General features: G+C 64.4%; 54 protein-coding genes, 1 tRNA gene and 1 pseudogene (2 of these 56 running past the window's edge). 32 read left to right on the forward strand and 24 right to left on the reverse strand.

Annotation, left to right across the window (positions count from 1 at the left end; genetic code table 11):
• From AC1RUR_RS03250 to AC1RUR_RS03260, 3 genes are all read left to right on the forward strand, one after another.
• Window positions 1–986: the 3' portion of an NAD-dependent malic enzyme gene (locus AC1RUR_RS03250; RefSeq protein ID WP_492841243.1), read on the forward strand. 667 nt of this gene lie to the left of the window's left edge; the window shows 986 of its 1,653 coding nt (coding positions 668–1,653); its start codon lies beyond the left edge, outside the window; it ends in the stop codon at window positions 984–986.
• Window positions 987–1,381: 395 nt separating this feature from the next.
• On the forward strand, window positions 1,382–1,897 hold the full coding sequence (locus AC1RUR_RS03255; protein ID WP_492841245.1) for a septal ring lytic transglycosylase RlpA family protein: 516 nt from the start codon (window positions 1,382–1,384) through the stop codon (window positions 1,895–1,897).
• 188 nt (window positions 1,898–2,085) lie between these two features.
• Window positions 2,086–2,241 carry a hypothetical protein gene (locus tag AC1RUR_RS03260; RefSeq protein ID WP_492841247.1) on the forward strand — a complete coding sequence of 52 codons (156 nt, stop codon included), beginning with the start codon at window positions 2,086–2,088 and terminating at the stop codon, window positions 2,239–2,241.
• Between the two features lie 38 nt (window positions 2,242–2,279).
• Here the strand turns inward: AC1RUR_RS03260 and AC1RUR_RS03265 are convergent, their stop codons facing one another.
• The 3 genes from AC1RUR_RS03265 to AC1RUR_RS03275 all read right to left on the reverse strand — a co-directional run bounded on the left by AC1RUR_RS03265 (window position 2,280) and on the right by AC1RUR_RS03275 (window position 5,795).
• The gene (locus AC1RUR_RS03265) at window positions 2,280–2,585 is read right to left on the reverse strand and encodes a hypothetical protein (protein ID WP_492841249.1); all 306 of its coding nucleotides are present in this window, start codon (window positions 2,583–2,585) and stop codon (window positions 2,280–2,282) included.
• A gap of 115 nt (window positions 2,586–2,700) precedes the next feature.
• A complete protein-coding gene (locus tag AC1RUR_RS03270) occupies window positions 2,701–2,973 on the reverse strand; it encodes a hypothetical protein (protein ID WP_492841251.1) in 273 nt (90 codons plus the stop codon).
• A 131-nt stretch (window positions 2,974–3,104) separates the two neighbouring features.
• Entirely contained in the window at window positions 3,105–5,795 is a 2,691-nt protein-coding gene (locus tag AC1RUR_RS03275) for a flavin-containing monooxygenase (protein WP_492841253.1), read from the reverse strand.
• Window positions 5,796–5,983: 188 nt separating this feature from the next.
• On the opposite strand from AC1RUR_RS03275, the gene AC1RUR_RS03280 reads away from it, so the two are divergent.
• Both AC1RUR_RS03280 and AC1RUR_RS03285 read left to right on the forward strand, forming a co-directional pair.
• Complete coding sequence (locus AC1RUR_RS03280) at window positions 5,984–6,232, forward strand: hypothetical protein (protein ID WP_492841255.1); 249 nt, start codon at window positions 5,984–5,986, stop codon at window positions 6,230–6,232.
• A 78-nt stretch (window positions 6,233–6,310) separates the two neighbouring features.
• The gene (locus AC1RUR_RS03285; RefSeq protein ID WP_492841257.1) at window positions 6,311–7,792 is read left to right on the forward strand and encodes a carboxylesterase/lipase family protein; all 1,482 of its coding nucleotides are present in this window, start codon (window positions 6,311–6,313) and stop codon (window positions 7,790–7,792) included.
• A 7-nt stretch (window positions 7,793–7,799) separates the two neighbouring features.
• Here the strand turns inward: AC1RUR_RS03285 and AC1RUR_RS03290 are convergent, their stop codons facing one another.
• Window positions 7,800–7,979: a hypothetical protein gene (locus AC1RUR_RS03290; protein WP_028176145.1), complete on the reverse strand. Its 180-nt coding sequence runs from the start codon at window positions 7,977–7,979 to the stop codon at window positions 7,800–7,802.
• Window positions 7,980–8,132: 153 nt separating this feature from the next.
• Here AC1RUR_RS03290 and AC1RUR_RS03295 point away from each other — a divergent pair, with 153 nt between their 5' ends.
• Window positions 8,133–8,936, forward strand: coding sequence for a DODA-type extradiol aromatic ring-opening family dioxygenase (locus AC1RUR_RS03295; protein WP_492841259.1), 804 nt, complete (start codon window positions 8,133–8,135; stop codon window positions 8,934–8,936).
• Between the two features lie 26 nt (window positions 8,937–8,962).
• Here the strand turns inward: AC1RUR_RS03295 and AC1RUR_RS03300 are convergent, their stop codons facing one another.
• Both AC1RUR_RS03300 and AC1RUR_RS03305 read right to left on the reverse strand, forming a co-directional pair.
• Window positions 8,963–9,682, reverse strand: coding sequence for a Crp/Fnr family transcriptional regulator (locus tag AC1RUR_RS03300; protein WP_492841261.1), 720 nt, complete (start codon window positions 9,680–9,682; stop codon window positions 8,963–8,965).
• 173 nt (window positions 9,683–9,855) lie between these two features.
• Window positions 9,856–10,128, reverse strand: coding sequence for a DUF6894 family protein (locus AC1RUR_RS03305; protein ID WP_492841263.1), 273 nt, complete (start codon window positions 10,126–10,128; stop codon window positions 9,856–9,858).
• A 292-nt stretch (window positions 10,129–10,420) separates the two neighbouring features.
• Between AC1RUR_RS03305 and AC1RUR_RS03310 the strand changes: the two genes are divergently transcribed.
• A complete protein-coding gene (locus tag AC1RUR_RS03310) occupies window positions 10,421–11,128 on the forward strand; it encodes a Crp/Fnr family transcriptional regulator (protein WP_492841265.1) in 708 nt (235 codons plus the stop codon).
• A 25-nt stretch (window positions 11,129–11,153) separates the two neighbouring features.
• Here the strand turns inward: AC1RUR_RS03310 and AC1RUR_RS03315 are convergent, their stop codons facing one another.
• Genes AC1RUR_RS03315 through glgC form a run of 3 tightly spaced genes read right to left on the reverse strand, consistent with a single transcriptional unit; the run spans window position 11,154 to window position 14,168 of the window.
• Window positions 11,154–11,414 carry a SemiSWEET transporter gene (locus tag AC1RUR_RS03315; RefSeq protein WP_492841267.1) on the reverse strand — a complete coding sequence of 87 codons (261 nt, stop codon included), beginning with the start codon at window positions 11,412–11,414 and terminating at the stop codon, window positions 11,154–11,156.
• A 37-nt stretch (window positions 11,415–11,451) separates the two neighbouring features.
• Entirely contained in the window at window positions 11,452–12,909 is a 1,458-nt protein-coding gene (glgA, locus tag AC1RUR_RS03320; RefSeq protein WP_492841269.1) for a glycogen synthase GlgA, read from the reverse strand.
• The gene (glgC, locus tag AC1RUR_RS03325) at window positions 12,906–14,168 is read right to left on the reverse strand and encodes a glucose-1-phosphate adenylyltransferase (protein ID WP_492841271.1); all 1,263 of its coding nucleotides are present in this window, start codon (window positions 14,166–14,168) and stop codon (window positions 12,906–12,908) included. The genes glgA and glgC overlap by 4 nt, the downstream gene beginning before the upstream one ends.
• Before the next feature lie 357 nt (window positions 14,169–14,525).
• Here glgC and AC1RUR_RS03330 point away from each other — a divergent pair, with 357 nt between their 5' ends.
• Complete coding sequence (locus AC1RUR_RS03330; protein WP_492841273.1) at window positions 14,526–14,975, forward strand: hypothetical protein; 450 nt, start codon at window positions 14,526–14,528, stop codon at window positions 14,973–14,975.
• A 6-nt stretch (window positions 14,976–14,981) separates the two neighbouring features.
• On the opposite strand, the gene AC1RUR_RS03335 is transcribed toward AC1RUR_RS03330, so the two are convergent.
• The gene (locus AC1RUR_RS03335) at window positions 14,982–15,122 is read right to left on the reverse strand and encodes a hypothetical protein (protein ID WP_492841275.1); all 141 of its coding nucleotides are present in this window, start codon (window positions 15,120–15,122) and stop codon (window positions 14,982–14,984) included.
• Between the two features lie 164 nt (window positions 15,123–15,286).
• Window positions 15,287–16,270 carry an ABC transporter substrate-binding protein gene (locus AC1RUR_RS03340; RefSeq protein ID WP_492841277.1) on the reverse strand — a complete coding sequence of 328 codons (984 nt, stop codon included), beginning with the start codon at window positions 16,268–16,270 and terminating at the stop codon, window positions 15,287–15,289.
• Window positions 16,271–16,747: 477 nt separating this feature from the next.
• Here AC1RUR_RS03340 and AC1RUR_RS03345 point away from each other — a divergent pair, with 477 nt between their 5' ends.
• The 9 genes from AC1RUR_RS03345 to AC1RUR_RS03385 all read left to right on the forward strand — a co-directional run bounded on the left by AC1RUR_RS03345 (window position 16,748) and on the right by AC1RUR_RS03385 (window position 24,984).
• Window positions 16,748–17,851, forward strand: coding sequence for an ABC transporter substrate-binding protein (locus AC1RUR_RS03345; protein ID WP_492841279.1), 1,104 nt, complete (start codon window positions 16,748–16,750; stop codon window positions 17,849–17,851).
• The gene (locus tag AC1RUR_RS03350; protein ID WP_492841281.1) at window positions 17,829–18,851 is read left to right on the forward strand and encodes an ABC transporter permease; all 1,023 of its coding nucleotides are present in this window, start codon (window positions 17,829–17,831) and stop codon (window positions 18,849–18,851) included. The genes AC1RUR_RS03345 and AC1RUR_RS03350 overlap by 23 nt, the downstream gene beginning before the upstream one ends.
• Window positions 18,845–19,645 carry an ABC transporter ATP-binding protein gene (locus tag AC1RUR_RS03355; RefSeq protein WP_492841283.1) on the forward strand — a complete coding sequence of 267 codons (801 nt, stop codon included), beginning with the start codon at window positions 18,845–18,847 and terminating at the stop codon, window positions 19,643–19,645. Before AC1RUR_RS03350 ends, AC1RUR_RS03355 begins: the two co-directional genes overlap by 7 nt.
• Window positions 19,639–20,811, forward strand: coding sequence for an acyl-CoA dehydrogenase family protein (locus AC1RUR_RS03360; RefSeq protein ID WP_492841285.1), 1,173 nt, complete (start codon window positions 19,639–19,641; stop codon window positions 20,809–20,811). The genes AC1RUR_RS03355 and AC1RUR_RS03360 overlap by 7 nt, the downstream gene beginning before the upstream one ends.
• Before the next feature lie 30 nt (window positions 20,812–20,841).
• Window positions 20,842–21,942: an LLM class flavin-dependent oxidoreductase gene (locus AC1RUR_RS03365; protein ID WP_492841287.1), complete on the forward strand. Its 1,101-nt coding sequence runs from the start codon at window positions 20,842–20,844 to the stop codon at window positions 21,940–21,942.
• 121 nt (window positions 21,943–22,063) lie between these two features.
• Window positions 22,064–22,189: a hypothetical protein gene (locus tag AC1RUR_RS03370; RefSeq protein ID WP_492841289.1), complete on the forward strand. Its 126-nt coding sequence runs from the start codon at window positions 22,064–22,066 to the stop codon at window positions 22,187–22,189.
• 329 nt (window positions 22,190–22,518) lie between these two features.
• On the forward strand, window positions 22,519–23,364 hold the full coding sequence (locus AC1RUR_RS03375; protein WP_492841291.1) for a CmcJ/NvfI family oxidoreductase: 846 nt from the start codon (window positions 22,519–22,521) through the stop codon (window positions 23,362–23,364).
• 105 nt (window positions 23,365–23,469) lie between these two features.
• On the forward strand, window positions 23,470–23,766 hold the full coding sequence (locus tag AC1RUR_RS03380; protein WP_092185507.1) for a septal ring lytic transglycosylase RlpA family protein: 297 nt from the start codon (window positions 23,470–23,472) through the stop codon (window positions 23,764–23,766).
• Window positions 23,767–23,814: 48 nt separating this feature from the next.
• Window positions 23,815–24,984 carry a Gfo/Idh/MocA family protein gene (locus AC1RUR_RS03385; RefSeq protein WP_492841292.1) on the forward strand — a complete coding sequence of 390 codons (1,170 nt, stop codon included), beginning with the start codon at window positions 23,815–23,817 and terminating at the stop codon, window positions 24,982–24,984.
• A gap of 183 nt (window positions 24,985–25,167) precedes the next feature.
• Here AC1RUR_RS03385 and AC1RUR_RS03390 read toward each other — a convergent pair whose 3' ends face one another.
• The 8 genes and pseudogenes from AC1RUR_RS03390 to AC1RUR_RS03425 form a co-directional block, all read right to left on the reverse strand.
• A complete protein-coding gene (locus AC1RUR_RS03390; protein WP_492841294.1) occupies window positions 25,168–26,478 on the reverse strand; it encodes an ABC transporter substrate-binding protein in 1,311 nt (436 codons plus the stop codon).
• A 191-nt stretch (window positions 26,479–26,669) separates the two neighbouring features.
• Entirely contained in the window at window positions 26,670–27,908 is a 1,239-nt protein-coding gene (locus AC1RUR_RS03395; protein WP_492841296.1) for an ABC transporter substrate-binding protein, read from the reverse strand.
• Window positions 27,909–27,948: 40 nt separating this feature from the next.
• On the reverse strand, window positions 27,949–29,430 hold the full coding sequence (locus tag AC1RUR_RS03400) for an ATP-binding cassette domain-containing protein (RefSeq protein WP_492841596.1): 1,482 nt from the start codon (window positions 29,428–29,430) through the stop codon (window positions 27,949–27,951).
• Window positions 29,430–30,356, reverse strand: coding sequence for a branched-chain amino acid ABC transporter permease (locus AC1RUR_RS03405; RefSeq protein WP_492841298.1), 927 nt, complete (start codon window positions 30,354–30,356; stop codon window positions 29,430–29,432). The genes AC1RUR_RS03400 and AC1RUR_RS03405 overlap by 1 nt, the downstream gene beginning before the upstream one ends.
• A 1-nt stretch (window position 30,357) precedes the next feature.
• Window positions 30,358–31,233, reverse strand: a complete 876-nt coding sequence (locus AC1RUR_RS03410; protein WP_492821121.1) for a branched-chain amino acid ABC transporter permease — start codon at window positions 31,231–31,233, stop codon at window positions 30,358–30,360.
• Window positions 31,234–31,320: 87 nt separating this feature from the next.
• A complete protein-coding gene (locus AC1RUR_RS03415; RefSeq protein ID WP_492841598.1) occupies window positions 31,321–32,502 on the reverse strand; it encodes an ABC transporter substrate-binding protein in 1,182 nt (393 codons plus the stop codon).
• A gap of 369 nt (window positions 32,503–32,871) precedes the next feature.
• On the reverse strand, window positions 32,872–33,993 hold the full coding sequence (locus AC1RUR_RS03420) for a D-alanine--D-alanine ligase family protein (protein WP_492841300.1): 1,122 nt from the start codon (window positions 33,991–33,993) through the stop codon (window positions 32,872–32,874).
• A 126-nt stretch (window positions 33,994–34,119) separates the two neighbouring features.
• Window positions 34,120–34,311: pseudogene (locus AC1RUR_RS03425) on the reverse strand (SMP-30/gluconolactonase/LRE family protein); the annotation flags it as partial.
• Window positions 34,312–34,378: 67 nt separating this feature from the next.
• On the opposite strand from AC1RUR_RS03425, the gene kdsA reads away from it, so the two are divergent.
• Entirely contained in the window at window positions 34,379–35,230 is an 852-nt protein-coding gene (gene kdsA / locus AC1RUR_RS03430; RefSeq protein WP_492841302.1) for a 3-deoxy-8-phosphooctulonate synthase, read from the forward strand.
• A gap of 51 nt (window positions 35,231–35,281) precedes the next feature.
• On the opposite strand, the gene AC1RUR_RS03435 is transcribed toward kdsA, so the two are convergent.
• Window positions 35,282–36,025, reverse strand: coding sequence for a 3-deoxy-manno-octulosonate cytidylyltransferase (locus AC1RUR_RS03435; protein WP_492841304.1), 744 nt, complete (start codon window positions 36,023–36,025; stop codon window positions 35,282–35,284).
• A gap of 96 nt (window positions 36,026–36,121) precedes the next feature.
• Window positions 36,122–37,342: an SMP-30/gluconolactonase/LRE family protein gene (locus tag AC1RUR_RS03440; protein ID WP_492841306.1), complete on the reverse strand. Its 1,221-nt coding sequence runs from the start codon at window positions 37,340–37,342 to the stop codon at window positions 36,122–36,124.
• 62 nt (window positions 37,343–37,404) lie between these two features.
• Here AC1RUR_RS03440 and AC1RUR_RS03445 point away from each other — a divergent pair, with 62 nt between their 5' ends.
• The 8 genes from AC1RUR_RS03445 (at window position 37,405) to AC1RUR_RS03480 (ending at window position 44,598) form a co-directional block, all read left to right on the forward strand.
• The gene (locus AC1RUR_RS03445; protein ID WP_492841308.1) at window positions 37,405–37,845 is read left to right on the forward strand and encodes a hypothetical protein; all 441 of its coding nucleotides are present in this window, start codon (window positions 37,405–37,407) and stop codon (window positions 37,843–37,845) included.
• 552 nt (window positions 37,846–38,397) lie between these two features.
• On the forward strand, window positions 38,398–39,960 hold the full coding sequence (locus tag AC1RUR_RS03450; RefSeq protein ID WP_492841310.1) for a 2-isopropylmalate synthase: 1,563 nt from the start codon (window positions 38,398–38,400) through the stop codon (window positions 39,958–39,960).
• A gap of 301 nt (window positions 39,961–40,261) precedes the next feature.
• Complete coding sequence (locus AC1RUR_RS03455; RefSeq protein WP_492841312.1) at window positions 40,262–41,266, forward strand: TRAP transporter substrate-binding protein; 1,005 nt, start codon at window positions 40,262–40,264, stop codon at window positions 41,264–41,266.
• Between the two features lie 197 nt (window positions 41,267–41,463).
• Entirely contained in the window at window positions 41,464–42,060 is a 597-nt protein-coding gene (locus tag AC1RUR_RS03460; protein ID WP_492841314.1) for a Spy/CpxP family protein refolding chaperone, read from the forward strand.
• 190 nt (window positions 42,061–42,250) lie between these two features.
• A tRNA-Lys gene (locus tag AC1RUR_RS03465) sits at window positions 42,251–42,326 on the forward strand.
• Window positions 42,327–42,580: 254 nt separating this feature from the next.
• Window positions 42,581–43,369, forward strand: a complete 789-nt coding sequence (locus AC1RUR_RS03470) for a carboxymuconolactone decarboxylase family protein (RefSeq protein ID WP_492841316.1) — start codon at window positions 42,581–42,583, stop codon at window positions 43,367–43,369.
• Window positions 43,370–43,407: 38 nt separating this feature from the next.
• Complete coding sequence (locus AC1RUR_RS03475) at window positions 43,408–44,169, forward strand: glucose 1-dehydrogenase (protein WP_492841318.1); 762 nt, start codon at window positions 43,408–43,410, stop codon at window positions 44,167–44,169.
• 36 nt (window positions 44,170–44,205) lie between these two features.
• Window positions 44,206–44,598 carry a putative quinol monooxygenase gene (locus AC1RUR_RS03480; protein WP_492841320.1) on the forward strand — a complete coding sequence of 131 codons (393 nt, stop codon included), beginning with the start codon at window positions 44,206–44,208 and terminating at the stop codon, window positions 44,596–44,598.
• Between the two features lie 185 nt (window positions 44,599–44,783).
• Here the strand turns inward: AC1RUR_RS03480 and AC1RUR_RS03485 are convergent, their stop codons facing one another.
• The gene (locus tag AC1RUR_RS03485; protein ID WP_492841322.1) at window positions 44,784–45,740 is read right to left on the reverse strand and encodes an AraC family transcriptional regulator; all 957 of its coding nucleotides are present in this window, start codon (window positions 45,738–45,740) and stop codon (window positions 44,784–44,786) included.
• Between the two features lie 203 nt (window positions 45,741–45,943).
• Between AC1RUR_RS03485 and AC1RUR_RS03490 the strand changes: the two genes are divergently transcribed.
• Genes AC1RUR_RS03490 through AC1RUR_RS03515 form a run of 6 tightly spaced genes read left to right on the forward strand, consistent with a single transcriptional unit; the run spans window position 45,944 to window position 53,601 of the window.
• Window positions 45,944–47,236, forward strand: coding sequence for an ABC transporter substrate-binding protein (locus AC1RUR_RS03490; protein ID WP_492841324.1), 1,293 nt, complete (start codon window positions 45,944–45,946; stop codon window positions 47,234–47,236).
• A gap of 13 nt (window positions 47,237–47,249) precedes the next feature.
• Window positions 47,250–47,987, forward strand: a complete 738-nt coding sequence (locus AC1RUR_RS03495) for an ABC transporter ATP-binding protein (RefSeq protein ID WP_492841326.1) — start codon at window positions 47,250–47,252, stop codon at window positions 47,985–47,987.
• Window positions 47,987–48,715, forward strand: coding sequence for an ABC transporter ATP-binding protein (locus tag AC1RUR_RS03500; RefSeq protein WP_492841328.1), 729 nt, complete (start codon window positions 47,987–47,989; stop codon window positions 48,713–48,715). Before AC1RUR_RS03495 ends, AC1RUR_RS03500 begins: the two co-directional genes overlap by 1 nt.
• Complete coding sequence (locus tag AC1RUR_RS03505; protein WP_492841330.1) at window positions 48,712–49,593, forward strand: branched-chain amino acid ABC transporter permease; 882 nt, start codon at window positions 48,712–48,714, stop codon at window positions 49,591–49,593. Before AC1RUR_RS03500 ends, AC1RUR_RS03505 begins: the two co-directional genes overlap by 4 nt.
• Window positions 49,594–49,597: 4 nt before the next feature.
• Window positions 49,598–51,247 carry a branched-chain amino acid ABC transporter permease gene (locus AC1RUR_RS03510; protein WP_492841332.1) on the forward strand — a complete coding sequence of 550 codons (1,650 nt, stop codon included), beginning with the start codon at window positions 49,598–49,600 and terminating at the stop codon, window positions 51,245–51,247.
• Window positions 51,248–51,282: 35 nt separating this feature from the next.
• Complete coding sequence (locus AC1RUR_RS03515) at window positions 51,283–53,601, forward strand: N,N-dimethylformamidase beta subunit family domain-containing protein (RefSeq protein ID WP_492841334.1); 2,319 nt, start codon at window positions 51,283–51,285, stop codon at window positions 53,599–53,601.
• 193 nt (window positions 53,602–53,794) lie between these two features.
• On the opposite strand, the gene AC1RUR_RS03520 is transcribed toward AC1RUR_RS03515, so the two are convergent.
• Both AC1RUR_RS03520 and AC1RUR_RS03525 read right to left on the reverse strand, forming a co-directional pair.
• A complete protein-coding gene (locus tag AC1RUR_RS03520) occupies window positions 53,795–54,235 on the reverse strand; it encodes an RbsD/FucU family protein (RefSeq protein WP_492841336.1) in 441 nt (146 codons plus the stop codon).
• An 18-nt stretch (window positions 54,236–54,253) separates the two neighbouring features.
• Window positions 54,254–55,080, reverse strand: the 3' portion of a protein-coding gene (locus AC1RUR_RS03525) for a PfkB family carbohydrate kinase (RefSeq protein ID WP_492841338.1). It continues 64 nt past the right edge of the window; 827 of the gene's 891 nt are visible here — the last part of the coding sequence; its start codon lies off the right edge, out of view; the stop codon is at window positions 54,254–54,256.

The following is a 55,080-nucleotide window of genomic DNA, read 5'->3' on the forward strand; positions in this document are numbered from 1 at the left end:
CCTACGACAGCTTCGTCGACGAATTCATGGTCGCCGCGCGAAAGACGTTCCCGGGTGTGCTGATCCAGTTCGAGGATTTCGCCAATCATTCGGCGTTCAAGCTGCTGCACAAGTACCGGGACGAGACCTGTGTCTTCAACGACGACATCCAGGGCACCGCGGCGGTGGCGCTCGCCGGCCTGTTCTCGGGCTTGCGCGTCTCCGGCGGCAGGCTGAAGGATCAGAAGATCCTGTTCCTCGGGGCGGGCGAGGCGGCGACCGGCATCGCCGATCTCGTGGTCTCCGCCATGATGGCCGAGGGCGCCACTGAGGCGGAAGCGCTCCGCCGCAACTGGCTGGTGGATTCCCGTGGCCTCGTCGTCGGCGGCCGGGATGGCCTGTCCGGCCACAAGCTCCGCTATGCCCATACCGGCCAGGCGCCGATTGTGGACTTCCTCACCGCGATCAAGACGCTGAAGCCGACGGCGATCATCGGCGTTGCCGCGGTCGGCGGCGCCTTCACGCCGGAAGTGCTCAAGGCGATGGCCGAGCTCAACGAGCAGCCGATCGTGTTCGCGCTGTCCAATCCGACCTCGAAGGCCGAATGCTCGGCGGAGGATGCCTATCGCTACACCGGGGGCCGCGCGCTGTTCGCCTGCGGCAGCCCGTATGATCCGGTGACGCTCAACGGCCGCACCTTCGTGCCGCGCCAGGGCAACAACTCCTACATCTTCCCCGGTGTCGGCCTCGGCGTCATCGCCAGCCGCTCGCGGCTGGTGACGGACGAGATGTTCATGGCCGCCGCCCATACGCTCGCCGATTGCGTCGGCAAGGAAGACCTTGCGCAGGGCAGTCTCTATCCGGCACTGCCCCGCATTCGCGAGGTCTCGGCCCGCATCGCCGTTGCGGTGGCCGACGTCGCCTATCAGCGCGGGCTCGCGGATGGCCCGGCGCCAAACGATGTGAAGAGCCTGATCCAGTCGCAGATGTACGAGCCGAAGTACTGATTGCCGCCCCATCGTCATGGCCGGGCTTGTCCCGGCCATCCACGCCTTGCCCCGCAGCACGAAGCGGCGCGCTGAGCCGCGGCGGGCAGTCGATCCGCATCGTCCCGGAACTCGATCTCGTCGTCGCGGTGACTGCGGGTTATTGTCAGGATTACAGCGCGCCGGCGTTTCGATTGCAGTTTGGCGTATTCAGGGACGTGTTTCGCGCGATTCCGCCTCCGGCCTGAGCCGGAGCTGCCGCATTGGGCGGTCGTCACTGTCCCGATTCAAGACACCCACTGTGGTGGAATCGCCACAGCCGGCGTGAAACGGCCGCGGCCCTAACCCCGCTTTCCTTCAGCCAAGGTTCTGCCCTGATTGCCCACCGAAACTTAGGCGTGTTCGGAGGGCGCATCATGTCTCGCTTTGCAAGTGCCGAAACGGCCCGGATCTCGCTGGCAACCTCGAGCCGGTTGCTGCTCGCTGTCATCGCTGCGGCCTCGCTCGCTGCGTGCGCGCAATCGCCGGTCGGCCGCCAGAAGGCTGATCTTGGTAGCAATCGGCAGGTCGCGGTCGAGCGGCCGCACAGGGTGGCGGCGCTGCATCCGCGGCCGATCAGCCGGGCGCGCATCCCCGACGGTGACGCAAAGCAAGCTGCCGCGCATGGCGTCGCCAGCTTCTATTCGGATACGGAGACCGCGAGCGGCGAGAGGTTCGACAAGAACGAATTGACCGCAGCGCATCCCAGCCTGCCGTTCGGCACCAAGCTGCGCGTCACCGACGTTTCCTCCGGCCGCTTCGTCACCGTCCGGGTCAACGACCGCGGGCCCTATGTTCGCGGACGCGTGGTCGACATCTCGCCGTCCGCGGCCGAGGCGCTCGGCATGGTCGACAAGGGCCTCGCCAATGTCAGGCTCGACGTCGTGCGATAGGGCATGATCCGGAAACGTGCGCGGCGGTTTTCCCTCGCGACAAACGCGGAACGCGTTTGCGCGGAGATCATGTTCAAACGATTGGGCTCGCGATTCATCGACGTAAGACGTCGCGCTTAACCGGCTGTTAGCCGCTTCTCACGCACCATGGTTGCCCAACAATTCGGGGCTTTTGGGGAGGCGGACGCTTGAACACGATCCAGTATCTCGAAGATCAGGCCGCGCGTGCCGAGCGGCTCGCCAAACGGATCACGGATACGCTGACGATCGAAAAGCTCCTGGCCTTCGCCGACGAACGCCGCCGCGAGATCGAGATCATCGCCGGCAAGCGCCGACACGCATAACTCCCCCAAACCATGCACTGAACGCATTCGATGCGCAGTCAGGTGTGGCTCTCCACGAAATCGCTGAGGTAGTCCGGCAGCGTCACGCCGTCGATGTCGCAGCGTGCGCGGATCTCGCCGGCGACGTCGGTCGAGATGTCCTTCGTCCAGTGCTCGAGCGTGTTGAACGAAATCACCTTGATCGGATCGTTGAAGCAGCCGGCGACCAGCTCGCCGATCGTGGTTTCGAGATCGCTCCGTTCGATGCGGATTTCGGTCGCCTCGTCGCGGCGGTCGATCACCACGAACAGGGTCTGGTCTGCGCCATAAGGCACGACCGGGGATGGCACGCCAGCTCCAAGCATCTCAGACACTCACGCCTTGGCTTCCGATCGTCGTTAACGGGAAGAGCCGGACGAAGGTTCCTATGCGTGTGCGAGAAGCTTGTCGCGCGCGTGCAGCTTCGGCGTCTGCACGCAATCAGAGAAATTCTCTCCAGCGCGATAGCTCGATGACGTGCTCGGGCGAGAGGACGTTCGTGACCAGGGGTGGCTGCGCCGCCGTCCGGATCTCATAGAGATGCCGGGTCGCCGCCGGTTTCTCGATGAACGCCGAGATGCATTCGTCGAGCGTGCCCTCGCTCACCTGATAGGACTCTCGGTCCGGCCGGCGCTGGTTGGCGAGCGACGGCCATTTATACAGCGCCGCATGTGCGCCGAAATCGACCTTTGAATCCGCAGCCACGTCCCCCATCGCCCGCCTCACGCAAAAACAACCCCAGCACGCGGATCTGCGCGCCGGGGCCTACACCAATCGCTGCATCACAATGCTACAAGCCCCTCAACGCGGCAGCCGGGAAAAGGTTCCCGGCCGCCTTGTCGTGTTCAGCTCGCGGCCGCCGCGATCTTGTGCCCCGGGCTGCTGTGACCGTGGCTGTGCTCATCGTCACGGCTGACCTCCGGCGGAAGCCCGGCGAAGCGCCGCAGGGCCTCGGCCATCTGGGTGCGGCCAGGTGCGCCGGTGATCACCACGTCCACCATCGCGAAGGACGAGTGGAAATGCCCGCTCGCCTTGAGCTGCTCGACCGGGACGCCGGCCGCCGCCATCGCCTCCGCATAGGCGATGCCCTCGTCGCGCAGCGGATCGAACTCGCAGGTGGCGACGAAGGCCGGCGGCAGCCTTTCGAGCTTGCCGCGCAGCGGCGAGACGCGCGGATCGGTGCGGTCGGCCGGTGAGCAGTAGAGGTCCCAGAACCAGTACATCAGCGAACGCGTCAGGAAGTAGCCCGTTGCATTGTCGTTGTAGGAGGGACGGTCGAAGGTGCAGTCGGTCACCGGGCACACCAGGAGCTGGCCGGCGATGTCAGGCCCGCCCCGGTCGCGCGCGAGCTGGCAGGTGACGGCGGCGATGTTGCCGCCGGCGCTCCAGCCGGCAACCAGCACCGGGCCCGGTCTGCCGCCGAGCTCGGCGGCATGCTCGGCGATCCAGCGCGTCGCCGCATAGCCGTCTTCGGCCGCGGTCGGGAAGCGATGCTCCGGCGCGTGGCGATAGCCGACGCTGACGAACATCATGCCGGTCCGGCGCACCATGTCGCGGCAGAACGGATCGTCCGACTGCTCGTCGCCGAGCACCCAGCCGCCGCCGTGGAAATAGACCACGACCGGATGCGGTCCTGCTGTCGCGGGCTTGTAGACACGATAGGGAAGCGGACCGTCGGTGCCCGGCAGCGTGCCGTCGACGATCTCGCCGATCGGTCGTCCGGCGGGCCGGCCCTTGTTGAACTCGTTGACGAAGGCGCGGGCGCCGAGCGCGCCCATCGACTCGATCGGCGGCAGGTTCAGTGTTGCCAGCAGGTTCAGCACCAGCCGGACGTCCGGCTGAAGCCGCACCACCTCGCCGTCGTTGCACTGCGCGGCGCCATCGGGCCCGGTGAGCTTGAAGCCGAGCATGCCGCGGGCCGTGACCTCGTCGCAGATGCTGCGATAGGGACCGACGCCGCCGGTATAGGGCATCAGGCCCTGCACCTTGCCGGGCACGTTGGCGCCCGTGTACCAGGTGTTGGCGAGCCGATGCAGCGTCAGCATCGAGCAGTCGGCCATGTGCCTGTTCCAGCCGGCCTGCGCCGTCTCGGTCGGCTCGATCGTGGTGAAGCCGGCATCGTGCAACGCTTTGAGGCGATCGACGACCCAGTCGACATGCTGCTCGATCGACACTGCCATGTTCGACAGCACCGACGGGCTGCCGGGCCCGGTGATCATGAAGAAGTTCGGGAAGCCCTCGACCGTGAGACCGAGATAGCTCTGCGGCCCCTGTGCCCAGACGTCGGTGAGCGACTTGCCACCACGCCCGGTAATGGGGTGCACAGCGCGGATCGCGCCGGTCATGGCGTCGAAGCCGGTCGCGAACACGATGATGTCGACGTCAAAGCTGCGCTTGCCGGTGGTGATACCGCCTGCGGTGATCGCCTTGATCGGCTCCTGGCGCAGATTGACCAGCGTGACGTTCGGCCGGTTGTAGGTGGCGTAGTAGTTGGTATCGAGGCAGGGACGCTTGGCGCCGAAGGGATGGTCGTGCGGCATCAGCGCCGCCGCCGTCTCCGGATCCTTCACCGCCGCCGAGATCTTTTCGCGGATCAGGTCCTGGACGATCTTGTTGCCCTCGACCTCGGCGCCCTGGTCGGCCCAAAGCTGCGTCAGGATGTGGACGAGGTCGCCGGCGGCCCAGGCGCGCTCGAACCGCTCACGGCGCTCGGCATCGCTGAGCTGCCAGCTCACGACGGTTTGCTGCGGATAAGGGACGCCGGTCATCGACTGCCGCGCCTGCTCGCGATAGGCCGCGCGGTCGCTCTGGAAGAAGTCCTTACGATCGGCCGGCGAGGGACCGTTATGCGCGGGCAGCGCGAAATTCGGGGTGCGCTGGAACACGGTCAGATGCGCGGCCTGCTCGGCGATCAGCGGGATCGACTGGATCGCCGACGAGCCTGTGCCGATCACCGCGACGCGCTTTCCCGCGAGGTTGACGCCGTCATGCGGCCAGCGTCCGGTGAAATAGACCTCGCCCTTGAAATCCTTGACGCCGTCGATCTCCGGCGGCTTGGGCGCGGAGAGGCAGCCGGTGGCCATGATGTAATGGCGGCAGGAGACAGGTAGCCCATTGTCGGTGGTGAGCTGCCAGCGCCCGGTCGCCTCGTCCCATTTGGCTTCGGTGACCTTGGTCCTGAAGCGGATGTCGCGGCGCAGATCGTAGCGGTCGGCGACGAAGCCGAGATAGCGCAGGATCTCGGGCTGGGTCGCGTATTTCTCCGACCAGGTCCAGGCCGTCTCGAGTTCCGGATCGAAGGTGTAGCTGTAGTCGATGGTCTGGATATCGCAGCGCGCGCCGGGATAGCGGTTCCAGTACCAGGTCCCGCCGACATCGCCGGCCTCTTCGAGAGCGACCGTCGAAAAGCCGGCCTTGCGCAGGCGATGGAGCAGATAGAGGCCGGCAAATCCGGCGCCGACCACGGCGACGTCGACCTGCTGGGCAGTTCCATGCGCCGCGTCGGCGGCACGCGCAGCAACCATTGCGTCAGGCATGCATTCCTCCCGTGCTTTTGTTTTGCCGGCAGGCTATCGCCGCCGGTCCGGCTTGTCATCAGAACAAGTGCAATCTTCGGTAGCTGTTTGCGGCGTCATCGTGGCCGCGCGAAGGTCGCCTCAATGCACGCGCCGCGATGCACAATCGCCGTGATTTACCGGGCTAATCAGGCACGATCCGCCTGTGTATGCTTGCGGTTACAAGCCACGCGTACCGACCGGGCGTCATGACAGAGTTGAGTGAGCGGACCAAAGCGAACATGGACGTCGTCCTGGAGGAGACGTGCCGCCAATTGCCGCACGGTGGTGATCACGACAGCCGCAGGTTCATCGCCGAGCGCCTGATCGAGGCGGCACAGGCGGGACACTCGACGCTTGGTGAGCTCGGCATCGTCGCGCGGCGCGCGCTGGCGGAGATCATTACCAAGGGCGATTAGGCGACGGCGAGGCTTGCCTCGCTGACGGTCGTGGACATAACCTCGCCGGGAGCTTTTCCGCGCATCGAGACCTCCAAGATGCGGTCCCTGCTTGCACGCGTCGCGGCTTCCGCTTTGCTTTGGCTCGCCGGCCCGGTCATGGCCCAGCCGGTCGGCCAGTTTCCGTTTGCGCTGACGCGCGAAGGACAGATGCTTGGCGCCGTCGAAGGCGAGGTGGCTTTCTTCAAGGGGCTGGCTTATGCGGCACCGCCGGTCGGCACGATGCGCTGGCGCCCGCCGCAGGCGACCGACGAAAGCGCGGAGATGCGCACCGCCTATGATTACGGCGCGCCCTGCCTTCAGCCGTCGCTGCGAGATGCGAGCGAGGATTGCCTGACGCTGAACGTGTTTCGTCCCTTCGGTGTCGACGGCCCGCTGCCGGTGATGGTGTTCATCCATGGCGGCGCCTTCGTCAGCGGCACCGTGAACGATCCGCTGTTCGATGGCGCCAAGCTCGCGCAGGCCGGCCTCATCGTGGTGACCGTGAACTATCGCCTCGGCGTGCTCGGCTGGCTCACCCATCCGGCGCTGTCGGAAGGCGGCTCCGGAAACTACGGACTGACGGACCAGGTCGCGGCGCTGCGTTGGGTGCACGACAATATCGCGGCATTCGGCGGCGATCCCGGCAACGTCACCCTGTTCGGCAGCGGCGCGGGCGCGACATCGATCGCGCTGCTGATGCTGTGCGGGCAGGCCCGCGATCTGTTCCAGAAAGCCATTCTGCAATCAGTGCCCGGCCGCAGCCGCCTGCGCTCTCGGCAGGAGGCGGAGGCGCAGGGCCGGCAATTCGTCGCGATGCTCGGTCAGGATGGCAAGGAGACCGACGCGCGCGCCATCGAGGCCACACGGCTGCTTGCCGCCGAACAGAAGCTGCTCGCGAAAGTCCCGCACGGCTTCGCGCCGGTGATCGATGGAATCCTCGTGACGGAAGACATTGCCGCAGGCTTTGCGGCCGGACATGAAAGCCGCATTCCCCTGCTGATCGGCTCGAACGACGACGAGACGGGTTTCGACGGCGAGCCTGACATCGCCGAAGCGCTTGCGGCGTCAGGCGTCACAACCGGGCAATTGCGCAAGCTCTATCCCGACCTCGTCAAAGCTTCGGACCTTGCGGCAAGGTTTTATACCGACAAGGTCTTCTCCGAGCCGGTGAGGCTGCTGGCGCGCCTGCATGCCGCAAGCGGCGAGCTGACCTTCCGCTATCGCTTCGCCTATGTGCCGGAGGCCCGGCGCACCAATCCCGAGGGCGGTCAGGGGCGGGAATTGCAGTTCATCTTCGGCGTCGAAGGCGTGCCCGGTGCCGGCATCTTCTCCCGGCGCGATCGCGAAGTCGCAAGCGGCATGCGCAGCTACTGGATCAACTTCGCCAGGAGCGGCGATCCCAACGGCGCGGACCTGCCGCATTGGGATGCGGCCGCAGACCGCGATCGCCTGCTGCTGATCACGAATGATCGTATCGCGAGCGGAGACGATCCCATCGCGGGGCGCCTCGACGGGCTCGCAAGCGAGAACAGAAAATGAGTTGGATTCAGGCCGCGAGCTCGACGCGCGGCGCCGGGCTCAGCCGGTCTTCCTCCAGATAGTCCATCGCGCCGTCCTTCTCGACGGCGTAGAACTGCTGGCCTTCGCGCGACTTGTAGGCCGCGCGAACGACGCCGCGGCGGCCCTTGTCACTGTTGACGACGTCCCCCAGCGCAAACTTCCTCATCTCACGTCTCACTTGTCTTCAGGCCGACTCCTTCGGCCACAGCCGGGATTTTGGAAGGAAAATCGTTAACGACTTGCTAACCATACGAGGTTGCCTATGCTCGCCGCCGTCGCGCGGCCGTACCACGCGCCTGCTGCCAACGAGACGAAGCCCATGACGCGATTTCCGACCCTGTTCCTGTCCCATGGCGGCGGCCCCTGGCCCTTCATGGAGGACCGGCGGGTGCAATATGCCAAGACTGCCGAGGAGTTCGTCCGGCTGCCGCAGCTGCTGCCGGAAAGACCGAAGGCCGTGCTCGTCATCACCGGGCATTGGGAGGCCGACGCCTTCACCGTGTCGACCTCGGCGCATCCGCCGATGGTGTACGACTATTACGGTTTCCCCGAGCATACCTATCGCCTCAAATACCCGGCGCCGGGCAAGCCGGAGCTTGCAGCGGAGGTGAGGGGGCTGCTCACGCGCGCGGGCCTCGATTGCCGCGAAGATCCCAATCAGGGTTTTGATCACGGCACCTTCGTGCCGCTCGGTTTGATGTATCCGAACGCCGACATGCCGATCGTGCTCTTGTCGCTGAAATCGACCTACGATGCGGCTGAGCACATCAAGGTCGGGCAGGCGACCGCCTCGCTGCGGGACGAAGGCATTCTGATCGTCGGCAGCGGGCTGACCTATCACAACATGCGCGGCTTCAACCGGCCGGAATCGAAGCCCGTCTCCTACGATTTCGAGGCCTATCTGAACGAGGCGATCAGTGCGGGCGATGCGGCGCGCCGCAACGCGATGCTGGTCGATTGGGAAAACGCGCCGGGCGCGCGCCTGGCGCATCCGCGCGAGGACCATCTGCTGCCGCTGATGGTCGCGGCCGGCGCTGCCGGCAGCGACGTCGGCAAGCGCGTCTTCGTCGACGAGGTCGCGAACGTCGCGATGGCGTCGTACATGTTCGGCGGCCAGCCTTGAACCGCGCGTCTGCGAGTCATCACGCGTCACGCTGACGCCGCGTCGATCCTTCTCGTATGATCCGTTCCGAGCAGCTGCTCATAACGAGCCCGGACGGCGGCGTAGCATTCGCACGCGCCCTCCTGGAGCCCTTCGGCATCCAGGATCCTGATCTTGCCGCGCGCGTAGCGGATCAGACCCGCCGCTTGCAGCGTGCGCGCGACCACGGTGACGCTCGATCGCCGAACCCCCAGCATCTGCCCGAGATATTCCTGCGTGAACTGGAGTTGATCGCTGCCGGACAAATCCTGCGCGCGCAGCAGCCAGCGACAGAGCCGGGCCTGGACGCTATGCGAGGCGAAGCACGCTGCGGATTGCTGGGCCTGGGCGTAGACCGCCTGCTCATGCCGCATGAGGAGCGCCAACAGCCTGGGGCTGCCCAGCGCGGCCGTCTTCAACGCGTCGATATTGCAGACGACGATGTTTCCGCCCAGCTGAACGATACCGCGACAGATAGACATCCGCCCGTCCAGGGCCGCGGCTGCGCCGACGACGCCGTCGATGCCGACCATCGCGGTTTCGATCATCTCGCCGGTCGAAAGGGTTACCACGAGCGAGACGACCGCGTCGGCAGGAAAGTAGACGGAACGAATTTCCTGATCGGCCTCGAACAGCAGCGAGTGCTGCTCGAATGCGACGGTCTTCAAATGCGGCTCGAGAATCTTGAGATCGGCTTCGGAAAGCTGCCTCAGCAAGAGGTTCTTCATTGGTCGCTCCCGGGGACAGGCGGGAGCGCAAAGAACTCTCAGCTATCGGTGCCTCATGCGGATATCCGATAATGGAACGACAGTAAGAGCAGTACCGCACATAGCGAGTCTTTTTTTCACTATGTCAGGTTTTAACATAGCGACCGTCGGGAAAATTTCGCGGCTGTAAAACGTCAGTAGGGCTCGCCAGTATCCGCAACAAGACAAGCGGCCGATGCGACGGCCTCACATGTCTCGGCAAGCAGCCGAATGCGATACAAGGGCTCTCGTCCGGGGCCCAGAAGCTCTATCCGCCATTCGGCATTTTGCTTGAGCCCGCAGCCTCGGGCCAGATCCCCGAAGACCCTCGTCGTTTCCGTCCACGCTGATTCCACATCGGCGATCTCGGCCAGATGCTCGACCGTGCCGCCGTCGCAGTTGGTAATCCGGAAGTAGTGGCTGGGCATGATGCGCTCCGAGCGGCCGCGAGGGATATCGCTTAAGTCCAACCGGGGCCGCCGAATTATGTCCGGCAACGCACATAATGAGCTTGGGCGTGTGCCGGGGTAAAAGCAAGGCAAATCGGCGGAAGGTTTGAGGTTGCTGCCCGCACGAGTCGAGCCGCGAAGCCGAGCTGTTGGCGGGAGTAAGCTCATCCGCACGTCACCGTGCTTATGAAAGGCGCTTCTGACGGTTTCGCTCGATTCGCAGTCGCGCTATGGTTGTGCCTGTTTCTCTAAGAATTTTCCGAAGAAAGCGATGGCGTCAACCGATCCATTCCAGAATGCTTTTCTCAAGTCGCTCAGTCCAGCCGACTTCGCGGCCATTCGCCCGCATCTCAAGGCCGTCGAACTTCTGGAGGGGGCTTCGCTGATCGAGCTCGGCCAGACCGTCGTATGGGCCCATCTTCCGCTTACGGCCGTCGTGTCTCTCGTCGTCGAGCTCGAAGCCGGAGAACGGATCGAGGTGGCGCTGGTCGGCTCCGACAGCATCCTGGGCACCTTTGGCGTATTGGGAGAGCCCGTCGCACTGGTTCACGCCGTCGTATTGGTGCCGGGTATGGCTTTGCAGGTCGAAGCTGCTCGCCTTCGCGCTCTCGCCCAGCAGAGTGCCGAGTTCCGGGATGGCCTGACGCGCCACAGCCAGGCCCTGTTCGTTCAGGCCCAGCAATCCGTGGGCTGCAATGCCTCTCACTCCGTCGAGGCGAGACTGGCGCGATGGCTGTTGCGGGTTCGGGATCTGTCCGGCAGCGATCGCTTCAAGCTCACGCAGGAATTGATGGCCGAGATGATCGGGGTTCGCCGGAACAGCGTCTCGTTCGTCGCCCATGCGCTTCAGGAGGCGAACGTCATTCGATTCAGCCGCGGCCATATCGAGATCGTCAACGTCGCCGAGCTCAACAAGGCCACCTGCGAATGCTACCGTGCGGTGAAGTCGCAATACAAGCGGCTTCGCTTTTTCGACTGAAGAGGAATCCGAAGCACGAGGAAGCTCAGCCGTATCTCAGCTTCATCACCAGAATGCCGCCGGCGAGCAGCATCGTGACGGCGTTCGAGGCGATCAGCGGGCCGTCGCCGCTGAGCAGGCCGTAGATCAGCCAGAGCGCCAGGCCCAGCACCATGATCAGGAACATGCCGAGCGAAATGTCGCGCGCCGAGCGGGTCTTCCACACCTTGATGACTTGCGGGGCGTAGGCCACAGTGGTGCAGGTGGCGGCAGCAAAGCCGATCAGTTTGGTCACGAGGGGGTCCATGCCGGCTCTATAGCATGGATTCGACGATGGTCATGCCTCAGGCGCGGCGCGATTCGATCAGGCCCCGATACAGCGCGGCGTAGTCGCCGGCGCGGTTGCGCCAGGAAACGTCGGTCGCAAGCCCGCTCCGTTGCACCCGGCGCCAGGTCGGCTTGTCGTGAAAGGCGGTGTTGGCCTTGCGCAGCGTGCCGGCGAGGGCGTCCGCGGTCACGGGGCCGAACTTGAAGCCGGTGGCATCGCGGCCGGAGGAGTCCGTTTCGCCGATGTCGACGATGGTGTCCTCGAGGCCGCCGACGCGCGAGACGATCGGCACGGCGCCGTAGCGCAACGCGCAGAGCTGGGTCAGGCCACACGGCTCGAACCGTGACGGCACCAGAAGCGCGTCCGAGCCGGCCTGGATCAGATGGGCGAGAATCTCGTCATAGCCGATCACGACCCCGATCCGGCCCGGATTGGCGCGGGCGGCGGCCTGGTAACGTTCCTGGAGATCGCGGTCGCCGCTGCCGAGCAGTGCGAGCTGCATGCCCTCGCGCAAAATGGTCGGAATGGCCCCGAGCAGGAGATCGAGCCCCTTCTGCCAGGACAGCCGGCTGATGACGCCGAGCAGGGGGGCTTCGTCCGAGGAATCGAGATTGAATTGTTGCTGGAGCACGGCCTTGTTCGCCGCTCGAAACGTGAGGTCCTCCGCGCCGTAGCGATAGGCGATGTGCGGATCGGTCTGCGGATTCCACACCTCGGTGTCGATGCCGTTGAGGATGCCGCTCAATGCGCCCGCGCGTGCGCGCAGCAGGCCGCCGAGCCCCATGCCGCCCTCGTCGCTCTGGATCTCATGCGCATAGGTCGGCGACACCGTGGTGATGCGATCGGCGAATTGCAGGCCGGCCTTCAGGAAGCTGATGCCGCCGAAATATTCGAGGCCGTTGACGTCGAAGGAGCTCCACGGCAGTCCGATCGCACCGATCAGCTCTGGAGCGAACTTGCCCTGATAGGCCATGTTGTGGATCGTCATCACGGTGGCGGGCCGCGGTCGGTTGTCGTAGTGCAGATAGGCGGGCGCGAGCCCCGCCTGCCAGTCATGGGCGTGCACGACATCGGGCACGAAGGCCGGCACGAGGCCGTGGCCGATGTCGGCTGCCACGCGCGACAGCGCCGCAAAGCGCACGCCGTTGTCGGGCCAGTCGACGCCCTCATTGGTGACGTAAGGATTACCCGGCCGCGCGTAGAGATGCGGCACGTCGAGCACCAACAGGTCGAGCCCGTCATGGGAGCCTGCGAGCAGTCGTCCCGGCCCGCCGAAATAATCCGGCCAGCGCCGGATTTCCTCAGCCCCCGACACCAGCCGCATCACGTCGGGATAACCCGGCATCAGGGTGCGCATCTCGACGCCGTGCGCCTTCAGCGCAATCGGCAGCGCGCCGGCGACATCCGCGAGGCCGCCGGTCTTGACGATGGGGTAGACTTCAGAAGCGACCGCGAGGACGCGAACAGGCGTCATGTATTGAGCCTGTCGATCATCGGCTGGGTGATCAGGGAGATGCCCTGCTCGGTGGTGCGGAAGCGTCTTGCATCGAGTTCGGGATCCTCGCCGATGACGAGCCCCTCGGGGATCTCCACGCCGCGATCGATCACGACGTTCTTCAATCGCGCCCCGCGGCCGACATTCACGTACGGCATGATCACGGCGTTCTCGACATTGGCGTAGGAGTTGATGCGCACGCCGGTGAACAGCAGCGAGCGTCGCAGCGAGGCACCGGAGATGATGCAGCCGCCCGAGACCAGCGAGCTGACGGCCTGGCCGCGCCGGCTCTCCTCGTCATGGACGAATTTTGCGGGCGGCGTGATCTCCGAGTAGGACCAGATCGGCCAGGCGCGGTCGAACAAATCGAGCTCCGGCACCACGTCGGTGAGGTCGATATTGGCCGACCAATAGGCGTCGACCGTGCCGACGTCGCGCCAATAGGCGCGGGGGTCGCTGCCGGAGCGGACGCAGGACGTCGAGAACTGATGCGCGATGGCGCGGCCGTTCTTGACGACGTAGGGAATGATGTCCTTGCCGAAATCGTGATTGGAGTTCGGGTCTTCCGCGTCGCGCTTGAGCTGGTCGAACAGGAATTTCGCATCGAACACGTAGATGCCCATGCTGGCGAGCGAGACGTCCGGCTTGCCCGGCATCGGCGGCGGATCGGCCGGCTTCTCCAGGAATTCCTGGATCCAGCCGTCTTCGTCGATATGCATGATGCCGAAGCCGGACGATTCCTGGCGCGGCATTTCGAGGCAGCCGACCGTGACGTCGGCGCCGCTGTCGACGTGCTGGCGCAGCATCACCTCGTAGTCCATCTTGTAGATGTGGTCGCCGGCCAGCACCACGATGAAGCGGCAGGCGTGGGACTCGATGATGTCGATGTTCTGGTAGATCGCATCCGCCGTGCCGACATACCACATGCTCTCGGAGACGCGCTGGCTCGCGGGGAGGATGTCGAAGCTCTCGTTGCGCTCGGGCCGGAAGAAGTTCCAACCCATCTGCAGATGCCGGATCAGGCTGTGCGCCTTGTATTGGGTGGCAACCGCGATGCGGCGGATGCCGGAGTTCACGGCGTTCGACAGCGCGAAATCGATGATGCGGGACTTGCCGCCGAAATAGACCGCGGGCTTGGCGCGCCGATCGGTCAGCTCCAGGAGGCGGCTGCCGCGTCCACCAGCCAGGACAAACGCCAGCGCCTGACGGGCGAGCGGCTCATTTCCGACGGCACTCATGTCATCCTCCCACTTTCTGGCGCAAGTCGGAGCCCCTCGCGAGATGCCTCTCGGCCGCGCACCATTGGAACCGATAGTAACGGTACGAATAGTAAATCGGGAAGATGGTTGTTGGTTGCGAACGCGCGGGAAGCTTAATGCTTTGCGGCAGTCCGTGGCCTCCGGTTTTGTCGTGCCGATGTCATGTCCGTGCGGCGTGCCGGCGCGGTCCTGACCACAATTCAGGCATCCGTCAGCTGCTTGTGCGGTGCACGCAATGGAGGGTGTGACTTTCGGAGGCTTTGACTTGGAGCAAGGATGCCCGATCATAGCCTTGCGATCCTATTCCAAACGAGACGTCAGACAGGGAGCAAGACGATGAGGATCTGGAAATCGGCAATTGCCTGTTCACTGGCGGGTGCCGTCATGGCGAGCCAGGTGGAGCAGGCGGCGGCAGCCCCGCTGCCGACCAATGTCGCGGCCATGAAGGCCGCGGCCGGCGATGATGTCACGCAGGTGCACTGGCGCGGCGGCGGCTGGGGCTTGGGCATCGGCGGCCTCGCAGCCGGCGCGATCATCGGCAGCGCCATCGCCGGCGGGCCTTATGGTTATTATGGCGGCGGCCCGTATTACGGCGGCTATGGCTATCCGGGGCCGGGCTACGGCTATGGCTATGCGCCGGCCTATTACGGCTATGGCTACGGACCGTATTACGCGCGTCCCCGATATTACGGCTACAGGGTCTATCGTCCGTATTACGGCCCTCGTTACGGCTACTACCGGCCGTACCGCGCCTATCCGCGTCCCTATTATCGCGGCTATTGGTGATCGCGGCTAAAGCGAGAGCCACACGATCAGGCTCATGCAGGCAAAATGCGCGAGCACGATCGCGGCGAGATGCAACGGGCCGGCCTTGGGGTGAAGCCGCATCCCGCCGCCCTTTGCCTTGTTGGATTGGCCTGTTGCCGCGAACAACAGTGCGCTCCCTCCCCCGCTTGCGGGGGAGGGCTGGGGAGAGGGTCTCTCCGCAATCGAGAACCCCCAAGAGGAGAAAGCCCTCACCCGGCGCGTTGCGCCAACCTCTCCCGCAAGCGGGAGAGGTCGAGCGAGCCCGCGGCTCGGTCCGAACGTCATCACGCCTAGTTCGATCCGGCGGCCGCGGCGGTGAAGCTGCGGTCGACGGCCTGGTTGACGTCGAGCTTCTTCGGCAGGATGCCGTAGCGCGTCGAGCGATCTGACGCTGCCTGGATCTCCTTCACCACATTCTCGTCGATCACGATCGGGCTGGTGCGCTGCGCAGTGTAGGCCGACAGCAGCACGTCCTCGGGCAGCTTGGTCAGCTCGGCGGTGTTCTTCGCGTATTCGGCAACATGATCCAGCGACCAGAGCCTTGCCTTGTTCAGCCGCTGCACGAGATCCTGCACGACCGCACGCTTGGTCGCGATGGCATTGTCGGAGGCGACGATGAAGGTGATGGTCGGCGTCACGCCTTCGCCGTCGGCGATCACGCGCGCCTTGTCCTTCAGCGTCGCGAAGGAGACATAGGGCTCCCACACCGCCCAGGCGTCGATCGAGCCCGCCACCAGCGCGATCTTGGCATCGACCGGGCCGAGCGGCGCGAAGGTCGCATCCTCCAGCTTGATCTGTGCCTTCTCCAGCGTCGCGTCGATCAGGAACTGACCCCAGCCGCCGCGGGTGCCGGCGAGGCGTTTGCCCTTGAGGTCGGCGGCCGACTTGATCGGCGAATCCTGCCGCACCAGAATCGCCTGCGTCTTCGCATCCGAGCGCGTGCCGCCGATCGCCTTGATCGGCGCGCCCGCAGCAAAGACCGACAGGAAGGACAGATCGCCGGTGTAGCCGACGTCGAGCGCACCGGCGTTGAGCGCTTCCAGGATCGGCGCTGCGGCCGGGAATTCCGACCATTCGATCTTGTAGGGCAGGTCCTTTGCGTAGCCGGAGATCTCCAGCAGCGAGCGGTTGCCGCCTTTCTGGTCGCCGACGCGCAGCACGATGGTGTCGGCGGCGAGCGATGCGGCCGCCGTCGACAGGGTGATGGCCGCCGCCAGCAGCGAAGCTGCGAGCCGGCGCGTCAGTGAATGATCGAGAGGAGAGTTGATGCTCATGTGCTCTGTCTTGTTGCTTTGCTCACGGCGCGTGAGCGGACGATGCAGCGGGACGATCGAGTCTATGGGCGCGCGATGCGCAGTCAATGAAATGGCCAACCGTATTGCGCGCGCGATGGGCAAGGACGTTTCAACGAACGCAGGTTTTCGAGAAAGCGACGCGCGCTGGCGTAAAGCAGCGCCGCATTGATGCGGATGCCGCAGTCGTGATGGGGATTGCGAGCTCACCGAGCAGCGAAAATCCTTCCATCGCGACTGCAGGCGCTGATGGAGAGAATGACTTCGCTTCGCGCCACATTCGAAATTCCATTTCATTGACGATGCGACCAGTGCGCCGCATGATTTGCGCATCGCATCAACGCGGCGCCGGAAGCGCCGGCGGAAAGACTTTCTCTCAACGCAGCTCCGCACGGAACATGCGCAACGGCTTTCGTTGTGCAAACGGCGGAGACGTGCCAGCGCAGGAGCCATGGGCCGATGAACGACGAGAACAAGCGGGGCGGATCGAGTCTCGATCGGCGCCATCTGCTCCAGGCGGGATTGGCCGTCGCCTTCGCCGCGCCGCTCGGCGCCTTTGGTGCGGCACGGGCCTTTGCGCCGCAGGCGATCGCGCCCGGTGTCGATCTCTCGGAGTTTCCGCTGTGCCGGACGGCGTCCGATACGCCCGCGCTCACCGGTGCGCCGCGCAAGCTGAAGCTGTCGTGGAACGCCGGTGCAGTGTGTCTCGCGCCGGTGCCGGTCGCCATCGAGCATGGCTTCTTCCAGAAGCACAATCTCGACATCGAGCTCATCAACTATTCCGGCTCGACCGACCAGCTGCTCGAGGCGATCGCGACCGGCAAGAGCGATGCAGGCCTCGGCATGGCATTGCGCTGGCTAAAACCGCTGGAGCAGGGCTTTGACGTCAAGATCGCCGCCGGCACCCATGGCGGCTGCATGCGCGTTTTGACCCGCGCCGACTCCAACGTGAGCAAGCTCGCCGATCTCAAGGGCAAGATCGTCGCGGTCGGCGATCTCGGGGGTCCCGACAAGAACTTCTTCTCGATCCAGCTCGCCAAGCTCGGCATCGATCCGGTCAAGGACGTCGACTGGCGCGCCTATCCCGGCAACCTCCTCAACGTTGCCGTGGAGAAAGGCGAGGTTCAGGCTTTCCTGTCGTCCGATCCGCTCGGCTATCTCTGGCTCAAGGATATCAAGTACAAGGAAGTCGCTTCCAATCTCGACGGCGAATATCGCGACAAGAGCTGCTGCATCCTCGGCCTGCGCGGCTCGCTCGTGCGCGAAGAACCGCAAGTCGCGCGCGCCCTGACCCAGGCGCTGCTCGATGCCGCGATGTTCACCGCGCAGAATCCGGCCGTGACGGCAAAATCTTTCCAGCCCTATGCGCCGAAGACGGCATCGCTCGCCGATATCGAGGGCATGGTGCGCTACCACACCCACCATCATCATCCGGTCGGTGAAATCCTGAAGCGCGAGCTGAAGGCCTATGCCGACGATCTCAAGAGCGTGCAGGTCTTCAAACCAAGCACCGACACGGCCAAATTTGCGGAGCGCATCTATGTCGACGTATTCGCTGTCTGACGGCCTCGCCTCCGGCGCGCCGCGCCTCTCCCGCGCACCGTTGCTGGCGAGCTGGGCGAGGGAATCCGGCGTCGGCATTCTCGCCAGCCTCGCCTGGATTGCCTTTGGTTTCTCCTGCCTGTGGTGGGAGGATGTCGGCGACTGGTCGCGCACCCATTCGCTCGGCATCGCCGCCTTCGTCATCGCGGCGGTCGCGCTGTTCGGAACCGTCGGTGCCGACTATCTCGGCGCGGCGGGCAAGGCGTTGCACAAGCGCGCGCCCTGGCTGGTCGCGCTCGGTGCGTTCCTGACCTTGTGGGAAGTTTCGACCGCAAAATTCGCCTGGCTGCCGCTGCCGTTCTTCCCGCCGCCGCAGTCGATCATCGAGGTCTACACCGATGATTTGCCAAAGCTGCTCGACAGCGTGTTCGCCTCGGTCAAGCTTCAGCTCGGCGGCTATCTGATCGGCGCCACGGTCGGCTTCCTGACCGGCGTCTCGATCGGCTGGTCGCGCGCGGTCGGCTATTGGGTGCATCCGATGCTGCGGTTCATCGGCCCGCTGCCGGCGACTGCCTGGCTGCCGATTGCCTTCTTCACCTTCCCGTCGAGCTGGAGCGCTTCGACCTTCCTGATCGCGCTGGCGACCGGCTTTCCCGTCACCGTGCTGACCTGGTCGGGCGTTGCGAGCGTCAGCAACGCCTATTACGACGTCGCGCGGACGCTGGGCGCAAAACCGTCCTTCCTGGTGCTGAAGGTGGCGATCCCCGCGGCGCTGCCGCACGTCTTCGTCGGCCTGTTCATGGGGCTCGGCTCGTCCTTCGCCGTGCTCGTCGTCGCCGAGATGATCGGCGTCAAGGCCGGGCTCGGCTGGTACCTGCAATGGGCGCAGGGCTGGGCCGCCTACGCCAACATGTACGCGGCGCTGATCGTGATGTCGCTGCTCTGCTCCGGCGCGATCACGCTGCTGTTTTCGATCCGCGACCGCTTGCTGGTCTGGCAGAAGGGGACCGTGAAATGGTAGCCGCAGCCGCACTGGCCGAACTTAAGACTCCGCCGGCCGCGGGGGCCGCGCTCGACATCGAGCAGGTCAGCCACGCCTTCGACATCGATGGTGCCGAGCTGCCTGTTCTCAGCGACGTCAGCATCTCGGTCGAGCCGGGCGAGTTCGTCGCGCTGCTCGGTCCGTCCGGCTGCGGCAAGTCGACCTTGCTGCGGCTCGTCGCGGGTCTCGACAAGCCAAAGTTCGGAACGCTGCGCGAGGACGAGGCCCGCATCACCCGGCCGCATCCTTCGCGCGTGGTCGTGTTCCAGGATCCGACGCTGTTTCCCTGGCGGTCGGTCTGGGACAACGTCGCCCTGGGCCTCGAGGCCCAGGGCATTTTGAAGAGCCAGCGTCACCGCGTCGACGATGCGCTCGATCTCGTCGGGTTGTCGGATTTTCGTACCGCCTATCCGCACCAGCTCTCCGGCGGCATGGCGCAGCGCGTCGCGCTGGCGCGAGCGCTGGTCAACGATCCGAAAATCCTGATCCTTGACGAGCCGCTGGGAAAACTGGACTCGCTGACCCGTATCACCATGCAGGCCGAGCTCGTCTCGCTCTGGCAGCGCAAGGGCTTTACCACGCTGCTGGTGACGCATGACGCCGAGGAAGCCCTGGTGCTCGCCAACCGGGTCATCGTCTTCAGCGACCGCCCGGCGCGCGTGAAGGCCGACATCCGCGTCGACCGGCCCTATCCGCGCCATCGCGGCGATCCGTATCTTGCCGATCTGCGCCGCCAGATCCTCGGCCTTCTGGGATTGGATGCCACATGGTGACTTCCGTAGCCAAGGGCCGCACGGCTCGCAGCGAGCCCGACTATGTCGCACGTGCCGAGACGCTGGCCGATACCTTCGCTGCGCGTGCCGCCGATCACGACCGCACCGGCAGCTTTCCCTTCGAGAACTTTCGCGAGCTCTCCGAGGCCGGCCTGCTGTCGCTGACGGTTCCCGCAGTTCATGGCGGGGCCGGCGCCGGTGCACGCTACGCCGCGCGCGTCATCGGCATCGTCGGCAAGGCCGATCCGTCGACGGCGCTGGTGCTGTCGATGCATTACATCAATCATCTCGTCATGGCGCGCAGCCCGACCTGGCCCGCCCGACTGTCGCGCAAGCTTGCGCGCGAGACGGTCGAAAGCGTCGCGCTCGTCAATGCGCTACGTGTCGAGCCGGAGCTCGGCTCGCCCGCCCGCGGCGGACTGCCGGCGACGATCGCGCGGCGCACCGAGACCGGTTGGCGCCTCACCGGCCACAAGATCTATTCGACGGGATCGCCGATCCTGAAATGGTATCTGGTCTGGGCCCGGACCGACGAGGCGGAGCCGCGGGTCGGCCAGTTCCTGGTGCCGGCGGGCCTGCCGGGCACTCGTATCGTCGAGACCTGGGACCATCACGGCCTGCGCGCCAGCGGCAGCCATGACGTTATTTTCGACGACGTCGTGATCCCGTTGGATTCCGAGATTGACGTGCGCCGGCCAGCGGACTGGCGTGGGCCTGACGTGACGCAAGCTACCGTCCATACGATCTTCGTCGCCGCGATCTATGACGGCGTCGCCCGCGCCGCGCGCGACTGGCTGATCGGGTTCCTGAAGCAGCGAGTTCCCGCCAGCCTCGGCGCGCCGCTGGCGACCTTAGCCCGTGCGCAGGAAATCCTCGGCGCCATCGAGGCCCGGCTCGCGGTCAACGCGCGGCTGATCGCGTCGTTTGCCGGAGATTTCGACGAGGGCGTCGCACTCTCGGCGGCCGAGTCCAACGTCATCAAGCTCACCGTCACCAACAATGCGGTGGCCGCCGTCGAGGACGCGCTGTCGCTCACGGGCAATCACGGCCTCTCCCGCACCAATCCGCTGGAGCGACACTATCGCGACGTGCTGTGCGGCCGCGTGCACACGCCGCAGGACGATTCCACGCGCATCGGCCTCGGCCGCGCCGCATTGGGCCTCTAGCCTTTCCGCAAAACAATCAGGGAGACGATCATGTCGATCGAGTTCATCGGCTTCATCAGCAACAACAATTCCTCCGAAACCGTCGTCCGCGAGGGACCGGTCCTCGACCCCACCCATATCGAGACGGTGGCGAAGGCGCATGAGAACGCCGGTTTCGATCGCGCGCTGCTGGCGTTTCATTCGACGACGCCGGACGCGCTCCAGGTCGCCCAGCATGTGCTCAACGTGACCTCCCGCCTCAACGTGCTGATCGCGCAGCGGCCCGGCTTCACCGCGCCGACATTGCTGGCGCGGCAATTCGCGGCGCTCGACCAGTTTTCCCGCGGCAGGGTGGCCCTGCATGTCATCACCGGCGGCAACGCCACCGAGCTGCGGCAGGACGGCAACACGCTCGACGACAAGGACGAGCGCTACGCCCGCACCTCCGAGTTCCTCGATGTCCTCAAGCTGGAATGGACCAGCGACAAGCCGTTTACCGACAAGGGCAAGTACTATCAGGTCGAGAACGCCTTCTCGCAGGTGAAGCCGTATCGCCCGGAGGGCATCCGCGTCTATTTCGGCGGCGCCTCGGACGCGGCGATCGATGTCGCCGGCAAGCATGCCGACACCTTCGCGCTCTGGGGTGAATCCTATGCGCAGGTTCGCGATGTCACCTCCCGCGTTCACAATGCGGCCGTCAGGCAGGGCCGGCCGACGCCGCGCTTCAGCCTCTCGGTGCGGCCGATCATTGCGCCCACCGAACAGCAGGCCTGGGAGAAGGCGGAGGAAATTCTGGCGCGCGCCACCGCGCTGCAGGACAAGACCGGCTATCGCAAGCCGGCCGACGGCCACGCCACCGCCGGCGCACGGCGCCTGCTCGCGCTGGCCGACCAGGGCAGCCGCATCGACAAGCGGCTGTGGACCGAGATCGCCAAGCTCACCGGCGCCAACAGCAACACCACCGCTTTGGTCGGCACACCCGAGCAGGTCGCCGAAGTCTTCGGCGACTATTACGACCTCGGCATCAGCCATTTCCTGATCCGCGGCTTCGATCCGCTGATCGACGCCATCGAATATGGCCGCGAGCTGATCCCGCTGACGCGCAAGCTGATTGCGGAACGTCAGGTGGCCCGTGGCGAGGCCGCGGAATGATCCGCCTCATGCTGGCCGGCGCGCTGCTGCTCGGTTCGCTTGAACTGGCGGCAGCGCAAACCACGCTCCGCGTCTGTGACCAGAAAGGCAACTTTGTGAGGCGCCTGACCGCGGCGCGGGCGTGGTCGCGGACGAGCAGAACACGATCTATCTCTATTGCCGCTGGGGCCTGATCAAGCAGAAGCTGGATGCGGCGGAGATTGTCGATCGGTCGTTCACGGATGCGATCGCGAAGGCGGGGCTATAACCGCGCTCGTGTCCCGGACGCGCTGCAGCGTGCAACGTTGCTGCGCAGAGCCGGGACCCATGCCATACAAATGCTCGTGGTAACGTGGGCCCCGGCTCAGCAGCGCACCGCTGAAGGAGCGCTGCGCTGCGTCCGGGGCACGAGACCTCACGAATTCCTCAAGCATCCGTGAAGTGAGAAGAACATCTTCAGGCCGACCGCCATCCGCGAAACGTTCCTTCTGAATTCCTCGCCCCCGACAACACCCCCATTGCTATTTGCACCGCCTCCCTTGCACCGCGCTTCACTCCCGCAAAAATCAGACAGACGACCACATCGGGAGACCGGCCATGGGCCTGCAAGAAACAAAAATCGAATCGCTTCCCTTCGTCACCGCCGAACTCAACTATCTCGCACCTGTTACAGGCAAGCCGCGCACCTATGCGTTCGATCCGCCGCCGGGCGAGCCGAAGAGCACATCGCTGCCGGAGCCGCATCAGGTGCCGATCTTCGATGCGCGCCTGATCGCGAACAATTTCTCGCTCGACCGCGAGGGCTTTGCGCTGGTGCGTCATCCAACCCAGGTGAAGGATTTTTATGACGACGCGGAGGTGAGGGCGGTCTACTACCCCGCCGCCGAGGCCTTTCTGCGGGCGACGCTGAAGGCCGATCGCGTCGTCATCTTCGACCATACCGTGCGCAAACGTGTCGAGGGTGCGCCGGATGTTCGCGATGGCGGTCCGCGCCAGCCCGCGACGCGCGTCCATGTCGACCAGACGGCCGTCTCGGGCGCCAACCGCGTGCGCGAGCATCTGCCTGACGAGGCCGACGAGCTTCTGAAAGGGCGCGTCCAGGTGATCAATCTGTGGCGGCCGATCCGCGGTCCCTTGCGGGATTCGCCGCTGGCGATGGCCGACGGCACGACGGTCGCGCCTGATGATCTCGTCGCCTCCGACCTGATCTATCCCAACCGCCGCGGCGAGACCTATTCGGTGACATACAATCCGAGCCACCGCTGGTTCTATTTTCCGGAGATGACGCCGGACGAGGCCTTGCTGCTCAAGTGCTACGATTCCGCGACCGACGGCCGTACCCGGTTCGGGCCGCATACGGCGTTCGTCGATCCGACCACGCCCGCCGATGCAGCGCCGCGCGAGAGCATCGAGCTGCGCACACTGGTGTTCCACAAACAGTAACAATGTGTGATGGCACTGCCGGGCTGAACCCGGCAGTGTTCCCGGAACTTAGGGGAACAAGGCGACGTTTGCAGCGCGGGGCAGGGCCATCCGGGGAGCGGTGCCGTGCGAGCGCTGACCACTTTATTGTTTTGTCTTGCCACATTTTCTCTGGCGCATGCCGAAAGCGGACTTGCCTCATATTACGGGTATGGAAAAGGCAAAGGCACCGAGCTGACCTGCGCCCACCGCACGCGCCCGTTTGGCAGCGTGCTCAGGGTGTCCTACGGCAGCCGCTCGATCCAATGCCGGGTCAATGATCGCGGGCCCTTCATCCGCGGCCGCATCGTCGATCTCTCGGTGCCCGCCGCCCGCGCGCTCGGCATGATGAGCGCCGGCGTGGTGCGGGTCTCGGTGGAATAGGCCCGCAAGCGCGCTATAGTGCCGCCCAAAGTAGGGGTGAGGGGCGCTATGGCCAGGATCAGGGTGGGGTTAGTCGGCTGCGGCTTCGTGTCGGAGCTGCACATGTATGCGTTCCGGCGCGTCTATGGCGTGGATGTCGAGGTCGCGGCGGTCGCCGCGCGTGGCGACAAGGTCATCGCGTTCGCGCAGCACCACAATATCCCGCGCGTCTACCGCAGCTTCACTGATCTGATCGCCGACCGCGAGCTCGACGTCATCGACATCTGCACCCCGCCAAACCTTCATGCCGAGATGATCGTCGGCGCAATGCAGGCCGGCAAGCACGTGATCTGCGAAAAGCCGTTCGCCGGCTATTTCGGCCGCGAGGGCGACCAGCAACCGATCGGCAAGCGCGTGCCGAAGGCCGTCATGTATGAGCGCGTGCTGGAGGAGATGGGCGCCACGCGCGCCGCGATCGAGCGCACCGGAAAGCTCTTCATGTATGCCGAGGACTGGATCTATGCGCCCGCGGTGACCAAGACCGCGGAGATCATCAAGGCGACCAAAGACAAGATCCTGTTCATGAAGGGCGAGGAGAGCCATTCCGGTTCGCACGCGGCGCATGCCGCGCAATGGGCGATGACCGGCGGCGGCTCGCTGATCCGCATGGGCTGCCATCCGCTCTCCGCTGTGCTCTACCTCAAGCAGGTCGAGGCCAAAGCGCGCGGCGAAACCATCCGCGTCGCCAGCGTCACCGGCGACGTCGGCAACGTCACGGCTGGCCTCAAGCCGGAGGAGCGCAGCTACATCAAGGCCAATCCGGTCGACGTCGAGGACTGGGGCACGCTGACCGCGACCTTCTCCGACGGCACCAAGGCGACCGTATTCTCCGGCGACATGATCATGGGCGGTGTGCGGAATCTGGTCGAGACCTATACGAGCGGCGGATCGCTGTTCGCCAACATCACGCCGAACAATCATCTGATGAGCTACCAGACCTCCGAGGAGAAGCTCGCCAGCGTCTACATCACCGAGAAGGTCGACCGCAAAACCGGCTGGCAATATGTCTGCCTCGAGGAGGAGTGGACGCGCGGCTACTTGCAGGAAATCCAGGACTTCATGGAATGCGCCGCGACGGGGAGGCAGCCATTGTCGGATCTTGCACTGGCGTATGAGACGATCAAGGTGAACTACGCCGGCTATTGGGCCGCGGAAGAGGGAAGGCGGGTGGTGTTGTAGGGGGATGCCCACCGCGACGGGACTGTGCTCCCTCGCCCCGCTTGCGGGGAGAGGGTTGGGGTGAGGGGAACTCTCCACGGGGACGGTGAGAGCCGGACTCGCGGGAGAGTCCCCCTCACCCGGAATCCGCGCTATGCGCGCGTATTCCGGCCTCTCCCCGCAAGCGGGGAGAGGCGAAGAACCTCACGCCCCGTACGTCGACCCTTTCGGCAGCGGAAACACCGGATCTTGCGTGCGGATGTTCGTCGGCCATACCACCGAGATGTGCTCGCCGGCGTTCTGCATCACCACCGGGGTCGAGCGCTCGTTCTGACCGGACAGCGGCGTGCCGGGCGGGAAGAACTTGACGCCATAGCCCTGGATGGTGCCGCCGGCGGGGATGTCGACATCGAGCGCGGCCTTGCGGATCGCCTCGGGCTCGAAGCTGCCGTACTTTTCCTTGGCGACCGGCAGCACGTTGTTGAGCAGCACCCAGGTCTGGTTGAAACCCATCGAGCAGTGCGGCGGCACGTCGGTCGCGCCGGTCTTGGCCTGGTAGCGCGAGACCATGGTCTTGATCAGGTCGCCCATGCCGGGCGCGAGCTTGGCGGGATCGAGCAGTTGCGCCGGCACCGGATCGATGTTGCAGAAATTGTCGATGTCCGGGCCGAAGGTCGCGCGCAGCTTGTCGAGCTGGCTGTAGCCGGCGCCCGCGCCGAACAGCATCTTGAAGCGCAGCCCGCTCTCGCGCGCCTGGCGCAGGAACAGGGTGATGTCGGGGTTGTAGCCGGCATGCGAGATCACGTCGGCCTTGGCGCGCTTGATCTTGGTCACCAGCACGGAGAGGTCGGGCGCGGAGGCCGAATAGCCCTCGCGCAGCACCACCTGGATGCCGGCCTCCTTGGCGTAGGCCTCGTCGGCGGCGGCGACGCCAACACCGTAGGGGCCGTCCTCATGGATCAGTGCGACCTTGACCTCCTTCGGATCCATTCCGAGTTTTGCTTTCGCATGCTCGGCGAGGAAACCGGCAAAAGCCTGACCGTACTGGTCGGAATGGATCTGCGCGCGAAACACGTATTGCAGGTTCTTGTCCTTGAACACGGCGGTCGAGACCGCGGTCGTGATCCAGAGGATCTTCTTCTGCTGCTCGACTTTCGCCGCCAGCGGCACCGCATGCGAGCTCGCATAGACGCCGTTGATGATGTCGATCTTCTCCTGGCTGATCAGGCGTTCAGCCTCGTTGATCGCAACGTCGGGTTTGCTCTGGGAATCTGCGGCGACCGGAGCAATCTTGGTCTTGCCGCCGATACCGCCCTTCTCGTTGACGAGATCGATCGCGATCTGCGCGCCGATTGACGAGGCGACCGAGCCGCCCGCCGCGAACGGGCCGGTGAGATCGTAGATCAGGCCGATGCGCAATGTCTCGGCTTGCGCCTGGGCTCTTGTCCAATCGAGGCTGAGTGCGGCGGCAGCAGCCGCCGAGCTCTTCAGCAGCTGCCTGCGTGAAGTCGGCATCCTATCCTCCCTCAAGACCGTCTTATGATTGGCTGTTATCTTTTTGCGAAGTATGGGGAGCGGGGCGGCGGAAAGTCAACATCGCACAAGGTCGATACGCGGCGATCGGCGGACAGAACGCGTCTGCGAAAGGCAAAGAAGAAGCCCACCGCTCGCGAACGGGCGATGGGCTTGACGTCAGCGCGAGGCGATTACTGCGACAGCTTCACGAAGTTCGGAAACTTCAGCTTGCCTTCCGCGATCTTCTCGGGCCAGACCACGACCTGCTTGGAGTCCTGCCACTGGAAGACGAGGCCGGTCACGGCGCCGGGGCCGGACTTGATGCCGTGGGTGAACTCGTCGTCCTTGCCGTAGAACTGGATGCGGCCGATCGTGCCTTCGTAATCGGTCTTCTCGATCTCGGCGACCATCTTGTCGGGATCGGTCGAGCCGGCGCGCTTGATCGCATCCGTGATGAAGTAGACCTCGTCATAGGCGGTGTAGCCGGTGTAGGCCGGCGGCGAGCCGAACTTGGCCTTGAAGGCGGCGGCGAACGGCTTGGTCTTCGAGGTCACGGCGACATCGGGCGTCGCGACCGCGAGCGACGGAATGCCGTCGGCGGCGCCATTGGTGTCCTTCCAGAAGGTCGGGCTCAGCGCCTGCGCGCTGATGCCGAACATCGGGATCGGCACCTGCTGATTCTTCCACTGCACGGTCGGCTGCACGCCGACATGCGAGATGCCGGTCACGATCACGTCGGGCTTCTTGCCTTCGATGTTGTTGAAGATCGGCGTGAAGTCGGTGGTGTCAGGCGAGAAGCGCACATGCTCGACGACCTTCAGGCCCGCTTTCGGCAGGCAGGCCTCGTAGCCGACGTCGAGCGGCTTGGTCCATGCGGCGTCCTCGCTCATGATCGCGACCGTCTTGAATTTGAGCTTGTCGACCAGCAGGTCCTTGGCCGCATCGCAGACCAGCTGCGCCTGCGCGGCCGAGGTCAAATAGCCGTGGAAGGTGTACTTGTTCTTCTCGTAGTCGTTGTGGATCGCCTTGGTGATTTCGTTTGAAGCAGCGCCCGGCGTGATCAGCGGCATCTTCAGCCGCGCCGCCCACGGCTCCAGCGCCAGCACGACCTCGCTGATGTAGCTCGCGATCACCGCGGAGACCTTGTCCTCGCTGACTGCGCGCTGGAACGCGCGCACCGAGTCGGCCGAGGAGCTCTTGTTGTCATAGGTGACGATCTCGACCTTGCGGCCGAGGATGCCGCCCTTGGCGTTGATCTCGTCGGCGGCAATCTGCGCGCCGCCCGGCGTCGCCGCGCCCGCGATCGACTGCACCTCGGCGATGACGCCGATCTTGATCGGATCGTTCGACTGCGCGTAGGCAGGCGCGGCAAGGCACAGCGCCAGCGCGGAGGTGAGAAGGCTGCTGCCGAGAAGTGTCGATGGTTTCATGGTCGTTTCCCTTTCTATGCTTTTTGTTGATGTTGACGGACTACAGGAAATCGGCGCCGGCTTCGCTCGCGAAGCGGCCGGGATCGCCCTCCCAGACGATCCTTGCGTGTTCGAGCACATAGACGCGGTCGGCGTGCGGCAGCGCAAAGGTGACGTTCTGCTCGCCGAGCAGCACAGTGATTGCGGTCGTCTGCCGCAGCTTCGTGAGCGCCTTGGACAATTGTTCGAGGATGACCGGGGCAAGCCCTAGTGTCGGCTCGTCCAGGATCAGGATTTGCGGCTGCATCATCAGCGCGCGGCCGATCGCCAGCATCTGTTGCTCGCCGCCGGAGAGTGTCTGCGCCATCTGGCCCTGACGCTCCTTCAGGATCGGAAACAGCTCGAACAGCCAGGCGAGCTGCGCGGCGCGCTTGTCGTCGGAAAGGTGTTGCCCGCCGAGATCGAGGTTTTCCCGCACGCTCATCTCGCCGAACAGCTCGCGCGATTCCGGGCATTGCACGAGGCCGCTGCGCGCGATCTTTGCCGGGCTGGTGCCGCGCAGCCTGTCGCCGCCGCGCACGATCTCGCCGCTATAGGGCAGGAAGCCGGAGATGGTGTTGAACAGCGTGGTCTTGCCGGCGCCGTTGAGGCCGACCACGGAGACGAACTCGCCTTCGTGGACGTGGATCGAGACGTTCTCCAGCGCCTGCGCCTTGCCGTAGAACACGCTGACATTCTCGACCTGGAGCAGCGGTACCTTATCCCTGAAGCTGGTCTCGGGCCGGGCATGGGTCTCGATGGCGCCGCCGAGATAGACCCGGCGGACCGTCTCGTTCTTCATCACGTCCTCGGCCTTGCCGGTGACGATCTCCTCGCCGAGATACATCGCGAGCACGCGGTCGACCAGAGCGGCGACGCTCTTGACGTTGTGGTCCACCAGCATCACCGCGCGGCCGTCATCGCGGAAGCTGCGGATCAGGTCAGAGAACACGTCGACCTCGGCCCGCGTCAGGCCGGCGAAGGGCTCGTCGACAAGCACCACTTTGGGATCGCGGGCGATCGCCTTGGCGAGTTCGAGCCTTCGCAGATCGGCGAACGGCAGCGTCGGCGGGCGGCGGTTCATCACGGAGCCCAAGCCCACGCGGTCGGCGATCCATTTGGCGCGCTCGACCAGCGCCTTGTCGGGGAACAGCATGAACAGGCTGTCCGGCAGCAGCGCCACCAGGATGTTCTCCAGCACGGTCTGCCGGTTCAGCGGCCGCGAGTGCTGGAACACCATGCCAAAACCCTTGCGCGCGATCTTGTGCGCGGGGAGACCTGCAACGTTCTCGCCTTCGAAGATCACCTCGCCCGCGGTCGGACGCTCGATGCCCATCACGCTCTTCATCGCGGTCGACTTGCCCGAGCCGTTCGGCCCGATCAGGCCAAAAATCTCGCCGCTATTGACCTCGAAGCCGAGGTTCTTCACCGCCGTCAGTCCGCCGAAGCGCTTGGTCAGGCCGCGGACTTCGAGCACGGGCCGGTTTGAAAGCCTCATATCCATCACGAACGAGCCTCGCGCGAGAGGGCCGCCCCTAAGAAGCCGCCGGGGAAGAACAGCACGACGAGGAGGGCGACCGCCGAGACGATGAAGGTCGCAAGCTCGCCGGTCGGCCGCAGGAACTCGCCGGCGACGATCAGGAAGATCGCGCCCAGGGCCGCACCAAGCACGGTGCGGCGGCCGCCAAGCACGGCCGAAACGATCACGTTCACGCCGACAGCGACATCGACGACGGTGCCGACCGAGGCGGTGCCGAAGTAGAACACCAGGAGCGCCCCTGATAGCCCCGAGAAGAACGCGCTGACGATGAAGGCGGCGAGCTTGTGCTTGACGATGTTGAAGCCGAGCGCGCCGGCCTGTACCGGGTCCTGCCCGCTGGCCTGGAGCACGAGTCCAACAGGCGATTGCGACAGTCCGTACAGGATCGCGGCCGAGATCGTCATGAAGCCGAGGGCGATCCAGTAGTTCACGCCGGCGTCGATCGAGATGACGTCGGGGATGGTCAGCCCGATCTCGCCGCCGGTGAGATCGGCGAACACCACGATGAAGTTTTGCAGCATCAGCACCGCGACGAGCGTGGTCAGGCCGAAATAGGGCCCGCGCACCCGCAAAGCCGGCAGCGCCAGCACCAGGCCGGCGATGACGGAGGCGAGGGCGCCGAGCACGATGCAGAGATAAACCGACCAGCCGAACTGGGCATTCAAGATGCCGGCGGTGTAGGCGCCGACGCCGATCAGGAAGGTTGGTCCGAAATTCACTTCGCCCGCGAAGCCGAACAAGAGGTCCCAGGCCATCGCGAACACGCCGAAATAAAAGGCGACGGTGAGCAGGCCCAGCACGTAGCCGGAGACATAAAGCGGCAGCGTGGCCGCGATCACGACCAGCGCGAGCGAGATGAGGAACAGGCGGGTGGTAAAGAAGCCGGCCATCTCAGCGCCTCCCCAGAAGGCCCTGGGGCCGGATGTACATCACGAATACCAGCAGCAGCAGCGCCGGAATGGTGCGGTAGGCCGGCGAGACCAGATAGGCCGTCAGCGTTTCGAGATAGCCGACCACGAAGGCGGCGATCAGAGAGCCGGAGACACTGCCGAGGCCGCCGAGCACGACGATCGAGAATGCGCTCGCGGTCAGCGGCCCGACGCTGTAGGAGCTGACGCCGAGGAACATGCCGAGCAGCACACCGGCGATGCCGGCCAAAATGCCGTAGATCGCCCACACCACGATGTAGATGTTGGTGAGCTCGAGCCCGAGCAGCGTCACGCCCCGCGGATTCATCGAGGCCGCCAGCACCGCCTTGCCGGTGCGGGTGCGGTTCACCAGCAGCCAGAGCAGAGCGATGACGAGGCAGCAGACGATCGCGGTGAAAATCTCGTTCTTCGGCGTGCGGACGCCGAGGATCTCGACGACGCCTTCGACGATCGGCAGCACCGTCTTGGCATTGTTGGTGAAGAAATAGGCGATCAGCTCCTGGATCATGATGCCCCACAGCAGCGTTCCCGTGAGGACGAAGATCTCCTTCTCCTCATTGGGGATGCGCCGGGAGTCCTGAATGGGCTTCACCACCGCGAAATAGGTGGCGAAGGCGGCGAGGAGCGCAACGGCGACCCCGATCAGCGCGCCGGCATAGGTGCCGACACCAAGGATGCTGGCGGCGGCCCAGGCCGCCACTGCAGCCGCGACCATGATGGCACCGTGGGAGAGGTTGAGCACGCCGGAAACGCCGAAGATCAGCGTGAAGCCGGTGGCACCGAGGGCGTAGAGAGCGCTGATGGCGAAGCCATCGATCAGAATCTGGAAAGCTCGCATTGATGATAAGGCTGCCGCTTTGAGGGAAGGTGCTGCGGGGGGCCGCAAGTGGAAGCTCCCGGGAGGTGGTCCCGGGAGCTGTTCCAGCTAGTTGCTGAGCTTGATGAAGCTCGGGAACTTGATGTCGACCTTGGCGACATCCTTCGGCCAGACCGCGCTCTGCTTGCCGTCCTGCCATTGCAGCATCAGCCCGGTGATCAGGCCCTTGCCGTATTTGATCGAGTGGGTGAACGGATCGTCCTTGCCGTAGAACTGGACGCGGCCGATCGTGCCTTCCCAGTCGGTCGTCTCGAGCGCGGCGACGAGCTTGTCCGCGTCGGTCGAGCCCGCGCGCTTCACCGCGTCGGCGATATAGTAGACCTCGTCATAGGCGGTGTAGCCGGCATAGGACGGATAGTTGCCGAACCTCTTCTTGAAGTTTTCCGCAAACGGCACCGACTTCGGCGTCACCGCGACGCCGGGTCCGGAGACGCCCTGATACAGCACACCTTCGGCGGCCTGGTTGGTGTCCTTGCCGAAGGTTTCGTTGGTGGCCTGCGAGGAGATGCCGAACATCGGGATCGGCACCTGCTGGTTCTTCCACTGCACCGTCGGCTGCACGCCGACATGCGAGATGCCGGTGATGATCACGTCGGGCTTTGCGCCTTCGATCTTGTTGAAGATCGGCGTGAAGTCGGTGGTGTCAGGCGAGAAGCGGATGTGGTCGAGCACCTTCAGCCCGATCTTCGGCAGGCACTCCTCGTAGCCGACATCGAGCGGCTTGGTCCAGGCGGCGTCCTCGCTCATGATGACGGCCGTCTTCATGTGCATTCTGTCGACGAGCAGGTCCTTGGCGCCGTCGCAGACCGAGAGCGCGAGCGCGGCCGAGGTCAGATAGCCGTGGAAAGTGTATTTGTTCTTCTCGTAATCGGCGTGGACGCTCTTGCTGATCTCGTTGGAGGCCGCACCCGGCGTCACGAACGGCGTCTTCAGGCGCGAAGCCCAGGGCTCGAGTGCGAGCACCACTTCGCTGATATAGCTGGCGATGACCGCGTTGACCTTGTCCTCGTTCACGGCGCGCTGGAACGCACGCACGGAATCCGCCGAGGAGGAGTGATTGTCGTAGCCGATGATCTCGATCTTGCGGCCGTCGACGCCGCCATTGGCGTTGATCTCGTCGGCGGCAAGCTGCGCCGCCTGTGGAATGGAGGCGCCGGCAATGGCTTGCGCTTCCGCGATCACGCCGATCCTGATCGGATCCGCCGCCAGTGCCGCGCCTGACGCTGCCATCACCGCACCCGTCGCGGCTGCACCAAGCGTTATTCGCAATGCAACAGAGAGCCGTTTCTTCATATTGTTCTCTCCCTTCGAACAGGCCTCTTGTGAGCCATTATGTCGCAACTATAACGGCGGAGGCTTTCTCGGCAAGTGAAACCGCGTTCAGGATTGTGAGAGACGGACTAAAGTCTGGCGCTGCGCAAATTGCAGGCAGGAGATGTGCAAACACTCATGCGCGCAGGTATGCAGATTCCGTCGGCGGGCATGCGTGGTCGTCGAGGGCGCACGATCAATGCGATCAATGAATAGCGCCGTCGCTGAGGGGATGCACTGCGCTTGCGGCAGCCGTGAGGTTTCGCTCTGCCTCAGGCCCGAAACAACTTAGCTCGCGTAACCCCGTTCCAGGGATTGCCGGTGCCGGTGCCGCTCCAGCGCGAGATCGACGAGACGCGTCAGCAACTCACCATAGGGCACGCCGGAGGCTTCCATCATCTTCGGATACATGCTGATCGACGTGAAGCCGGGCAGGGTGTTGATCTCGTTGAAATAGAACTGTCCGGTTTGCCGGTCGAGGAAGAAGTCGACGCGCGCGAAGCCGCTGCATTCGAGCGCCGCAAACACCTGCGTCGCCAGCGACCGCACGCGCTCCATCTGCGCGGCGTCGAGCCTGGCCGGCAGGTCGACCCGGGCGCCATCGGGATCGAGATATTTTGCCTCGTAGGAATAGAACTCGTGATGGGCGTTGGGGTTCAGCTCGCTGGCGACGCTCGAAAACAGCGTCTCGCCCTCGAGCACCGCGACCTCGATCTCGCGCGCGTCGATGCCCTGTTCGACCAGCACCTTGATGTCGTAGCGAAACGCGTCGTCGAGCGCGGCGCCAAGCGCATCCCAGGTCTTGACCTTGTGAATGCCGACGCTGGAGCCCATGTTGCACGGCTTGACGAACACCGGCAGGCTCAGGCTCTCGACTGCCTTGGCAAGAGATGCATCGCGGTCCTGAATGAAGGCCTTGCGGGTCAGCACGCGGTAGGGCGCGACCGGGATGCCGGCGAATTCAGCGAGCCGCTTGGCGACGTCCTTGTCCATGCTCACCGCGGAGGCGAGGACGCCCGATCCCACATAGGCGACCTCCGCCAATTCCAGCAGGCCCTGCACCGTGCCGTCCTCGCAAAGCGGCCCATGCATGACCGGAAAGACGACGTCGATCTCGATCGGAGAGGCCGCTCCTTGCGCAATTGGCATGAGCACGCCGCGACCATCGGGGCCCCTGGCGAGCCGTATCTCGGGCGCGTCGGGCAGGATCGGCAAGGACGTCGTCTGCGCTAGATCGAGCGCACCGAGATCGTTCAATTGCCAGCGCCCGGCCTTGTCGATGGCGACCGGGATCACCTCGAAGCGGCTGCGGTCGAGATGCCTGAACGCGGAGGCCGCCGATTTCAGCGAGACCTCATGCTCACCGGACCTGCCGCCATAGAGAACAACGACGCGAATTTTGTTGGCCATGACTCAATTATCACGCGCTCGATCCGGAAGTCACCTCTGTTGCCCGGTTCAAGCATCGAGAAGGCAAAACAAATCGGCGCCGGCGAGGCACGCCGGCGCCGTGGCGCAATCAAAGGCCTGTGTCGTTCAGCCCGGTCCGGCGCCTTGCGTCGCCGTGTATACGGCATAGAGCGACTGGCTCGCGGCCATGAACAGCCGGTTGCGCTTGGGGCCGCCGAAGCAGATGTTGCCGCACACTTCCGGCAGGCGGATGCGGCCGAGCAGCTTGCCCTCCGGCGACCACACCGTCACGCCGCTGTAGCCGACGGCGCCGCCCGCTGTGTGATCCTTGAATTTGCTACTATGCTCAACTTGTTCTGGGTTCATGACTTGACAGGTGACAGTGATGGCAGTCGTTCATCTAAAGCATTGGAATCTTTCGTTCGGGACAGGCCAGCCTCTGCTCATAATCGCCGGCTTGAATGTCTTGGAGAGCCTTGGGGTGGCCCTGAGCGTTGGGCGTCACCTGCAGGCGATCACTGCCGACCTCGGCTTGCCGTTCATATTCAAGGCCAGCTTCGACAAGGCCAACCGCTCGTCGATCACGAGTTACCGGGGCCCCGGCTTGAAGGACGGCTTGGCCATGCTGGCCGAGGTCAAGCGCGCGCTAAACGTGCCTATCGTCACTGACGTCCATGAGATCGACCAGGTCGAACCCGTGGCCAGCGTCGCGGATTTGGTGCAGATCCCCGCCTTCCTCTGTCGCCAGACCGACCTGATTGTCGCAGCCGCGCGTGCCGCCCGAGAAGCCGGCGGTTGGCTGCACGTCAAGAAGGCTCAATTTCTGGCTCCTTGGGAGTGTAAGAACATCATTGCTAAGGCCCGGGAGGCCGCGCCCGGAGTCGACATCGTCCTGTGCGAGCGGGGCAGCTCCTTCGGCTACAACAACTTGGTGGTCGACATGTTGGGTATTGGAGAGATGCAGCGCTTGGGCGTGCCGGTAACCATCGACGCCACCCATGCCGTGCAACTCCCTGGCGCTGACCCCCGCACCAACGGTGGCTCGACGGGCGGAAGGCGAGAAGGCGCGCCGATCATTGCAAAGGCGGCTGTGGCGGCGGGAGCCGACGGCGTATTCTTGGAATTTCATCCTGCCCCCGACAGGGCGCTGTGCGACGGGCCCAGCTGCCTTCCACTCGACGCGGCTGCAAGCCTGCTTTCGACTCTGAAGGCGGTACATCATGCCGTGCGGGCCTGATTTTGTGGACGACAATCCGACCAGCAAGAATGTCTGACGGTCCTGCCTAGACTAGGTATTCTTGGCCGCCAAAAGTTCTCTGGCGCGCTCCAGATCAGCCAGCGTGTCCACACCCAAGGGCTCAGTCTGGATCACTTGCACGTCCATCCGCATGCCGTGCTCGATCGCTCTGAGCTGTTCAAGGTTTTCTCGCTGCTCGAGAACACCTCGTGGCAGGCCGACATATTTCGTCAACGCCTCGCGCCGATAGGTATACATGCCGACGTGATGATAGTACTTCCCGGAGCCTGCGGGAATGACGGCCCGGCTGAAATAGACTGCGCGACCGATTGTGTCTCCCGGGTGGATCGCAAGGGCGATCTTCACAACGCTAGGCGCCTGAAGCTCGATGGGATCCTCGATCTCGGTGGCGAGCGTGGCAATTGCGCAATCGGCATGCCGGGCCAATGGCTCCATTGTCGCCCGTATCGTCGCTGGATCAATGGTAGGCAAGTCGCCCTGAAGCACAACGGTGACATCGTAGGCTGCCTCCGCGTCGATCAACTGCAATGCTGCGTGCGCACGATCGGACCCCGTCGGGAGGGTCGGATCAGTCAGGACTGCCCGGCCGCCCAGATCGTCGATGACATCCCTGATGGCTTGATCTCCACAGGCAACGACGACAGGGCCGATATCGGCCTCGAGACCTCTTCGCCAGACGTGAACGATCATCGGCTCACCGTTGATATCCGTCAGCGCCTTGCCTGGGAGCCTGGTTGAACCTAGCCGGGTGGGTATGATCACGATTGGACGCATCGGAACCTTTCGCTTTCTGAACGGGCAACGTAGGGCGCGAGTTTGAGGCGCCAGCGTGCCCCGCTGGCGCCTCATCATAGTTCGCATCTGGCCTGCTTAGCCCGGCCCCGCGCCCTGTGTCGCCGTGAACACCGCATAGAGCGACTGGCTCGCGGCCATGAACAGCCGGTTGCGCTTGGGGCCGCCGAAGCAGATGTTGCCGCACACTTCCGGCAGGCGGATGCGGCCGAGCAGCTTGCCCTCCGGCGACCACACCGTCACGCCGCTGTAGCCGACGGCGCGGCCGGCATTGCTGGAGGCCCAGACATTGCCGTTGACGTCGCAGCGCACGCCGTCGGGCCCGCACTTCACGCCGTCGATCACGCAATCGCTGAACTTCTTGAGATTCGAGAGCTTGTTGTCCGTGCCGACGTCGAACACGAAGATCTCGCCCTTGCCGCCGGGACCGGTGTCGCCCGGGCCCTTGCCGGTCGAGGCGACATAGAGCTTCTTGTAGTCGGGCGAGAAGCACAATCCGTTCGGATCGGGCACCTGCTCCTCGGTGACGACGAGGTCAATGCGTCCGCTAGGATCGATGCGATAGCAGTTGGTCGGCAGCTCGCGTTTGCCCGGTGTGAAGCCGGCCGGCTGTCCGATCCGCGGATTGAGCTTGCCGCCCGCATTGCTCGGGCCGCCTGCAACGTCGGGCTCGCCCTCATAGAGCTGGCCGCCATAGGGCGGGTCGGTGAACCAGTAGCTGCCGTCGGGATGCGCGGCGATGTCGTTCGGCGAGTTCAGCCGCTTGCCCTGATAGGAGTCGGCGAGCACCGTGGCGGTGCCGTCGTGCTCGTAGCGCGTCACCCGCCGGGTCAAATGTTCGCAGGAGAGCTGGCGACCCTGGAAGTCGAACGAATTGCCGTTGGAGTTGTTGGACGGCGAGCGGAACACGCTGACGCGGCCGTCGTCCTCGGTCCAGCGCATCTGCCGGTTGTTGGGAATGTCGCTCCACAAGAGGTAGCGGCCCTGTGCGCTCCACGCCGGGCCCTCGGCCCATAGCAGGCCGGTATAGAGCCGCTTGATCGCGGTGTTGGGCTGCGCGAGGTCGTTGAAGGACGGATCGACCGCGATGATGTCGGGGTCCCAGAAATAGGTGGTCGGCGCGCCATTGGGGCCGAAATCGCGCGGCGGGGTGGTGATCGTCGTCGGCGGCGCGGCAGGTCCGGTCTGTGCCAGCGCGGCGCCGGCTCCGGCCATCGTGGCGGCGCCGATTGCAAGTCCCTGGACAAGCGTTCGTCGTGAAAGCGCAGCAGCTTGTTCGCGCTGCTCGTGGCGTGTCATCGCGTCCTCCCGGTCATGTTCTGCTAGCCGGTTGATCCGGCCGAGCACGTGCGAGGTTAGTCTTGTCCGCGGCTGGTGACGAGGGCTACCGCCGCATCTTCTGCGCGATTTCGATTTCGTCGGCGGCGTCCGGTTCGCACCGGAAATGCGCGCATGCGCCGGTTCCCCAGAGTGTGAACCGCTATTCGTTCGTGACGCGCGATGCCTTGACCTTGCCGTCATTGCTGCGCACAAATCCCGCGGGGGCAAAGCTGGAGCTGAGTGTGGGTGGCTTGATATTGATCGTGTTGCTCGGGATCGCGTTTGCGGCCGGCTATTTCACGCGTGACTACATCTCCCGAAAACGACATGCGGAAGCGCGTCGCTTGCGCGGCTACGCGCAGCCGGCTTGGGTCTCTACCGCGCCCGCCAACACCAACGAGGTGTCGCCTCCGGTCACGGGTGAGCTCGGGCAGATGCTCGACCGCTGGGAGAGCAGGGCCCGCGCCCGCCGCACGGGATAGTCTGATAGGCATCACAGGCTCGACCGTCTCCCTGAGGTGCGCGCTCCGCGGCGCGACAGCGCCGCAGAGCAAGCCTCGAAGGGCGACGGCCTGGCTGAAGCAGCTCGGCCGTGCATCCTTCGAGGCTCCGCGTGCGCTGCTACGCATCGCACCTCAGGATGACGGGACGCGCAGGGACGCACCCCCAATCAGGTCAGCTCTTCTGACCATCTTTTGGCGTTGCAGTTGCGCCCGTTTCTCGTCTAGAAACAGGCGCATTGGGCCTCCCGGCAACCAACCGTCAACGGTTTTGACCGAGGATTTGAGGGCTCAAAAGGGTCTGGCAATGCTGATTCGTGGCCAAATCGATGGGATTTCGGGGGAGGTGGCTCTGGCCGCCGCCACGATCCCGGCCGCGCTGCTGCCCACCCTCCTGATTGGCGGCCTTCTTCTTACTTGCCCCTGAGGGCCGGCTGGGCGCCACGCGCCTGGGCGCTCAGGGGTTGGTCGAGATCACCGGACACCTCAAGCGCCCAGCACTGAACGGCGCACAAATTCAAAAGGAAGTTTGCAATGGCCCCCGTCAACAAGTCCGACAAGGACCGCGTCATCATTTTCGACACCACGCTGCGCGACGGCGAGCAATGCCCCGGCGCCACCATGACCTTCGAGGAGAAGCTCGAGGTCGCCGAGCTGCTGGATGATATGGGCGTCGATGTCATCGAGGCCGGCTTCCCGATCACCTCCGAGGGCGACTTCCAGGCGGTGAGCGAGATCGCCCGCCGCTCCAAGAACGCCGTCATCGCCGGCCTGTCCCGCGCGCATCCAGCCGACATCGACCGCTGCGCTGAAGCGGTGAAATTCGCCAAGCGCGGCCGCGTCCACACCGTGATCGCGACCTCGCCGCTGCATATGCGGGTGAAGCTGAACAAGACCCCGGAGCAAGTGATCGAGACTTCGGTCGCCATGGTCGCGCGCGCCCGCAACCAGATCGACGACGTCGAATGGTCGGCCGAGGACGGCACCCGCAGCGAGATGGAGTATCTCTGCCGCATCGTCGAGGCCGTCATCAAGGCCGGCGCCACCACGGTGAACATCCCCGATACCGTCGGCTACACGGTGCCGGAGGAATACACCCACTTCATGCGGACGCTGATCGAGCGCGTGCCGAACTCCGACAAGGCGGTGTTCTCCGTGCACTGCCATAACGACCTCGGCATGGCCGTTGCGAACTCGCTGGCCGGCATCGTCGGCGGTGCGCGCCAGGTCGAATGCACGGTCAACGGCATCGGCGAGCGCGCCGGCAACGCTGCGCTCGAAGAGATCGTGATGGCGATCAACGTGCGCAACGACAAATTCCCGTACTGGAACAAGATCGACACCACGCAGCTCACCCGCGCCTCGAAGGTGGTGTCGGCGGCGACCTCGTTCCCGGTGCAGTACAACAAGGCCATCGTCGGCCGGAACGCGTTCGCGCATGAGAGCGGCATCCATCAGGACGGCGTGCTGAAGGACGCCTCGACCTACGAGATCATGCGGCCCGAGATGGTCGGCCTGAAGCAGTCCTCGCTGGTGCTCGGCAAGCACTCCGGCCGCCACGCCTTCGTGCACAAACTTGAGGAGATGGGCTACAAGCTCGGCCCGAACCAGCTGGAAGACGCGTTCACGCGGATGAAGGCGCTCGCCGACCGCAAGAAGGACATCTACGACGAGGACATCGAGGCGCTGGTCGACGAGGAGATGGCCGCCTCCCACGACCGCATCAAGCTGACCTCGCTGACCGTGATCGCCGGCACCCATGGTCCGCAGCGCGCGACCATGAAGCTCGACGTCGACGGCCAGATCAAGATCGAGGAGGCCGAGGGCAACGGTCCTGTCGATGCGGTGTTCAACTGCATCAAGCGCCTGGTGCCGCACGAGGCCAAGCTCGAACTGTACCAGGTCCATGCCGTCACCGAAGGCACCGACGCGCAGGCCGAGGTGTCGGTGCGACTGTCCCAGGAGGGTCGCTCGATGACGGCCCGCGCGGCGGATCCCGATACGCTGGTCGCCTCGGCCAAGGCCTATCTCGGCGCGCTCAACAAGATCGTCATGAAGCGCCAGCGCGACACGGTGACGACCGCCGCGGCGAGCTGAGCTTTTCGCCTCTCCCGCTTGCGGGAGAAGCCGACGCCCTCCGGGCGATGCGAGGCATCGTCCCGAAGGGCGGCGGGTGAGGGTCTTTCCTTACGAGGAATGTCCCATTGAGGAGACACCCCTCTCCCCAACCCTCTCCCGCATGCGGGAGAGGGAGCGCAGTGGTGCTCGCGGCCTCCCCATGAATGGCTGCCCTGCTAAGGGCCAATGGCACAGGTGTGTGCCACCCTGTATTGATGCTGCCGGCATAAGAATCGGCCATCCGCGCTCCGGGCGGCCCAGATAACGACAGGGAGAGATCATGCGCACCTTCGCGATCGCCGCGTCCATCGCGGGACTGGCACTCGGCCTGACCGGGCCGGCAGCGGCTCAGTCGCCAATCATCATCAAGTTCAGCCACGTGGTGGCCACCGACACGCCGAAGGGCAAGGGGGCCGAGAAGTTCAAGGAGCTCGCCGAAAAGTACACCGGCGGCAAGGTCAAGGTCGAGGTCTATCCAAACTCGACACTCTACAAGGACAAGGAAGAGCTCGAGGCGCTGCAGCTCGGCAGCGTCCAGATGCTGGCGCCCTCGAACTCGAAATTCGGCCCGCTCGGCATCCGCGAGTTCGAGGTGTTCGATCTGCCCTATATCCTTCCCGACCTGAAGACGCTGCGGAAGGTGACGGAGGGACCGCTCGGCCTCCGGCTGCTCAAGCTGCTGGACGCCAAGGGCATCACCGGCCTCGCTTATTGGGACAACGGCTTCAAGCAGATGAGCGCCAACAAGAAGCTGGTCACACCCGGCGACTATCAGGGCGTGAAGTTCCGGATCCAGTCCTCGCGCGTGCTGCAGGCCCAGTTCAAGGCGCTCAGCTCGTTGCCGCAGGTGATGGCGTTCTCGGAAGTCTACCAGGCGCTGCAGACCGGCGTGGTCGACGGCCAGGAGAACACCTGGTCGAACATCTACACCCAGAAGATGCATGAGGTGCAGAAGTACATCACCGAGACCAACCACGGCTACATCGGCTACGTCGTGATCGTGAACAAGAAGTTCTGGGACGATCTGCCGGCCGACATTCGCGACCCGCTGTCGAAGGCGATGAAGGAAGCCACCGACTTCACCAACACGCAGTCGCAGAAGGAGAACGACGACGCGTTGGCCGAGATCAAGAAGAGCGGCAAGAGTGAGATCATCAAGCTCACGCCGGAGCAGGACGAGGCGATGCGCAAGGCGATGGAGCCGGTCTACAAGGACGCCGCGAGCCGCGTCGGCCAGCCGCTGATCGACGAATTCCTGAAGGAATCGAAGAGCACGACGAACTGACCTAAACAATGCATGAATGAAGGGGGCTTCCGTGCCAGGCGCGGAAGCCCCTTTTTGTTGCGAACGATTTCCGGTTGCGGCTGGAGGTAAAATCAGGCGTTACATCTTCGTAAGGACGCCCTCCCTGTCCAAGTTGTAAGTTGCGCGCGGGGCGCGCGGCGCCCATCTTCAGCGCATCCTTCCAGAGGAGGTACGTCATGAGGAAGTTCACCATCGCCGCCATCGCCGTGCTCAGCATCGCCGGCTCGGGCGCGGTCTATGCCCAATATCATCGCCCGTGGATGGAGCACTTCCGCCACGTCCGCATGAACCCGGAAGACCGCGCCGCCTTCGTCGACGCGCGGATCGCCGCCGTCCATGCCGGGCTGAAGCTCAACGCCGACCAGGAGAAGCTGTGGCCGCCGGTCGAGGCCGCCGTGCGCGACTTCGCCAAGCTGCGCATCGACCGCGCCAATGCGCGCATGAGCGCCGCCCCCGGCGCCGCCGACAAGCCGGAGGATCCGGTTGCCCGCCTGCGCCAGCATGCCGAGGACATGGGGGCTTCCTCCGCGGCCTTGAAGAAGATCGCCGATGCAGCCGATCCTCTCTACAAGACCCTGGATGAGGGCCAGAAACGGCGCCTTGCCGCGCTGACCCGTCACCGCGGCCCGTTCGGCGGCGGCGAGGACGGCCCGCCCCGCCACTTCATGGAACGGGGCATGGACCGCATGATGGATCGCGGCATGGACCACTTCCACGGCGACCGTTTCGACCGTGACGGCGGCCCGGACCGGGATCGCGAGGGCCGGCTCTGAGCCACCCCGTATTTCCCGAGGAGTTGACCTTGGGATCCGCCTTGGATTTGCCTTGGCGAAGCCGCTGGAATCCAGCGGCTTTTCGCATTTCCGGGGCTGTGGAAGAACCTTGGAAAACCTTCGCCACATCGCTTGCCAGACCCGGATCGCTTTGCTAAACGACCGGCCTCGCAAGGCTTTGACGCCTTTCGGGCGCATAGCTCAGTTGGTAGAGCAGCTGACTCTTAATCAGCGGGTCCCAGGTTCGAGCCCTGGTGCGCCCACCACCCTTAAGAGATTGGCCCGCAAGGGCTTTTTTTAATTTCGCATTGGACTGATCGCGTATCGTAACGAAAATCGTGATCCGATCGTCTGCGAGCCACCGTCCAGGCCGGCGGGACTTATGAGCCTGCCTCATAGGTCCAAGCGAATTCTGCCACCTAATCGCACGACGGTCGGCCGCCTATAACACGCTTGTTGAATGCGCCGTTCGGGTTGGGCTGGCGCCGACATGAGTTCCGGCATCCCAAGGAGCCATCTTATGAAACTGCGAGCCGCGGCAATCGCATTGGTTTCTCTGATCGCCATGCCATCCGCCCATACAGAGGAGACTGCCAGCGTGAACCGGTCAAATCGCATTCTCTCGTATGAAGATGTCCGGCAGGTCGCCCCGCAACTCGCGGCCTATACCCAGGATCGTCTGCTCGGCGACGTTTGGAAACGGCCGGGACTGGCGCGCCGCGACCGAAGCATTGTGACTTTGGCGGCGCTGATCGCGCGCAATCAGACCATCGAGATGCCCTATCACTTCGCTCTTGCGCTCGATAATGGCGTGAAACCGCGCGAGATTTCCGAGATTATCAGCCATTTGGCCTTTTATGCCGGCTGGGCCAATGCGATGGCGGCGACAGCGATTGCCAAGGACGTTTTCGCGGAGCGCCACATCGCCGTCGATCAGCTTCCGGCTGTTTCGGTGACACCACTGCCGATCGACGAAGCCGCCGAGGAGAAGCGTGCGACAAGCGTCGAGGCGCAGTTCGGCAAGTTCTTCCCGGGAGTGGTGCAGTATACCACCGACGTGCTGTTCAGAGACCTTTGGCTGCGGCCGGACCTCGCGCCGAGGGACCGCAGTCTCGTCACGGTGAGCGCGCTGATCGCAAACGGACAGACCGCGCAGCTCACGCCTCACTTGAACAGGGCGATGGACAACGGCCTGACCCAAACCGAGGCTTCGGAGACCATCACGCAACTTGCCTTCTATGTTGGTTGGCCCAACGTGTTTTCGGCAATGCCGGTCGCGAAGGATGTGTTCGAGAAACGCCCACACTAGTCAGGGCAGTATATCGGATCGATCGCTGGAGCACCATTGTGAACATTTCGTTTGAAGGTCAGGTGGCTCTTGTCACGGGCGCGGGTTCGGGACTCGGCCTTGCTTCCGCGAAGGCTTTCGCGGAAGCGGGCGCTTCCGTTGCGCTCGCCGATGCGAACGAAGAGGCCGTCCGATCCGCTGCTGATGAGCTGTCGTCACTGGGCTACAAGTCGCTCGCTATCCGCTGTGACGTCTCTGACGACGATCAGGTCGAGGAAATGGTCAGGAGGACCGTCGCAGAATTCGGTAGGCTCGATGCAGCCTACAACAACGCCGGCGTCCAGAATGTCGCTGTGGAAGCCGCGGTCAGCACCCGAGAAGACTTTGATCGCGTGATTTCCATCAATCTGCGGGGCGTCTGGAGCTGCATGAGGTTCGAGCTACGGCAGATGCTCGAACAAGGTAACGGTGCAATCGTGAACTGCTCCTCTATCGGTGGTCTGGTGGCAGGACCCAAGCGCGGGACGTACCAGGCCTCGAAGCATGGTGTGCTGGGGCTTACCAAGAGCGCAGCGCTTGACTACGCCGCCCGAGGCATCCGCATCAACGCGGTGTGTCCCGGCATGATTCACACGCCGATGATGGACCGGATGATGGCGACTCAGGCCGACGCCCTCAACGCGATGCTGCAGAGTGTGCCCATCGGTCGACTCGGCCGAGCTGAGGAAATCGCAAGCGCCGTGCTCTGGCTTTGCAGCTCGGCCGCAAGCTTCATGGTCGGTCACGCACTCGCGATTGACGGTGGGTATACCATACGCTGAAAAGCGGCGTTCACCCTTCACGCGTCAGGAGGCCTGATGAAATTCGGAGAACTTCTCGTTCTGAGCGCGTCCATCTTTGCGACCTCCATTTCCGGATCCGCCGTTTCCGGTGACTTGCCGCGACTATATCTGCAGGAAGCGGAAATCGAAGTCGACCCCGAACAGCTAGAATCTTACAAAGCTGCGGTGACCGAGCAGATCGAAGCCGCCACGCGCGTCGAGCCAGGCGTTCTGGCTCTCTACGCGGTTTCTGAAAGGGATAATCCCGCGCACGTCAGGGTGTTTGAAATCTACCGGGACGTGGATGCGTACAGGGCTCATCTGGAAACTGCTCATTTCAAGAAATACAAGGCGACGACGGCGAACATGGTGAAGTCACTTAAGCTGATCCCGATGACGCCCATCATGCTTGGCGCGAAGCCGACCTGAGGGCGCCATAAACGCCGCCAGGTGCGAGGGTGAACCGATTGACGAACTCCGTCCCGGCGACGTCGTCTGGTTCCTGTCTTGCGAGAAGTATTGGCGTGGCCTGACCGCGACGACCGCAATAGTGAAATGACTAATGCACTCTAGATGCGTGGGTGATGCGGTCCGACCTGAACCGACGACTGCAGTCACCCGGACGTCAGGCGCGTCTTACGCGGTGGAATACCGAAGCGCTTCTTGTAACTGACTGAAAAGTGCGACTGGCTGGCGAAGCCGCAACGATAGGCGACCTCGCCGAGATTGATCGTGCCCCGCTGACCGCTCGCCAGAATCATCAGATGCGCCTGCTGCAGCCGTTCCTCCTGCAGCACCTGTCCGAATGTCGTGCCCTGATACTGGAAGATCTTGTGCAGGTAGCGCAGCGAGATCCGGTGCTCAGCCGCCGCGCGCTCCGGCGTCAGCGAATGATCGGCGAGGTTGCGGCGGATGTAGGCACTGATCCGGTTGAACAGCGAAGTGCCCAGCGTTTCGCGGATCAGCGCGCTGTTGTCGCGCTGATCGCGGCACTCGATCATCAGGCAGAGCATGTCGATGATGCAGTCCTCGATCCGCGCGCTGTGCTCGGAGGGCTGCATCTTCAGCACCTGCTCGCCGAGCGTGGTGATCGCCGGCACCAGCAGCGGATTGGTGAAGTCGGCGGTGGCGCAGAGATCGTCGATCCCGGCGACGCGGCCGGCGAGGCGCTCGCGGTCGATCTTGATCGTGATGTTCTCGGAGGCGTCGGGCACGTCGATCACATAAGCTTCAGCTGCATTGACCAGGAATACGCTCCCCGGCAGCACCAGCCCTTCGCGGCTACGCTGTTGGAAGCGCATAGCGTGGCGAGTCGGAAACAGGAAGACGAAGTCTTCGGTCTTGTCGGCCTTGGCGGCTTCCTTGCGGCGGATCACGCGCTGGGCATCGGCGCGGAAGTTCGAGACGCCCAGGATGTTGGATTGCCAGTCGATCAGCTCGCCGCGCAGCCGGTCGGTATGCACGGACTGGATGTCCAGCCGGTAATAGACCTCGGCCATGGCCTGCCGCCACGCCTCGATGCTGCCCTGTCCGTCGATTCCGGCCGTTGTGTATGAGTTGCTCTGCGTCATGGCGCCCAGCTCAATGGTTCACTGATCGAAACGCAAGCCCATTCCTCATTCAAGCGCGTTCAAGAAGCGTACCAGCCTAAGTCCGCTCCGGGTGCGCTCTGGAAGAAAACACAGTGCGCTTGCCGAAAAGACGGGCACGCCGCTCCCGACCTAGCCTCATCCCGCATCGCAACCGTCACGGCGGCCAGCAGAGGGGGCTATAGATGACCACGACATTCACGCGCAGGCGAGTCCTGAAAGCAGTGCCTGCGGCGGCGGCCGCCGCAACGCTGCCGGCGCCGTTCATCTCCGGCGCCGCACGGGCCGCCGGCGATCCGATCCTGATCGGCGTGCCGACCGCGCAGACCGCCCAGGCCGGCGTCGCCGACCACCAAGATTATCTCAACGGCACCACGCTCGCCATCGAGGAGATCAACGCCGCCGGCGGCGTGCTCGGCCGTCCGCTGAAGACCGTCGTGGTCGACATCGACCCGCTGTCGCCGGAAAGCGGGCAGGTCGCGATCAACAAGCTGATCGACGCCAAGGTGCACGCGATGTCCTGCGCCTTCGTATTCACGCCGGTGCCGGTCGCCGACGTCTCGGCGCGCTACAAGGCGCCGTTCCTGTGGGGGCTGACCCAGCGCAATTTCACCGACATCCTCGCGAAGAACCCCGAGAAATACGGCCACATCTTCCAGACCGATCCGTCGGAAGTGCATTACGGCTACACGTTTCCGGTGTTTCTCAAGGCGATGCGCGACCAGGGCATCTGGAAGCCGATCAACAACGGCGTCCACATCGTCCAGGAGCAGATCGCCTACAACCAGACGATTTCGAAAGCGCTGCAATCGGCGCTGCCGAAGAGCGAGTTCAAGCTCGCAGGCGTCACCGACATCCAGTACCCGGTGCAGGACTGGGGTTCGGTGATCCAGGAGATCAAGAAGATCGGCGCCGGCGCCGTCATGATCGATCACTGGGTCGCCGCCGAATACGCCGCCTTCGTCAAGCAGTTCGGCGCCGATCCGCTCAAGGGCACGCTGGTCTATCTGCAATACGGCCCCTCGCAGCCGGAATTCCTGGAGCTGTCGGGACCTGCCGCCGAAGGCTTTGTCTGGAGCACCGTGCTCGGCGTCTATGCCGATGACAAGGGCAAGGAATTCCGCGCCAAGTACAAGAAGCGTTTCCCCGGCATCATGGGCCTTTGCTACACCGGCAACGGCTACGACGTGACCTACTATCTGAAGGCCGCGTGGGAAGCGGTCGGCGATCCCAACAAGTTCAAGGAGGTCTGCGATTTCGTGCGCAAGACGCCGTATCGCGGCGTCTGCGGTTACATGAGCATGAACAATTCGCTGCAGGAATGCGCGCACTATCCCGACACGGGTGACGCGATCGGCGCCAAGGAACTCGAGCAGGGCATGGCGCAGCTGTTCTTCCAGGTCCAGAACGCCGAGCACAAGATCATCTATCCCGACGTGCTGCGCGAGACGGCGCTGCGCAAGGCGCCGTGGTGGTGACGTGCACGGCACGATGGCATCCGCACCACTTTTCGCCTGCCGCGACATCACGCTCGATCTCGGCGGCCGTTCGATCCTGCACGGCATCTCGCTTTCGGTCGCGCCGGGCGAGGTGCTCGGCATCATCGGGCCGAACGGCGCCGGCAAGACCAGCCTGTTCGAGGTGCTGTCGGGGCGGATGCCGCCGAAATCCGGCTCAGTGCAGTACGAGGGCAGGGACATCACGTCGCTGCCACTGCACCAGCGCGCACGGCTCGGCATCGGGCGGACCTATCAGACGCCCGTCGTGCCCGAGGGCATGACGGTCGGCCAGGTCCTGAAGGCCGCGCGGCAGGCCTATCGGCCGTATCTGACGCCTGATGATTCCGAATGGGGGGCCGGCCTCGTCGCCTTTCACGTGCCGAGCCTGACCATGGCGGACCAGCTCGAAACGCTGAACCGGCGCAAGCTGTTGATGACCTGCCTGCTGATGCGCCGCCCAAAGATCCTGCTGATGGATGAGCCGGCCGCGGGCCTGATCAATTCGGAGATCGACGAGTTCGACGAGATCATGCGCGTGCTCGCCAAGGAGCTCAACATCGCAATCGTCCTGATCGAGCATCGCATGGAGCTGCTCGACACCATTGCCGATCGGGTCATGGTGCTCGACGCCGGCGAGATGATCGCGGAAGGCCGCCTCGACCAGATCCTGGTCGATCCGCGCGTCAAGGCCGCCTATTTCGAGTTCGAGAGCGCCGAGGACGTCCACTGATGAGTGACGTCGCGACAAACGCTGTGCTCGACGTCCGCGGCCTGTCCGCCGGCTGGGGCCCGCTGCGGGTGATCCACGATCTCGATCTCACCGTGTTCGCCGGCGAGCGCATCGGGTTGGTCGGCCTCAACGGCCACGGCAAGTCGACGCTGTTCCAGGCGATCGCGGGTCTCACCGGCTGGCAGCGCGGCTCGATCCTGCTCAACGGCTTCGAGGTCGGCCGCACCCGCAGCCAGGGACCGGGGCGCTACACCCACCAGATCGTCCGCCGAGGACTGGCGCTGATCCCGCAAGGCGACGAGATCTTTCACGGCCTGACCGTGGAAGAGCATCTCGACAGCGGCGCCTATACCAAACGTGCCTGGAAGGAACGCGCCACGCGCAAGCTGAAAATTCTGCAGACCTTTCCACCGCTCGAGAAGCTGATGGCAACGCCGGTCGGCCGTCTCTCCGGCGGCGAGCGGCGGATGGTCGCGATCGGCCGCGGGCTGATGGCGGATGCCGATCTCTTTCTCGTCGACGAGCCCTCGCTCGGGCTCGCACCGAAGATCGGCAAGTCCGTGGTCGATGCGCTGATGGCGGTCGAGCTCGGAAGCTCGGCCATGGTGATCGCCGAACAGAATCTCGGGCTGCTCGAGGGCAGGGTGGACCGCATCATCGGCATGCATGCCGGCAAATTGAAGGGCGAAGCCTCGGCCTCGAAGAGCTTGATGGGAGGCCACCGGTGAACTGGAGCTTTGTTCTCTCGAACGCGATCACGCTGGCCTGCATCTACGGCACGCTCGCGATCGGCATCTCTCTGACATGGTCGAGCCTTGGCCTCGTCAACATGGCTTTCGGCTTCATCTTCGCGCTGTCCGGCTACGGCGCCTGGCTGGTCAGCCTTAACATCAGCGCGCAGCCCGCGGTGGTGATGGCGGCCGGCATCATCACCGGCGCACTCGGCGGGCTGATCGTCTGCCTGCTTGCCTTCATTCCGATCCACGACAAGCCGAACTTCCCGCTGCGCGCGCTAATCGCAACGCTTGCCATCAGCCTGATCGGCAACCAGGCGCTGCTCTGGTATTTCGGACCGCGCGCGAAATCCCTGCCGCGGCTGTTCGGCAACTGGAATGCCGACATCTTCGGCGTAATCGTCACCTCCGACAAGCTCGGTGCCTCGGCCTCCGCGATCGTGCTGCTGACATTGATCCTCCTCTGGATGCGCTCCAGCCGCCGCGGGCTGGAGATCCGCGCCATGATGATGAACCCGCATGCCGCTTCCATCGTCGGCATCGGCGTGCGTCGCACCGGCTTCTACGTGATGGCCTTGACCGGCTCGCTCGCCGGTCTCGCCTCGGTGCTGCTGGCGCAAACCTACTACGTCGCCCCGTTCAGCGGCATCACGCCGATGGTGAAGGGGCTGAGCATCGCGCTGGTCGGCGGCCTCGGCAGCGTGCCCGGCGCCGTGATCGGCGCGGTCATCATCGGCCTCAACGAGGCGCTGACCTCGACCTTGCTCGGCGGGCAGTATGTGCTGATCACCCAGTTCCTGTTGATCATCCTGGTGCTGCTGGTTCGTCCGCGCGGCATCGCGGGCCTGCTCGACAAGGCGCGGGAGGCGTGAAGCGATGACCGACGCTGCCCAACCCTTTTGGATCGATCCGACCGACTGCCACTATCCGGAAGCTCCGGCGCGCGAGGCCGTAACCAATCCCCATCTGTCGCATCAGGTTACCTGGAACGAGACGCGCGCCTTCAAGCCGGCTATGCATCCCGTCGGCCGCCTGCGCTACTATTACAAATGGCCCGGCCATGGCGGCGCCCTGTGGTGGCGCATGCGCTATTGGCCGACCCGGCGGCGCGTGCTGCAGATCCGCGGCGAATACAATCCGAAGACGATGCGCCGCGAGAAGACCATCGTCGACAAGCGCCCGATCTGGTGGACGCTGGCCTTCATCGCCATGATCCTCGCTCCCGCCGTCGTGCCGACGGCCAGCTGGAACACGGTGATGAGCGCGGCCGCCGTGTTCGGAATCTACGCCGCGGTCAATCTGTGCTGGATGCTGATCATCGGCACGGCGAGCATCTACTCGCTGGCGAGCTACGCCGTGGTCGGCGCGGCCGCCTATGGCACCACTTATCTGGCGATCCAGTTCGGCATGCCATGGTGGCTGCTGCCATTGATCGGTGCGCTGTTCGGGCTCGCCTTCGGCCTCATCATCGGCCTGCCGGCAATGCGGCTCGACGGCTTCTACTACGCATTGCTGACGCTCGGGGTAGTCGAGCTCTGCCGCGTCTATGTCGTGCAGTCGCGCGAGTTCGGTTCGGCGACCGGCGGCCTCTACGGCGCGCCGAGCTATTTGCCGGTGAGCCTCGGCCAGATGCCGCGGCTGCTGTTCAGCTACTACGCGGCGCTGGCACTGATGGCCTTCGCCCTGATCGTCTATCGCTTCATCGACGGCAAGCGGCTCGGCCGGGTGCTGCGCATGGCGCCGGAGAAGCGCGAGGCCTTCGCCCAGGCCTGCGGCGTCGACTTCGTCCGCGCCCGCATCATGGTGTTCCTGATCTCCTCGACAGCGCTCGGCTTCATCGGCGGCTTCTATGCCTGCCATTTCGGCGGCGCCTCGCCGAACCTGTTCTCCTTCGACACCGTGCTGCTGTCGCTTGCGATGCTGGTGATCGGCGGCATCGGGCGCTCGGAGGGGGCGGTCGCCGGCACCGCGATCGTGGTGTTCATCGATCGCGTCCTGATCGATCTCGGCCCGCTTCGCTACATGCTGATCGGCGCGATCATGCTCGGCGTCGTGCTGTTCCTGCGCGAGGGCCTGTTCGGCATCAAGCATCAGTTCCGTACCTGGCGCGACAAGAAGAAGAGCGAGCGGCGGGCGACCCGTGCGGAGAAAGGCGGAGAGATGTTACCGGAAGAAGCCACCGAGACCGAAGACAAGGACCAGATCTATTTCCGCCGCTTCGACAAGATGCAGCGCGATTTCCTCAAGCGGCTGGTGACCGATGCCGTGATCGAGGAGCACCGCTCGCGACCGCTCGGGCAGCACAGCGAGGCGTTGGAGCGCCTCTTGATCTATTTCCGCCGGCAAGGCCAGGTCGACAAATACGCGATCATGGTGCTGGAGGAATTCCGCGCCTACCGCATCGTCGCGCTCTCGGGCCATCGCGGCACTGCGCCGCGCGTGGTCGAGGACCGGAACTACGCCACCTCGGACGAGGCCTATCATGCGCTGTTCCTGCGCCGCGTGCAGGACCTGCTCGAAACCTAATCGTCAACTTCACTTAGCGAGACCCGTAACCGACCATGGCCGAGCAAAAAATCTTTGGGTATGCCGACAAGATCTCGGTCAAGCCCGGTGACGACATCGGATTCTATGTGCATGCCGACGGCACCACGACCGTGGATGCGCAACTGGTGCGCCTGATCCATGGCGATGCGCATCCCGCCGGGCCCGGTTATCGCGAGGAAGAGGTCGCATGCGATTTGAACGGCAGCTGGACCGTTCGCAAGCAATACACCCAGGTCGGCTCGTTCCTGACGGTAGCCGATCCCGACGGTCGCCTCGCGCTCGACGGCAGTTTTACGCTCGCGACCTTCGTCTACCCGAATAGTCCCGGACACGGCAAACGGCAGTGCCTGATGGGCCGTTGGGATGCGTTCGGTAACCGCGGCTATGGGCTGTGGCTCAATCCCGACGGACTGCTCGAGTTCGGCTATGGCGACGGAAGCGAGGTCGACTATCTCGACGGCGAGGTGCCGCTCCTGAAGAGCAACTGGTACTTCGTCGCCGCGACCTTCGACGCCACGACCGGCGTGGCCACGCTTTATCAGGAGAGCGTTGCCAACCGCTACAACAGCCTGCTCAGCAAGGTCGCCAATGTCGACTTCCGCTCCCATGTGCGCGAGACGTTGCGCTTCCGCCCGGTCAATCCGCCCGATGTGCCCTTCATTCTCGCCGGCGCGCAGGATTTTCACTCGCTGCGCGGCCCCTTCGTCATGCAATGCCTCAACGGCAAGCTCGATCGGCCCGCGGTGTTCGACCGCGTGCTGACGCGGGAGGAGCTCGACCAGTTCAGGCAGACCGGCGCAGCACCAGCCAGCGGGCAGGTGGCATTCTGGGACACAGCGCTCGGCTACACCGACGAAGGGATCGGCGATCGCGTGGTCGACACGGGACCGTATCATCTGCACGCCGAAGGCTATAATCGCCCGGTGCGCGGCCAGACCGGATTCAACTGGAGCGGCCGGGATGACTGCTATCGCCTCGCGCCCCATCAATATGGCGGTGTCGAATTCCACGATGATGCGATCATCGACTGCAAATGGGAGCTGACCAAGCGCTTGAAGGTGCCGCCCTTGCGCAGCGGCGCCTACGCCTATCGGCTGCGCGTCGGCGACGGCAAGGGCCTGCGCGAGGAATACATCGTGTTCTTCGTTCGCCCGCAACGCCCGACGGCGCCGATCTTGTTCCTGGTGCCGACCGGCAGCTATCTCGCCTATGCCAACGAGCATCTGAGCTTCGATGCCGAGATCATGCAGCCCCTGGCCGGTCAGTCGCCGATCGTCTCGCAGCACGACATCGAGCTCTACGAGACCTCCGAGTTCGGGCTCTCGCTCTACGATCACCACGGCGACGGGGCAGGGGTCTGCTACTCGACCTACCGGCGTCCGATCCTCAACATGCGGCCGAAGGCGCGGATGTCGTCGATGGGCGTGACCTGGCAATTTCCGGCCGATCTCTCGATCATCGCCTGGCTCGAGCAGATGGGCCACGCCTATGACGTCGTCACCGAGGAGGATCTGCACCGCGAGGGCGAGGCGCTGCTGAAGCCCTATCGCGTCGTGCTCAGCGGCACCCATCCGGAATATGTGTCCGAGGCGATCCTCAATGCGACCGAGGACTACATCGCCGGCGGCGGCCGCTTCATCTATCTCGGCGGCAACGGCTATTACTGGAACGTCGGCTATCACCGCGACGATCCCTGGTGCATGGAGGTGCGCAAGCTCAATTCCGGCATGCGGGCCTGGCAGGCGCGGCCCGGCGAATATTATCTCGCCACCACCGGACAGAAGAGCGGGCTGTGGAAGGATCTCGGACGTCCGCCGCAAAAGGTGCTCGGCGTCGGCTTCATCTCGGAAGGCTTCGACTCCTCGCGGCCGTTCCGCCGCATGCCCGACAGCTGGCACCGCCGCGCCGACTGGATGTTCAAGGGAATCGAGGGCGAGATCATCGGCGATTTTGGCCTCGCCCACGGCGCAGCCGGTGGGCTGGAGATCGACCGCTATGACCTCACGCTCGGCACGCCGCCGCATTCGCTGATTGTGGCCTCGTCGGGCGGGCACAGCGACAACTACCAGACCGTGGTCGAGGAAATCCTCTATCCCTATCCCGGATTGTCGGGCTCGCATGATTACCGCGTGCGCGCCGACATGGTCTACTTCACGGCGCCGAACCATGGCGCAGTGTTCTCGACCGGATCGATCGCGTTTAGCCAATCGCTGCCCTACAACAATTTCGACAACAACGTCTCGCGGCTGCTCGACAATGTAGTGTCGGCCTTCAGCAAGGAGGGCCGGTTGCCGGGGTGGGCCTGGACTGCCGAAGAGAAACAATGGCGTTGATCAGCACCGGGAGCTGCCCCTTATTTCCGCAACCGAGTGCTCCCACGAACACCTAGTGCTGTCGCTTGGCGCTGCAAAGCCATATGTGGCGAGGGGCTGCCAGTTTGGTATGCCCAGCAGCCCACTGCCGATACGCCCTCTGGATCCGGCACGCCGACCTCTCATGGCCTCGTTCGCGCCTCCACGACAACATTCAGACCACGCCCTTCTTGAGAATAAAGCAGCCATAGGGGCCGGGGTCCGATGTACGTACGATGGCGAATGATCGTTCGGCAGCTGCATAGAAATCGAAGCGTTCGTAGGCGCCAATCGTTATCGAGCGTCCCTCGGCTGCATCGACGACCTGCTGCATGCGCGCGAAGATCGGCACGATCCCGTCTGGGTCGCCGACGACTCGCATTCGCATCACGGGCGCGTCGACGAATGTATCGAGCTTCATCAGGGAGAGGATGGCCTTTGCGGCACGAGGAATGTCGCAGCCGGTCAGGTCGATCAGTTTGCCGTAGGTGGATTTCTTGGCAATGGTCGCTGCCGGGTGATTGACGTCGCAGATGACCAGTTCGTCTCCGTGGCCCATTAGCATGAGGACATAGAGCAACTCCGCGGATAATGTCTTGTCGATGCCTTTGAGCACGGCTGGTCTCTCCCGGCTTTATCGTTCGGACGTGGTCGCGGCTGTCGACACAAATATTCCTGCCACTCTATTGGCGAAATGGCAGGCGTCGACGACCGAAGCGCCATCGGCCAATCGCGACGCCAGAGCACCGAGGAAGCAGTCGCCCGCGCCATGGGTCGAGACGGCCCTGACAGGCATGGCTTCCAATTCGACCGGCACCTGTCCGGGGGCGGCGACGACCAGTCCGCCGCTACCCACGGTCACGACTACGGTTCTCTGGGTGGCGCCGAGCGTGTTGAGCGCAGCGCGCGCGCCGGATCGGTCAGGTACCCGGACGCCCGCCAGCATCTCCGCTTCGACCCGGTTGACCACCAGCACATCGACAAGCCCGAGCAGGTCGTTACCGCTCGGGCGGGCGGGGGCCGCATTGAATACGACGGTCGCTCCGGCTTGACGTGCGGCTTGGGCCACGGCGACATTGACGGCGTGGGGCACCTCATTCTGGAGCAGCAGCACGCGGGCGCCGCCAAGGCGATCGAAGCTCGTGCCGATGTTGGCAGGATCGATGGCGAGGTTGGCGCCGGAAACAATGACGGCGCCGTAGTCGCCGTTGGCATCGACGATGGCGACGCTCATGCCTGAGCCGATCTTATCATCGACCGCGACGCTGGTGCGGTCGACCTTGGCGGCATCGAGGTTCGCCAGCAGGCGGCTGCCGAATTCGTCGGCGCCGACCCGGCCGATGAAGGCTGTCCGCGCGCCCTGGCGGGCCGCATGGACCGCCTGATTGCCGCCTTTGCCGCCGCAGGTACGCCCCCAGGCCGTGCCGACAACGGTCTCGTCGGGGCGGGGCAGGTGCGGCC

The sequence above is a fragment of the Bradyrhizobium sp. GW821-FHT12B03 genome (assembly GCF_058807535.1).

What these genes read in the sequence shown, in the direction of transcription:
- AC1RUR_RS03255 (WP_492841245.1), top strand. Translation starts at nt 1,382, where the DNA reads ATGTCTCGCTTTGCAAGTGCCGAAACGGCCCGGATCTCGCTGGCAACC.
- AC1RUR_RS03265 (WP_492841249.1), bottom strand. Translation starts at nt 2,585, where the DNA reads ATGCTTGGAGCTGGCGTGCCATCCCCGGTCGTGCCTTATGGCGCAGAC.
- AC1RUR_RS03270 (WP_492841251.1), bottom strand. Translation starts at nt 2,973, where the DNA reads ATGGGGGACGTGGCTGCGGATTCAAAGGTCGATTTCGGCGCACATGCG.
- AC1RUR_RS03275 (WP_492841253.1), bottom strand. Translation starts at nt 5,795, where the DNA reads ATGCCTGACGCAATGGTTGCTGCGCGTGCCGCCGACGCGGCGCATGGA.
- AC1RUR_RS03280 (WP_492841255.1), top strand. Translation starts at nt 5,984, where the DNA reads ATGCTTGCGGTTACAAGCCACGCGTACCGACCGGGCGTCATGACAGAG.
- AC1RUR_RS03285 (WP_492841257.1), top strand. Translation starts at nt 6,311, where the DNA reads ATGCGGTCCCTGCTTGCACGCGTCGCGGCTTCCGCTTTGCTTTGGCTC.
- AC1RUR_RS03290 (WP_028176145.1), bottom strand. Translation starts at nt 7,979, where the DNA reads ATGAGGAAGTTTGCGCTGGGGGACGTCGTCAACAGTGACAAGGGCCGC.
- AC1RUR_RS03295 (WP_492841259.1), top strand. Translation starts at nt 8,133, where the DNA reads ATGACGCGATTTCCGACCCTGTTCCTGTCCCATGGCGGCGGCCCCTGG.
- AC1RUR_RS03300 (WP_492841261.1), bottom strand. Translation starts at nt 9,682, where the DNA reads ATGAAGAACCTCTTGCTGAGGCAGCTTTCCGAAGCCGATCTCAAGATT.
- AC1RUR_RS03305 (WP_492841263.1), bottom strand. Translation starts at nt 10,128, where the DNA reads ATGCCCAGCCACTACTTCCGGATTACCAACTGCGACGGCGGCACGGTC.
- AC1RUR_RS03310 (WP_492841265.1), top strand. Translation starts at nt 10,421, where the DNA reads ATGGCGTCAACCGATCCATTCCAGAATGCTTTTCTCAAGTCGCTCAGT.
- AC1RUR_RS03315 (WP_492841267.1), bottom strand. Translation starts at nt 11,414, where the DNA reads ATGGACCCCCTCGTGACCAAACTGATCGGCTTTGCTGCCGCCACCTGC.
- glgA (WP_492841269.1), bottom strand. Translation starts at nt 12,909, where the DNA reads ATGACGCCTGTTCGCGTCCTCGCGGTCGCTTCTGAAGTCTACCCCATC.
- glgC (WP_492841271.1), bottom strand. Translation starts at nt 14,168, where the DNA reads ATGAGTGCCGTCGGAAATGAGCCGCTCGCCCGTCAGGCGCTGGCGTTT.
- AC1RUR_RS03330 (WP_492841273.1), top strand. Translation starts at nt 14,526, where the DNA reads ATGAGGATCTGGAAATCGGCAATTGCCTGTTCACTGGCGGGTGCCGTC.
- AC1RUR_RS03340 (WP_492841277.1), bottom strand. Translation starts at nt 16,270, where the DNA reads ATGAGCATCAACTCTCCTCTCGATCATTCACTGACGCGCCGGCTCGCA.
- AC1RUR_RS03345 (WP_492841279.1), top strand. Translation starts at nt 16,748, where the DNA reads ATGAACGACGAGAACAAGCGGGGCGGATCGAGTCTCGATCGGCGCCAT.
- AC1RUR_RS03350 (WP_492841281.1), top strand. Translation starts at nt 17,829, where the DNA reads ATGTCGACGTATTCGCTGTCTGACGGCCTCGCCTCCGGCGCGCCGCGC.
- AC1RUR_RS03355 (WP_492841283.1), top strand. Translation starts at nt 18,845, where the DNA reads ATGGTAGCCGCAGCCGCACTGGCCGAACTTAAGACTCCGCCGGCCGCG.
- AC1RUR_RS03360 (WP_492841285.1), top strand. Translation starts at nt 19,639, where the DNA reads ATGGTGACTTCCGTAGCCAAGGGCCGCACGGCTCGCAGCGAGCCCGAC.
- AC1RUR_RS03365 (WP_492841287.1), top strand. Translation starts at nt 20,842, where the DNA reads ATGTCGATCGAGTTCATCGGCTTCATCAGCAACAACAATTCCTCCGAA.
- AC1RUR_RS03375 (WP_492841291.1), top strand. Translation starts at nt 22,519, where the DNA reads ATGGGCCTGCAAGAAACAAAAATCGAATCGCTTCCCTTCGTCACCGCC.
- AC1RUR_RS03385 (WP_492841292.1), top strand. Translation starts at nt 23,815, where the DNA reads ATGGCCAGGATCAGGGTGGGGTTAGTCGGCTGCGGCTTCGTGTCGGAG.
- AC1RUR_RS03390 (WP_492841294.1), bottom strand. Translation starts at nt 26,478, where the DNA reads ATGCCGACTTCACGCAGGCAGCTGCTGAAGAGCTCGGCGGCTGCTGCC.
- AC1RUR_RS03395 (WP_492841296.1), bottom strand. Translation starts at nt 27,908, where the DNA reads ATGAAACCATCGACACTTCTCGGCAGCAGCCTTCTCACCTCCGCGCTG.
- AC1RUR_RS03400 (WP_492841596.1), bottom strand. Translation starts at nt 29,430, where the DNA reads ATGGATATGAGGCTTTCAAACCGGCCCGTGCTCGAAGTCCGCGGCCTG.
- AC1RUR_RS03405 (WP_492841298.1), bottom strand. Translation starts at nt 30,356, where the DNA reads ATGGCCGGCTTCTTTACCACCCGCCTGTTCCTCATCTCGCTCGCGCTG.
- AC1RUR_RS03410 (WP_492821121.1), bottom strand. Translation starts at nt 31,233, where the DNA reads ATGCGAGCTTTCCAGATTCTGATCGATGGCTTCGCCATCAGCGCTCTC.
- AC1RUR_RS03415 (WP_492841598.1), bottom strand. Translation starts at nt 32,502, where the DNA reads ATGGCAGCGTCAGGCGCGGCACTGGCGGCGGATCCGATCAGGATCGGC.
- AC1RUR_RS03420 (WP_492841300.1), bottom strand. Translation starts at nt 33,993, where the DNA reads ATGGCCAACAAAATTCGCGTCGTTGTTCTCTATGGCGGCAGGTCCGGT.
- kdsA (WP_492841302.1), top strand. Translation starts at nt 34,379, where the DNA reads ATGGCAGTCGTTCATCTAAAGCATTGGAATCTTTCGTTCGGGACAGGC.
- AC1RUR_RS03435 (WP_492841304.1), bottom strand. Translation starts at nt 36,025, where the DNA reads ATGCGTCCAATCGTGATCATACCCACCCGGCTAGGTTCAACCAGGCTC.
- AC1RUR_RS03440 (WP_492841306.1), bottom strand. Translation starts at nt 37,342, where the DNA reads ATGACACGCCACGAGCAGCGCGAACAAGCTGCTGCGCTTTCACGACGA.
- AC1RUR_RS03450 (WP_492841310.1), top strand. Translation starts at nt 38,398, where the DNA reads ATGGCCCCCGTCAACAAGTCCGACAAGGACCGCGTCATCATTTTCGAC.
- AC1RUR_RS03455 (WP_492841312.1), top strand. Translation starts at nt 40,262, where the DNA reads ATGCGCACCTTCGCGATCGCCGCGTCCATCGCGGGACTGGCACTCGGC.
- AC1RUR_RS03460 (WP_492841314.1), top strand. Translation starts at nt 41,464, where the DNA reads ATGAGGAAGTTCACCATCGCCGCCATCGCCGTGCTCAGCATCGCCGGC.
- AC1RUR_RS03470 (WP_492841316.1), top strand. Translation starts at nt 42,581, where the DNA reads ATGAAACTGCGAGCCGCGGCAATCGCATTGGTTTCTCTGATCGCCATG.
- AC1RUR_RS03480 (WP_492841320.1), top strand. Translation starts at nt 44,206, where the DNA reads ATGAAATTCGGAGAACTTCTCGTTCTGAGCGCGTCCATCTTTGCGACC.
- AC1RUR_RS03485 (WP_492841322.1), bottom strand. Translation starts at nt 45,740, where the DNA reads ATGACGCAGAGCAACTCATACACAACGGCCGGAATCGACGGACAGGGC.
- AC1RUR_RS03490 (WP_492841324.1), top strand. Translation starts at nt 45,944, where the DNA reads ATGACCACGACATTCACGCGCAGGCGAGTCCTGAAAGCAGTGCCTGCG.
- AC1RUR_RS03495 (WP_492841326.1), top strand. Translation starts at nt 47,250, where the DNA reads ATGGCATCCGCACCACTTTTCGCCTGCCGCGACATCACGCTCGATCTC.
- AC1RUR_RS03500 (WP_492841328.1), top strand. Translation starts at nt 47,987, where the DNA reads ATGAGTGACGTCGCGACAAACGCTGTGCTCGACGTCCGCGGCCTGTCC.
- AC1RUR_RS03510 (WP_492841332.1), top strand. Translation starts at nt 49,598, where the DNA reads ATGACCGACGCTGCCCAACCCTTTTGGATCGATCCGACCGACTGCCAC.
- AC1RUR_RS03515 (WP_492841334.1), top strand. Translation starts at nt 51,283, where the DNA reads ATGGCCGAGCAAAAAATCTTTGGGTATGCCGACAAGATCTCGGTCAAG.